Below are 53,931 nucleotides of genomic sequence, written 5' to 3' on the forward strand. Positions count from 1 at the left end.
CGGATCGCCACCGTCGCCGACCTGGCCGGGCGCACCGTGTCGCTGGGCGCACCCGCGTCCGGCGGTGCCGTCCTCGGCGACCGGCTGCTGCGCGCCGCGGGCCTGACCCCGGGCGCCGACGTCCGCGTCCGCCATCTGTTGCTGCCCCGAGCGGTACGCGCCATGCGGGACGGCGAGATCGACGCGCTGCTGGTGTCGGGCGGCCTACCGCTGCCGGCACTCTCCGGCCTGGACACCCGCCCCGGCATCCGCCTTCTGCCGCTGGCCGACCTGCTGCCCCGCCTGCGCGCCGACGCGGGACTCTTCACCTCGGGTGTGGAGCCGGTGACGGTGCCGGCCGGGGCGTACCGCGGAACGCCCGAGGTGACCACCATCGGCGTGGCCAATCTGCTCCTGTGCCGGCCCGACCTGCCGCAGCCCATCGCCGCCGCCCTCACCCACGTCCTGGTGCGCCGCGCCACCCGGCTCGTCCCCACCACGGCCCTGGGTACTCAGTTCCTCGACGCCCGCAGCCTGATCTCCACCGGGGTGGTGCCCCTGCACTCCGGGGCGGTTGTCGCCTACCGCGAACTGCACGGTTAGCGGCGCGAGGCCCGGGGCGACCGTCATTCGGGGCGCCCCCCGGATTCCAGGGCGGGGGCGGGTTCCGTGGGAGCGCTGTCGATGATCCAGACCTGGCGGCCCCGGTCGGCCGTGGCGGCCGCGAGTGCCAGGAGCAGCGCACCGGACGCTCCGGCGACGGCCACCAGGAGCGCCCCGCCCGTGCCGTGGGATTGCGCGAGAGCACCGGACACGGCCTGCCCGGCCGCCACGCCGAGGGGGCCGCCGCCGCACAGGACGGTCATGGCGATCGCGGCGCGTTCGGGTGGGGCGAGCCGTTCGGTCAGGGCGTAGAGGCTGATCATGTACGGCGCGACGGTGAAGCCGGCCACGGCTACCGCGGCGGGTACGGAGACCAGTCGCGCCCCGGCGTACAGCACCAGCGTGCCGACGAAGAGCGTCGCGGCGAACGTGACGTAGCGGGCGCGCAGCGAGAACCGCCGGGGCAGCCAGACACAGACGGCCCCCGCCAGGGCGCTGCCGATGCCGAACTCGGCGTACACGAGCCCCGATATGCCGGGCTCCCCGACGGCGTCGGCGTACACCGTGACAGCCGTCTGGACCGCGCCGAAGATCACGCCCATCGCCGCCATGGCCAGGAACATGACGGCCAGCGGGCGCCGCGGCAGACGGGGCAGACGCGACCCGCCGGGGTCGTGCGAGGGCTTGCGGGGGATGTCCCGATGGGCATGGAGCAGGGCGAAGGGCAGGGTGGCGGCCGCGATCAGGACCATGGTCAGCACGGCGGGTGCGGCAGGACCGATCGACGCCAGCAGTCCGACGACGGCCGGTCCGGCGACGAAGCTCATCTCGTCGGCGGACGCCTCGTAGGACAGGGCCGACGACAGCAGATGCCGCTCGCCGCGCGCACGGACGAGCCGTGACCAGTGCACCCTGACGAGCGGGGAGACCTGGGGCTGGGTGAGCCCGACCAACAGGGCTGCGCCCAGCATGCCCGGCCGGGTCCCTTGACTCGCGGCCAACAGGCCCGCCCAGGCGACGAGGTTGGCGACGGCGGCGAGGGCTCCGACGGTGCGGTGGCCGTGGCGGTCGGCGAGGGCACCGACCACGGGGCCGCCCACGGCGATGGCGATGCTCTGCGCCGCGGCGGCGAGGCCGGCGAAGGCATAACTGTGCGTTGACGCCTGGAGCAGGATCAGCGTGGAGAGGGCGGAGGAGGCGTAGGGCAGGCGGGCCACGAATCCCAGCGGGAAGAAGCCGACGCCTGCGACACGCAGCAGGGAACGGTAGGACACTCAGGTCTCCATCGGGCTCGTCGAGGAGACGCGCTACCCAGCCACCAGCGCGCCGACGGACCCGATTCTGGCCGCACCGTAATGCACGCGCCGGGACGCTGTACAGGGGCCCTCGCCCCACGGACTGTGCCCGGGACGGCGCGTGCGCGAGGGCCGCGTTCCACGAACGGATCCGCGAGACCTGCACGGTGACGCGGTGGCTTATGGGCGGGTGCGCTGATTAAGATCCGACCACGTCGCAGGACCACGGGGGACGCATGGCGCACAAGTCGCAGGGCGCGACGCACGAACAGCACCTTGAGATCGCGCCCAGGCCCCTGGGCAAGACCATCTGCTGGGCGACCGTACTGACCCTGTGGCTGGCGTTCTGCGCCGAGTTGCTGTGGGAGGTCTGGGATCTGGAGGCGTGGCGCCGAGTGCCGTTCTGCACGCTCGCGGCGAGTGGAGCCTACGGCGTGTGGCGAGCGGGGCTGTGCGGCCACATCAGGACGGACGGGGTCTCGCTGACTCTGCGGAATCGGTTCTCCCGGTGGCACATACCCTTCAGCGATATCGCCGAGATGTCGTGGACGCCCGGCCAGGGTCCCCTCCTGCGGCTGCACAGCGGCCCCACCGTCCGCATCGACGCCTACGCCGGTTGGCCGGCCGGGCAGTCCGGTCGGCGGCTGCTGGCAGAGGTCACCGCACGGTGCGGGAGTGGACCGGGCAGTACCCCGCAGACGAGCCGCAGGAGCCGGGCCGGCGGTGTCGCCGAGTTGCTTGTCCTGGCTGTCTGGGCATGGTGCTTCATCGTTCTCCGGTGAGGTCGGGCCGGTCCCTCGCGCCGGCAGCGATGTTGGGAGACTCCGGTCACGGGATCCTGGGGAACTCCGGGGCCGGCGCTGCTGTCGTCGGCCGGTGTCGCTCTCGGCGCGGCCGGATCGCTGTTCGGTCAGCAGCTCGTCCCGCGGGCAAGCAGCCGGCAGGCCGAAGTGCGGGAAGCGGCCGCGCACCGAGCGGAGTTGAAGAGCGCGGTCCTGAGGTTCCTCGGCATCGCGGCGCAGGCGGCGATCGACCGGGCGGCCAGAAGCGAGACTTCGACACGGCGTACGACGGCATATGGCCCGGCCGGGAACGGGCTTCCACGACGACAAGGCCCTGAGCGTCACATACCGGCATGCGGGCACGAACACGGCCCTTCCCGCGCCCCGTCAGCGGCGCGCCCGAGCGAGCAGGGCCGCGTGCGGCAACACCAGCAGTCCCCGCTCGTCCGCGAACTCCGCGCTGAGGAGATCGAAGTGGCGCTTGATCTCCGCGCGCACCTCAGGCGTCTGGCCCTGCACGATCCGACCACCGGACGCCACGCCGGCCGCAGGACCGCCCCACCACTGTGCGGCGTCGGCGTGGTGGTCCCAGCGCAAGGTCTCGCAGTCGGCCTCCCGCAGCCCGGCCGCGGCCATCAGGCCGGTCATGCCGCTCTCGTCGCGGGAGAAGTCGTCTTCGGGGGCCAACCCCGCGGGCAGGTCCGGGGGACGCACCGCGCCCGCGGCCTGGATCGCACGGCCGAGCAGAGCCTGGCCCGGTGCCGGCGGCGCCGCCCAGATCGTCAGCGCGATCCGGCCGTTCGGCCTGAGGACACGGCGCAGTTCGGCGAGAGCGACCTTGGGCCGACCGACGTGGTTCAGCACGAAGTTGGCCACGACGGCGTCGAACTCCCCGTCCCGGAACGGGAGCTCGGGCAGGACGGCCACCCGCACGTCGGCCGCGGGTGCGGCCAGCACGGCCAGCTCGACCATGGTCGGCTCGGCATCCACGGCCGTGACCATCGCGCCACGGGCGCACGCGGCGGCGGCGACCGTCCCCGGCCCCGTCCCCACGTCCAGCACCCGCATGCCCGGCCGCACCTGAACGGCATCGAGCAACCGCGGCACCGGATGAGCACACAACCTGGCATAGCTGTCGGCATACGCGGCCCCTCGGCCCGCCCAGATCAGCCGTTCGCTCGCATCGAAGCCGCTCACTTCGCTCCCGTCCCCCAGCTCAGGCGCGAGGCTCGTGCGTCGCGGCGAAGGCGTCGGCGGCAGCGAGGTCGAAGTCCCCGTGATCGCTGCCGAGGCCCTGTGCCACGAGCGCGGCCGCGGCGGAGCCGAGGACCGCGCACTCGTACGGCGTGCGGCCCAGGCCCATGCCGCGTACGAAGCCGGCCGAGAACGCGTCGCCGCAGCCGGTGGTGTCCACGACGTCGATCGCGAAGGCGGGGACCTTCTCCGTGCCGTCCCCGGTCACCAGCAGGGCGCCGTCGCCCCCGCGGGTGACCGCGACCAGGCCGGCTCCGGCGGCGAGGAGCTTCTTCGCGCCGTGGACGAGGTCCTCCTCACCGGTGAATCCGAGTACCTGGTCCTCGTTGGGCAGCATGTGGTCGACGTACGGCAGTGCTGCCTCGATCTGCTCGAAACCGCCGAGCACGCCCGGTGCGAGAAGGTCCACCGAGGTCACGACACCGTGCTCCTTGGCGTACGCCAGGATGCGCGCGGCGGTGTCGACGCCGATCAGCTCGGGGCCGCCGAGGTGGAGATGGGTCGCTTCGGCGATCGCGTCCCAGGGCACGTCGTCGGGGCCGTAGGTGATGTTGGCGCCGAGCAGGTGGAGTGAGGGCCGCTCCCCGCCCGGGCGGATGGGGAGGACGCTCGCGGAGGTGGGGGTGTCCGTGCGGCGGACGAGGTGGCGGGTGTCGATGCCTGCCGCGCCCAGGAGTTGGACCAGCATGTCCCCGGTGGGGTCGGTTCCGATCGCCCCGGCGCTGCTGACGGCGGCGCCGAGCTTGGCGAGGGTGAGCGCTGTTCCGCCGGCCGTACCGGCGGCGGTCATCCTGATGTCCTCGACCAGCGCGGCGCCCTGGCCCTCGGGTATGGCCTCGACCGGCCGCACCAGCACGTCCAGCACATGCACGCCCAGCGTGACGACCTTCATCGGTTTCCCTCCTGCACGGGTGGTACGGGGTGGGTGGTGCCGTAGTTCCGGGCGAGCGCGGCCTCGATCACCGCGAGTTGCTGGTGTTCGTCGAGGACACGGGGCGTTCCGAGGGCGGCCGCGTGCTGGTAGACACCGCAGGCCCACTCCAGCAGGAGTGCGTGCTCGACCGCCTTGGCCAGCGTCGGGGCGTGTGTGAGGGCGCCGTGGCTGGCCATCAGCGCGGCGCTGCGGCCCTCCAGCGCCGTCAGCACGGACTCGGCGAGCGCCGGTGTGCCGAACGTGGCGTACGGGGCCACGCGCACGGAGCCGCCCAGGGTCAGCAACTGGTAGTGGATGCAGGGCAGTTCGTCGAGCACACAGGACAGCGCGGTCGCCATCGGCGCGTGGGTGTGGACGACCGCGCCCGCGCCGTAGCGGCGGTAGACGCCGAGGTGCAGGTCCAGTTCCGAGGTGGGTTCGAGGGTCCCGGCCACGACGTTTCCGTCGAGGTCCACCACGGTCACCTGGTCGGCCGTCAGTTCGGCGAGCACCGCGCCGGTCGCCGTGATCGCGACACGGTCGGCCACCCGCATGCTGACGTTGCCCGCCGTGCCGATGAGCAGCCCCTCGGCCCCCAGCCGGCGGCTCGCCGCGGCCACGGCGGCGCGCTCCTGACCCAGCGCTGAGCTTGAGTCGGTCATGTACGCGACGGTAACGTAAACCTGAAACAAAGTCACGTTCAGGTTCGGAGGCCGCACATGGGCGATCCAGCCGCGCAGCCCGCCGGCGGTCGGGGTGTTCCCCTGCGCCGCACTCCCCAGCAGGCGCGCAGCAAGGCCCGTCTGGCCCGTGTCCTGGAGGCCGCGGAGCGTGTGCTGGTCAGCGAGGGCGTCCAGGCACTGACCACGACGCGGATCGCGGCGGAGGCGCAGGTCTCGGTCGGTTCGCTGTACCAGTACCTGCCCGACCGCGACGCGATCATCGACGCCCTCGCGGCCGGCTACTTCGCCCGGCTGGAGGCGGCGATGGACGACTTGGTCCGCGCGGCGGCGGCCGAGCCGTGGGCGGACCCCGTCGGGGTGCTCATCGACGCGTATGCCGCGATCTACCGCATCGAGCACGGTTTCCGGGCCCTGTGGTTCGGCAGCACCCTGACCGAGCGGACCCGCGCGGCCGACCGTGAGCACAAACGCCGGATGGCGGACGGAGTCCGGCGCATCCTGCTGGCTCTCGGCGTCGCCCGGGACGACGAGGCACTCGCCCGCGCCTGCCACGCCGCGGTCCTCGCCGCCGACGCGCTCGCCCAGGAGGCGTTCCGGCGGGACCCCGAAGGCGACCCGGGACTCCTCGACGAAGCCAAGCTCATGCTGCGCGGGTATCTGACCGGCGTCGCCGCGCGCTATGAGCAGCGGGGATCCGCGATGTGACCGACACCGCCCGGCAAAGCCTGCGGTGCCGGATCGAGGCTCTGCCATTCTGACCTCGTGCCGAACCCCGCTCCCGTCACCCCGGACGCTCCCACCTCGATACGCACCCCTCTCCTCACCCAGCAGTGGCTCGATCTCGCCTTCGTCCACTGGGCCGTCGAACCGGACGTCGTGGCGGGGCTGTTGCCGCGGGGCACCGTTCCGGACACGCACGACGGGGTCACGTACGTCGGCCTCGTCGCCTTCCGGATGCATCGGGTCGGCTGGCTGCGGCTGCCCGGGGTGCCGTATCTCGGGACCTTTCCCGAGACCAACGTCCGCCTCTACTCCGTGGACGCGCACGGGCGGCGCGGTGTGGTGTTCCGCTCGATGGACGCCTCACGGCTGATCCCGGTCGTGATGGGGCGCGTCGGCTTCCGGCTGCCGTACCTGTGGTCCCGGATGACCGTCCGCTCGGCCGGCGACACCGTCACGTACACCAGCGCCCGTCGCTGGCCCGGCCCGCGCGGCGCCGCCAGCCGCCTCACGGTGCGCACCGGTGAACGCATCGAGGAACCCACCGAGCTGGAGCACTTCCTCACCGCCCGCTGGGGTATGCACAACGCCTTCTTCGGCGGGCCCGAGCCGCTGGCGTACCTGCCCAACCACCACCCTCGCTGGCCGCTCCACCGCGCCGAGCTGATCACCTGCGAGGAGAACCTCGTGACGGCGGCCGGGCTGCCCGCCCCGAGCGACGCCCCGGTCAGCGTCCTGTACTCCCCCGGCGTCCCGGTCCGCCTCGGCCGCCCGGCACGCCCGGCGGGCATCCCCACCCCGTGATTCCGTGATCCCGTGCCCGTGAACCCGTGAGCCGGGCGTGTCGAAATCCGCTCGACGTCTCCTTCAACGCCATCGGATACGGGGACGTCCAGAAGCCACTGCTGGAGATCTCGGTCGCGGGCGTGATCCTGGGGGCGGCGAGGCCGGTCCCGGCCGCCCTGGATGTGGCGATCCGGCCGCCCGCAAGCGAATGGGCCCGGACTGGTGGATCCAGTCCGGGCCCCGGTGGAACGTCCGGATGTCAGGCGCCGTTACGGTGCCTTCCCTCCGTCAGCCGGCGCGGCGCCTGGTGCGCATGAGCAGCAGGAAGCCGGCCATGAGGAGCACGGCGCCGGCCGCGGCCGGCCACAGCGTGGTGCCCGTCTCGGCGAGGTCTCCGCCGACCGCCTGCGGCTCCGTGCCCGAACCACCGCCGGACTCCTCTCCGACCGCCGCGGGCTGCGTCTGCGCGGGGCTGCCGCCGGCTGCGGCGCCGTCGTCCTTCGAGCCGTCCTGCGCCTGCGCGTCGGCGTCCGCGGTGGCCGACGGGGTCCCGTCGGCCTTGGGTGCCACCGTGCTCGACAGGGTGGGCTTGTCGTCCTTGGCCGGCTCGGTCGCGGGCGCGTCGGGCTCGGGTGCCTCGGTCCTGGGCTCGTCGGTCGCGGGCGCCTCGGTGGCGGGCTCGTCGGTCGCGGGCTCCTCGGTCGCCGGTGCCTCGGTCGGCTTGTCGCCTCCGTCGCCGGGCTCCGGCTCGTCGTCGCCGGGCGGCGCGGTGGTGGGAGCCTCGGTCGGCTGCTGGGTCGGCTCCTCCTGGCCCGGGTCGTCGCCCTCGTCGGCCCCGGCGCCGCACTCGCGGCCCTCGTTGATGCAGTCGACCATCTGCCCCATCAGGTCCTCGTCGAAGACGTTGATGAAGTCGCCGTGGTCGGTGACCGGCTTGTGCAGCTGCTCGGGAAACGAGTCCACGGCGAACAGTGGGGTCGTCTTCCCGCCGTCCTGGAGGCTGGGCGCGTCGACGTCGTACACGATCCGCTGCACCAGCTGCGGAATGGCCTTGAAGTCGTTCGCGCAGCTGCCGTCGGCCGTCGCGAACGCCACGTGGGCGCGGTGGTTGGCGCTGTCGATGTTCTGTCCGTCCCAGCAGCTCTGGAACTTGAACGTGCGCACCACGTCGCTGCCCTGCGGGCACAGCGGGTACTTGTCCTTCAGCTGCCGGTCCTCGAACCCGGTGCAGCTCCACGAGGCGTTGGCGTTGGCGTTGCCGTTGACGAACGCCTTGGCGTCACCGGTGATGATGCGCAGCAGGCGCGGCATCTCGGTGACCTTGCCGCGCGGGTTGCCCACGAAGTCCAGGGTCACTTCCTTGGGGGTGACGATCTCACCGGCGTTGCCCTCGATGCCGCCGCCGGGCGAGTTGGCGTCCTGCTCCTGGCTGCCGTTCTGGAGACGGATCACAGGCCAGTAGTACGTGGACTTGTCGCCCTGGTCGACGCAGCTCGTCTCGGCGTTCGCCAGGTCCTCGTCGCTCGCGAAGGCGTCGTTGGACTGGTTGCCGATGTAGTCGTGGAAGTGGTGGGCGCCGTTGGAGACGCCGGGGGCCACGATGACGTTGTCGGAGTTGAACAGGCCGTTCTCGTTCACGCCGCAGCTGGTGGCGAAGGTGCCCCGGGAGGCGCCCTTCTTGAGGGCCGGGCCGGACACGTTCGGCTGTACGGCGGTGATGTCGACGTAGTCCGCGGCGACCGGGCCGTTGCCCGCCTGCCCGCCGTTGCCGGGCTGTTGGCCGCCCTGGTCCGCGCCCTCCTGGTTGTCGCCGCCCCCGTCCTGGGCGTCGCCGTTGCCGCTGTCACCTGCGGCGTTGTCGGCGGCGCGCAGGGTGCACGGGGCGAGGGACTCCAGGCCTTGCGGCCGGTCTCCCGTGCGGTCGACGGCGATGGCGATCCGCTCGATCGTCGCGGCGCGCTTCTCCTTCAGCGGATTCATGATCGCGCTGTCGGCGAAGCCGGCGTCCTGCTGGATGGCCTGTGCCGACTCCTGCAACCGCTGGTAGGCGTCGGCGATCTGCTGGTCCAGGAGCGCCAGTTCCTTGGCGACGTCCTCCTTCGCCGCGTCCGGTACCGCCGCCAGTCCGGCGCCGACGTCCGGGCAGTCGATCGTGCCGGCCGGCGAGGACAGCGTGCGGGCAGGGTCCGTTCCGCCGTCCTCGGTCGCCGAGGCATAGACGTTGGCCGCGACCAGGCCGCCACCGCCCAACATCAGCGCGACCGCTGCAAAGGTCGCGCGCCGTGCGCCCGTGGGGCGTCTTCGCGTGCTGCGTCCCAAGGAACTACTCCTACGCCTCGTGGTCGGTCAGGGCATGAAAATCCCCCGGCCTTATACGGAGACGGGCCGCGTCGTGTTCAAACGCCTCACGGATTCACAGAAATTTCTCACAGGGAGGGTAAACACCCTGGTCGATGCGGGGTGTTGTGATCCGGTCAGTCCATCAGGCCGGCGGCGAGCGTCGCCCCCAGCTCCCAGCAGGCCTCGGTGTCGGTCTTGGCGGGCTCGCCCGTGACGGTCACCGCGCTCGCCGCGCGCCGCCAGCCGAGGCCCGTGGTGATCGACTCGATCGCCCGTACCGCCCCGGTGACATCGCTGCCGCCGTGCACGTAGTAGCCGAAGGGCCGACCCTGTGTCGCGTCCAGGCACGGGTAGTAGACCTGGTCGAAGAAGTGCTTGAGGGCGCCGGAGACGTAGCCGAGGTTCGCCGGGGTGCCGAGGAGGTAGCCGTCGGCGGCCAGCACGTCGGAGGCCGTGGCCGACAGCGCCGGCCGCCGCACGACCTCGACGTTCTCGATCTCCGGCGCCGTCGCGCCGGAGACGACGGCTTCGAGCATGGCCTGGCAGTTGGGCGACGGCGTGTGATGCACGATCAGCAAGGTGGGCACATCCGAACCCTGCCGGTGTGCCGCCGCGCGACGCAACCCTGCCGTCCGGGGTGTCGCCCTCGGTCCCGCTGTCGGGCTCAGTACTCGGGGGCGGCGGCGCTGATCCGGGCGACCGCGGCCGACAGGTGTCCCTGCAACTCGTCGGAGAGCGCGTCGCCCTTGACCGCGGTGACCAGGTCCCCGGCCAGGGAGTGCAGTTTGGTGTTGGTGTTCTGGGAGGCCGTGACCAGAACCGTCCACGCCTCATCGGAGCTCAGGCTGAAGGAGGCCATGAGAATGCCGCGGGCCAGATCGATGGTCGGCCGGGTCCGCATGGCCCGTCGCAGTTGGGCGACCTCGATCCGCAGATCGTGATGGGCGCCCTCGGAGGCCACCGGGAGCGGGGCAGCGTCGTGGGCGTGCTCAGGCTCTGCGGCTTCCCCTTCCGGGTCATCCGGGTCCGGGCGGCCGAACAGCGCGTGTGTGCCGGTCAGGGCCAGCAGGCGATCGACCACCGCGCTGGTGGCGTGGACGGCGACCGTCTTGGACTCCTCCAGGGCTCGTTGGCGCAGGTGGAGCAGGATGTTGAGGGCGGAACAGTCGCAGAAGGACACGCCCTCCAGATCCAGGTCGATCCCACGGACCGAGCGGCTCAGGGCTTCACCCAGAACACTTCGCAAACGCCCGCCCGCGTCGAGGTCGAGTTCACCGGAGACCTCCACCACGACCCTGTCGCCGTCCGGGCGGACGGTGGTGACCAGCGTCCACAGCGGGCTCGCCACTGGTGCGCCTTCGGCGTTCGCACGATCGGCAGGGCCCCCGTGGGGGGACTGAGCAGAGGACGCGAACTCCGGCATGACCGCCTCTCCCTAAGATGCGCTCCCCGTCTTCCGTACCAGAGTGAACCCGAACTGCCGAACACGTCAACAGATACATGAAATGCCGTGCGTGTTTTTGTATACGTGAACGCTCAGTCGTAGGCTTGGTCCATGGACGGAGTGCCTGAGCCACACACCGGATGGACGTTCGTGACCAACCATGCCCGCGTCCTCGCGGCCATCGCCGACAACCCGAACGTGCGCATCAGGAGCATCGCCGCGCACTGCCGGCTCACGGAGCGCGCCGTCCAGAAGATCATTTCCGACCTGGAGCGGGACGGCTATCTGTCGCACACCCGCGAGGGGCGCACCAACACCTACCGGATCGACCCGGCCAAGGTGCTGCGGCACCCCGCGGAGGCCGGACTGACGGTGGCGGAGCTGCTCTCGCTGCTCGTGCAGGCCGAGGCCGCTCGCACCACCGCCCCGGAGCAGCTCAGGGCGGCGCGGCCCCGGATGCCCGTGGACGGCGGATGAGCGGTCACCGGACCCGGTGCGTGAATGCGTGAACCGTCACCGGACCCGGTGGCCGGGGAAGCGCCCGCGGCTGGGGCTCAGCACAGGACGCGCAGTGCTCCCGGCAGGACTCTGGCCGTGACCGGGAGGGTCGCCTCGACCTCGCCGTCCGCGCCGTAGGGCACTTCGCGGTCGGCCGCGATGCGGATCTCCCTGCCGCGCAGGATCCGCACCTGGGGGCGGTGGACGTGGGCGCCCGTCCTGAGGTCGTTCATCAGGGCGAAGAACAGCCGGCGCGGCGCCTCACGGATCATCACGACGTCCAGCAGTCCGTCGTCCACGCGGGCGTCGGGTGCGATGTTGCGACCGGAGCCGTAGTAGCCGGAGTTGGCGGCCACGACCGTGTAGCCGGTGTGCAGGTGTTCCTGGCCGTCGACGGTGACCCGGTAGCGCGCGGCACGCCAGGTGGTGACGGCACGCAGTCCGCCCGCGTAGTAGGAGGCCGCCCCGCGCAGCAGTGTGGCGTTGTTGGCGTGGCGGTTGGCCAGTGCGTCGACACCGGCGTACACGCTGCCGAGGACCACCGTCCGGTCGTGGACGGCCGATTCGACCTCGATGGTGTCGACCCGCCGGGGCTCGTGGTCGAGCAGGACCCGGGCCAGTGCGGCCGGGTCGGTGGGCAGGTTCAGTGCCCGGGCGAAGTCGTTGCCCCGGCCGGCCGGCACGAGGCCGAGCAGGGCGTCGGTGCCGCTGAGCGCGCCGCCGACGCCGCCGGCGATTCCGTCACCGCCGACGGCGAGCACCACGCGGCCCCGCTCTCCGGCGTCCCTGGCGAGTTCCCGGGCGTGTTCCAGACTGCGGCTGTACTCGGTCTCCACGTCGGCCCCCGCCTCGCGCAGCGGCCGGGCCACGTTCAGCAGTGCGGCAGCTGAGGCGGATCCCCCCGCCGTGGGGTTGACGATGGCGGTGAACTGTCGCATCGATGTGCCTTTCGGGCCGACGGGAGGGTGCGCTGCCGGAGGCGGGCGGTGGGGGTGAACTGGTGGTCGGGGGGCCGGCGGTGGGACCGGCGGACGCGTGGGCTCAGTCGAGGGGCACGAGGACGCCGGGGTTGAGCACGCCCGCCGGGTCCAGTCGCCGCTTGACGGCGTGCAGCGCCTCGATTCCCAGGGGGCCCGCCTCGCGGACGTACCAGTCCCGGTGGTCGGTGCCCACCCCGTGGTGGTGGGTGATCGTGCCGCCCGCGCCGAGGATCGCCTCGTTGGCGGCGTGCTTGGCCTTCTCCCAGTGCGCCACCGGGTCGTCGCCCTGGGCGGAGACGACGGTGAAGTACAGCGAGGCTCCGTTCTCGTAGACGTGGGAGATGTGGCACATGATCAGGGGCGGGGTGCCGGCCTCGCTGAGTGTGGTGGTGAGGGCGTCGCGGACGGATGCGTACAGTTCGGGGACGCGGGACCAGAACGTCGCTGTCTCCAGTGTCTCGGCGAACGCCCCCGCGTCCAGCAGGGCGTCCCGGAGGTAGGGGGCCGAGTAGCGGCCGTGCGCCCAGCGCTGTCCGGGTTCCTCGCCCAGCGGGGTACCGCCGCACTCGCGCAGGACGGCCGCGGCCCGCTCCCTGCGGTACGACGTGTCCTCGTCCGTGCCTTCGTAGCCGGTGATCGCCGTGCATCCGGCCGCGGACTGCTGCCCGGCGTCGGCGCCGCCGATCGCGTCGGGCTGGGCGAGGCCGATCAGGGTCTCGGTCTCGTCGGACAGCCGCAGCACCGTGGGGCGCGGGCCGTCCTGGGCGAGGCGGCGCAGCGCTGCGGCACCCTCGTCGAAGGAGGCGAAGCGCCAGCCCTCGTACACACGGGCCTGGGGGACGGGCCGGATCCGGACGGTGACGGATGTGATGACGCCGAACGCCCCTTCGGAGCCGAGCAGGAGCTGGCGCAGGTCGGGTCCGGCTGCCGAGCGCGGTGCGCGGCCCGTGTCGATGGTTCCCTCGGGCGTGGCGAGGGTCAGGCCGAGCACCATCTCGTCGAAGCGGCCGTAGCCGGCGGATGCCTGGCCGCTGGAGCGGGTGGCGGCGAATCCGCCGATGGTGGCCCACTCGTAGGACTGGGGGAAGTGGCCGAGGGTGAAGCCGTGTTCGGCGAGCAGCGCCTCGGCCTCGGGGGCGCGCAGCCCGGGTGCCAGGGTGGCGGTGCGGGAGACCGGGTCGAGGGCGAGCAACCGGTTCATGCGCCGCAGGTCCAGCGCGACGAAGCGGCTCCGCCGGCCGGGGGCGAGACCGCCGACGACGGAGGTGCCACCGCCGAACGGGACCACCGCCAGGCCGTGTTCGACGCAGGCACGCAGCACGGCGAGTACCTCGTCGTGGTCGGCGGGGAGCACGACGGCCGCGGGGACGTCGTCGACCTCGCCGTCGCGGATGCGCAGCAGGTCGGGGGTGGACTTGCCGCGGGTGTGCCGGATGCGGGTCTCCGCGTCGGTGCGGACGTGCTCCGCACCGCCGACCGCGGCGAACAGGGCCTCGCGCACGGCGGGTTCGAGCCGCGCCTCGGGTACGGCGATGTCCTCCAGAGCGACCGGCCCGGCGGTGCGCGGCTTGACGCCGAGCAGATCGCGCAGCAGCCCGGTCACGGTCTCGGGCAGCGGCGCCGCCTTGGCAGGGTCGCCCCAGCCGCTCCACAGCATGTCCATGGCTGTTGTCCTCACCGGTCGATTCGAGCGATGCCGTGTCCCGGACGGCCTCGCAGGCGTTACACTGTGACACATGACGCCTATTCGTCACAACCACTCGGACGGCGACGCGGTTCTCGACGCGGTGCGCGACTGCGTCCTGGCCGTCGGGGTGCGCCGTACGACGCTCACCGACGTGGCCCGCCGCGCCGGTGTCTCCCGGATGACGCTCTACCGTCGGTGGCCGGACGTGCGTTCCCTCGTGGGCGACCTGATGACCCGGGAGTGGGTCGCGGTCGCCACCGGGGCCATGCCCGAGCGGCGGCCCGGGGCGCACGCGCGCGGCCTGATCGTCGACGGTCTGGTGGCCGGGGTGGAGAGCTTCCGGGCCCACCCGCTCTTCCGGAAGATCGTCGACGTCGACCCGGAGCTGCTGCTCCCCTACGTCCTCGACCGCCGCGGCGCGAGCCAGGAGGCACTGATCGCGCTGCTGGCCGACGCCGTGCGCGAAGGCCACACCGACGGATCGGTGCGCGCCGGCCACGTCGACCGGCAGGCGCGGGCACTGCTGCTCATCGTCCAGTCCTTCACCCTGTCCCTGCGGACCATGACCGACGAGGACGACGCCGACCTGAGCAGTGAGGCCTTCCTGGCGGAACTGCGCAGCATCCTGGAAAGGACCCTCACGCCATGAGCCCCGCCACTCCCCCTCGTCCCGCCCCCGTTCCCGAATCCGCCGCCGGACCGGTTCGCGGGCAGGTGGCCGGCTCCTCGCTGTCCGCCGCCCGGCGCTCACGCGAACTCGCCGAGACGGTCGGCGGTCCCGCCGTGGACGTCCTGGTCGTGGGGCTGGGCGCGACGGGCGCCGGGGCCGCCCTGGACGCCGCGGCCCGCGGCCTGACGGTGGCCGCCGTCGACGCCCACGACCTGGCCTTCGGCACCTCACGCTTCAGCAGCAAGCTCATCCACGGCGGGCTGCGCTATCTCGCCTCGGCCCAGCTCGACGTGGCCCACGAGAGCGCGGTCGAGCGCGGTGTGCTGATGGAACGCACGGCACCGCACCTGGTGCGGGCCCAGCCCTTCGTCCTGCCTCTGACGCCCCTGGTCTCCCGCGGCCAGTCCGCCCTGGCCTGGGCCGGCTTCCGGGCCGGTGACGGCCTGCGCCTGGCGGCCCGCACGGCCCGCGCCACGCTGCCCGCCCCGCGCCGCCTCTCCGCGGTGGAGACCCGTCACCTCGCCCCCGCCCTGCGCACCCAGGGACTGCGCGGCGGCCTGCTGTCCTGGGACGGCCGGCTCACGGACGACGCCCGCCTGGTGACCGCGATCGCCCGCACCGCCGCCGCACACGGCGCGCGGATCCTGACCCGGGTCAGGGCACTGGACCTCACCGCGTCCGGCGCCCGGATCCGCGACGAACTCACCGGCGAGGAGGGCGAGATCAGGGCCCGCGTCGTGATCAACGCGTCCGGCGTGTGGGCGGGCGACCTGGTGGAGGGCATCCGGATCCGCCCCTCGCGCGGCACCCACCTCGTCCTGCGCTCCGACCGCCTCGGCCCCCTGCCCGCCGGGCTGCACGTGCCGGTCCCCGGCGAGACCAACCGCTTCGTCCTCGTGCTGCCCCAGGGCGACGGCCGGGTCTACGTCGGGCTCACCGACGAGCCCGTCGAGGGTGACATCCCCGACGTTCCCGAAGTACCCGAGACGGACATCGGCTTCCTCCTCGACGTCCTCGGCTCGGTGCTGGACGCGCCGGTCCAGCGTGCCGACGTCGTAGGCGCGTTCGCCGGACTGCGCCCGTTGCTGGACACCAGGCCGGAGGGCTCGGACGAGGCCGCTCGGACCTCCGACATCTCCCGGCGGCACGCGGTCCTCACCTCGTCCGAGGGCGTGATCACGGTGGTCGGCGGCAAGCTCACCACCTACCGGCGGATGGCCGAGGACGCCGTCGACGCGGCCGTCGCCACGCGCCGGGTCACCGCCGGCCCCTCCTCCACCGCGGCCCTCCCCCTCGTCGGCGCCGCGTCACCCAAGACCCTCGGCTCCCTGCGGGCTCCTCGCCGCCTCGTCCAGCGCTACGGCACCGAGGCACCGGCCGTCCAGGCGCTCGCCGCGCGCGAGCCCCGGTTGAGCGAACCCGTGCTGTCGGGGCATCCCGTCACCGGCGCCGAACTGCTGTGGGCCGTACGCCACGAAGGTGCCCTGGACGAGGCCGATCTCCTGGACCGGCGGACCCGTATCGGGCTGGTGCCCGCCGATCGCGCGGCAGCGCTGGACGCCGTACACGACGTACTGGGCGAGGTGCCGGCGCAGGTGAGTGAGAGGTAGGGGCAGGGGTGCGTCAGGCGTCGCCGCCGCGCCGGACGCGCCACACGTTGTCGTCCCGGAAGCCCTCCACGCCCTCGGGTGACACGCTCACGCTGCGCACGGTCCCCAGCGTCTCCACGGTCCAGTCGGTCCTGGGCAGCGCGAGTTCGTCCAGGACGCTGTCCAGCGTCGGGAACTCCGCCTCGAACGGCGGCTCGCTCTGCCAGGACGGCCAGCCGGCGTGCATCACGACCAGCAGGGTGCCGCCCGCGGCGACGGCCTCGGCGGCCTGGCCCAGAATCCGCCGCTGGTCCAGTGCCACCGGCGACTGAAGGAACTGGGCGTTGACGAGATCGAACGACCCCTCGGGGAACGTCTCTCCCAGCACGTGCCGTTCCCAGGCCGTACGGTCGCTCAGGCCCGCCTCGGCGGCATGTCCGGCGGCACGCTCCAGGGCCGTGTGGGAGATGTCGACGCCGGTGACCCGCCAGCCGCGTGCGGCGAGCCAGACCACGTCGCCTCCTTCACCGCATCCGAGGTCGAGTGCGGTGCCCGGCACGAGGTCGGAGGCCTCGCGGACGAGGAGCGCGTTGGGGCGGCCGCTCCACAGACGGTCACCGTCCCGGTAGCGGCCCTCCCAGAACTCGGCGGCCTTCACAGCTGAGGTCTCGGTCATGGCATCTCCCGGTGCGCAGGTGTGGTCGCGTTCACGCGAAGAAGCCTGCGGGACGCTCCGAGGAGTGACAAACAGCCTTGCCGGTTCGGCAAAAGCCGGGCGACCAGGGCCACAGGACTACGACCTTGGTGCCGGCCCTCCTGGACCGGCAACGTCGCACGAGCACTCGCCCGGGGCTGGCGAGCCGCGGGGCACGACATCCTGCTCGGGTCCCGTGCACCGGAGGAACGGACGGAACTCGCCCTCCCCGTGGCGGACTTGAGCGGGGCCACGACACACGCGGAGGTGCTCGTGAACGCGACCCCGGGGACCGTGTCCGTGGAACTGCTGCACTCCATCGGAGCACCGGCCCTGGCCGGCAAGGTGCTCATCGACATCGGCGTCGGTCTCACCGATGACCACGCCGAGCTCTCGCACCTCGACCGCGATGACCGCCCCGGACAGTCTGGAAGGTCCGAGCACGGTCTTCCTCTCCGGCGACGACGCCGAAGCCAAGCGCACCACCGGCCGGCTGCTCACCGACCTGGGCCGGCACCCGTCGTCACAGCTGGACATCGGGGGCATCACCACCGCACGCGGGCAGGAGCACTTCGCTCTGCTCTTCACGGGGATCGCAGGCGGCCTGGGCAGCCACACCTTCAACATCCAGGTGGTCCCCCGCGCCGCCTAGATCACTCCTGCGGCGCCTCCAGCCAGAACCCGGAGCGGGTCCTCCAGAGGTCGAGCAGCGCTGTGTCGCCCTTGGTCTCGATGCCCGGCGCGGGCCGCTGGTAGAAGTACAGGAGGAGGTCGGTCACCGGGCCGCCTGCCGTCCCGGTGGCCCCGCCGGACCCCGGGCGCCAGACGGGCTGTTCGCCGGTGAGGTCGACGAGCCACTCCCCGGCGTCGGTCGCGTCGAAGTGGAGCGTGCGGTCGGGGCCGAGCAGGTCGGGCAGGTCGGGGCGGGGCTCGAAGGCCTCGGGGAAGGTGGAGTACTCCAGCCACTCCTCCACCGCGTCGACGGCGAGGTCCTCGTCGAGAGCGAACTCGGCGCCGGCGGCCCGCGCCGCGTCGGCCCGGTGCACGACCGTCTCGTAGGTCATGCGCCGCGCCCAGAACGCGACCGGGGCCGAAGCGTCCGCGGAGGGGTTCCACGCCAGGGCGTCGGGTCCCGCGGCGCGAAGGGAGGCACCGAGTCGTACCGCGCCCTCGGCGAGCCACGGGATCAGAACGGTGGCCTCCTCGTGGGTGTAGGCCGAGAGGTCGTTGACCACGTCGTCGGGGAGCGGCCCCGCGGCACGGGTCCGCACGATCTCCTCCGCCCACCGGTGGTCCCCGCCCACGTGCCGCAGCAGCTGACCGAGGTTCCAGCCGGGGCAGGAGAGCACCGGGGCGGTCATGTCCGCGCCGCGCACATGGGAGGCCAGCCGCTCGGTCTGGGAGACGATCTCGTCGCAGTGGCGGTCGAAGCTCAGCGAGGTCATCGCCTCATGATGCCGCAGGCCAGGTACCGGCTCGGGCCGCGGTCCGGGCTCCGCACCGTCGGCGGTCTCGGATACCGTATGCCGCCTGAACGAGATCCGCGGACCGGATCGGGTGGGGAGAGAGCACGATGGTGGTGGGGGCAAGACAGGTACGTCGTCGGCTGGCCCAGGTGGCCTTGCTGGCCGGGGTGCTGACGGGCTGCTCGGGGGCGGCCGAGGACGACACGAAGACGTCGGCGAGCGCCACGGCGTCGGCCGAGGCGGCGAGTGACGGCGATACGGCGGTGAAGAGCGGGGGCACCATCGGTGCCGCCGGATCGGCCTGTGAACTCCCCGTCACCTTCGACATCGCCCGGTACTGGGAGGCGGAGGCGGTCGACGCCGGGACGGAGAAGGACAAGTCGGCCGACAGCGGGGACCGTTCCGCCGAGGACGACGAGCTGGCCCAGGAGATCGCCGACGCGCTCCTGCACCAGGGCCCGGTGACGGCGGCCTGCGAGGTCGACGCCAAGCCGGCGGGGAACATCGGCTTCCTGCGCATCTGGACGGGCGAACCGGGTGCCGACGACGCACGCACCGTACTGGAGGCCTTCCTGGCGGAGGAGAGCGGCGTGAGCAAGGCGAAGTACAGCGCGTTCAAGGCGGGCGACGTCGCCGGGGCCGAGGTCAGGTACCTCGTCACGAGCGAACTCCTGGAGGAGACGAAGGAGGAGAGCGCCCTGGCCGTCACCACCGAGGAGGGCCCGGTCGTCATCCACCTCGGCGGGATGGACACCGACGAGCACCGGGCGATGCTGCCGGCCTACGAACTGGCCAGAAAGACCCTGCGGGTCGGCTGAGCGGCCGGTGGGTCCGGCGCGGGCGCGACGAGCGCCGCGCCGGACAACGGCCAGGGGCCGGTCAGGATGCCGTGCAGGAGCCGATCGCCGGGGCCGTGCTGGTGCCGTTCTTCATGAACGTGAAGCCGAAGCTCGTCGATGCTCCGGCGGCCAGGCTGCCGTTGCCGTTCGGCCTCATCGTCATGACGTTGCCGCTGCTGTCCCAGCTGGGTGTGCCGTTCCAGGTCGCGGAGACCTTCTGCGGGGCCGTCACCGTGACGGTCGCGGTCCAGTTGGCGATCGCCGAACTCCCCGCCGTGATGGTGACCTTGCCGTTGAAGCGGTCACTCCACTCCTCGGCCTTGCCGTAGGTCGCCGTACAGGCGGCGCCGGGTGTGCCACCGGAGGAGGAGCCGCCGAGCGCGGTCAGGACCGCGCTGTAGGCCGGCTTCTTGTTGTAGTCGCCGTCGAACAGCAGGGGTGTTCCGCTCGCCCGCCAGGAGTACTTGTCGGTGACGCCCCAGACGGTGATGCCGGTGCACCGCGTAACGGCCAGGCAGGCCCGTACGACGTTGCTGTAGCTGTTGGCCTGTGCCGTGCCCGAGCCCTCGATGTCCAGTTCGGTGATCTGCACGTCGACGCCGAGGGCGGCGAAGCGCTGGAGGTTCGCCTGGTAGTCCGACGGCACCGGCGAGGCGCTGTTGAAGTGGGACTGGAAGCCGACGCAGTCGATCGGCACGCCACGGGACTTGAAGTCCCTGACCAGGTTGTAGACGGCGTTGCTCTTCGCGTTGACGCCGTCGGTGTTGTAGTCGTTGTAGCAGAGCTTGGCGGCCGGGTCCGCGGCGCGGGCGGTGCGGAACGCCTCCTCGATGAAGCCGTTGCCGAGCTTGTCCTGGAAGGGCGAGCTGCGCCGCGCACCGCTGCTGCCGTCCTGGAATGCCTCGTTGACGACGTCCCAGGAGTGGATCTTTCCCTTGTAGTGCTGCATGACCTGGGTGATGTGGTTGTTCATCGCCGATCTGAGGTCGGCGGTGCCGAGTCCGGCGACCCAGCCGGGCAGCTGTGAGTGCCAGACCAGGGTGTGCCCGCGGACCTTCATGCCCCTGCTCTGGGCGTGGTTCACGATCTGGTCGGCGGACCCGAAGGTGAAGGTGCCGCGGGTGCGCTCGGTGGCGTCCCACTTCATCTCGTTCTCCGGCGTGACCGAGTTGAACTCGGTGTTGAGCGTCGAGACGTACGGGGCTTCGCCCAGGTGGTTCGCGGCGACGGCGGCGCCGAAGTAGCGGCCCTTCTCGGCGGCCGCCGCGCCGAGGGTGCTCGCGGCCCGGGCGGTGCCCGCGAGGGCGGTGACGCCGGCCGTGGCGAGCAGGCCCGCCATGCCGAGGGCCAGTGGGGTGCGGGTGCGCGAGCGCCGGGGCCGACGCCCGGGAGGCGGGTCGATGGAAGTGGGGGTCACCATCTCGTCCCTCTCTGCCGAAAGTTTCGGACTGATTTCCGAATTTCGCGGCAGACCCTAGGGACAGCACTCCCCGGCGTCAACAGGTGGCACAGCCCACTGACGGGCAGGAGCCGGCCCTCACCCGCGCTCGGCGTGGCCGGCGAGGAACCGGTCGAGTGCCGCCGTCAGTTCGGCCGGCTTCTCCACCGGCAGTTCGTGGCCGGCGTCCAGGACGCGGATCACCGCGTCCGGGTAGGCCTTGGCCATCCTCAGCATCTGGGCGAGGGGCAGCTGGATGTCGTGGTAGCCGTGCACCATCAGGGTGGGCGCCTGTATCTCGCCGACCCTGTCCAGCACGTCGAAGGCACGCATGGCGCCGTAGAGCGTCATGACGACCTCGCGGGGCGTGTCGGCGGAGGCGCGGACGTACTCGCGGATCTCCTCGCGCGGGTAGCCGGGGGCGAAGGCGCGCTGGATGTTGGCGGCGACGAACAGCTTGAACGGGGCGAGCGTCGAGGCGGCCATCAGCAGGGCGCGACCCCGGTTGTAGGCCATCCTGCCGATGGAGTTCACGAGCACCATGCGCTCCACACGCTCCGGGTGCGCGAGGGCGATGGTCTGGGCGATCATCCCGCCCATGGAGTGGCCGATGATCACGAACCGCTCGATCTCCAGGTGATCGAGGAGGGCGAGGACGTCCTCGGCCAGATCCTCGACCCTGCGCGCTCCCGCCCCGCTGCTCTCCCCGTGTCCGCGCAGGTCCAGCCGGACGACGCGCCGCTTCTCGGCGAAGTGGGCCATCTGGTGGTCCCAGCGGTGCCGGTTCGCCGTCCAGCCGTGGACGAACACCAGGGGCACACCCTCGCCGTCGCGGGGGCCCTCGTCGTCGTACGTCAGCTTCGCGCCGTCGACATCGAGCTGCGGCATGGGTGGCCTCCTGGAGTGCGATCTCTGGTTACTGACCGGTACGGTAACCGGCCGCACGGGGTGCCGTCACCGGCGTTCTCCCAGGAAGTCGAGGATGTGCCCGAACACGTCGAGGGCCGCTCCCCTGCCCAGGAACGTGTCCAGGTGGCCGTAGCCCGGGATCTCGGTGTACCTGACGTCCAGTTGGGGCTGCCGGTGGGCGAGGACGTCGCGGCAGAGCCGTTGGGAGTCGAGCCACAGGCCGTTCTCGCTGCCCGCCAGGAGCAGAACGGGGGCGTCGATGCGGGCCGCCGCGTCCAGGGCGTTCTGCGGGAGGGCCCGGTAGCGCCGGTCGGTGTCGTGCCAGCGGACGACGGTGCGGGCCAGCTCGATGCGGCGCAGGTGCGGCAGGATCCACAGCGGGGCGGGGCCGAGGAGTTCGGCGAGCCGGTTGTGGGTCGTCTCGGTCAGATGCTCGTGGACGAAGAGCGAGGCGCCGGTTCCCCAGGCCGAGTTGTGCAGGATCTGGCAGGTGGGGTCCGGGCAGGTCGCCCCCCGGGAGGCCAGGGCGAACAGCGGGGTGTACTTCGACCAGAGGCCGACCTTGCGGAAGTCGACGGGGATGTGGTCGATGCGGGACTTCAGCAGTTCCCCGGCCAGGGACATCCGCAGGGAGGTGCGGCCCGCGAGCTTCGGGGTGAGGAACACGCCCTGGGAGACCACGCCCGCGAGGCCGGGCACCAGGCCCGCCGTCATGCTCAGGGAGAGGGTGAGGGAGCCGATGCAGTGGGCGACGGCGAAGAGCGGTCGGTCGCCGATGCGGGTGCGGATGTGGGCGACGGCCTCGGGGATGTCGTAGAGGGCGACGTCGTCGTAGGTGTAGCGGCGGCCCGTCTCGTTGTACGGCAGCCGGCAGCTGCCCCGCCAGTCGAGCAACCAGGGCTCGTAGCCCTCGGCCAGGAGGGCGTCGACCAGGTTGCGGGTCTCGGGCAGCAGGAACATGTCGGCCGAGGCGGTGTGTCCGTGCAGGAGCAGGACGGCCGGGCGGTCGTGGGCGGGGGCGCGCTCGCCCGTGCCGACGCGGGTCAGGCCGAGTCGTACGCCGTCTGTCGTGCGGAACGGGATCTCCTCGACCGTCGCCGGGTCGAGGCGGTGGCGCAGGGGGCGCGGGGTCGCGGTGGTTCTGACCTTGCGCAGCGCCGGCCGGGCGGTCCTGGGGTTCGTCGTCCGGAAGATCATCGGTGGTGCTCCGTGGGGGTCTGGGTGCGACGCAGGTCGAGCAGGTCCGCGGCGGCGCGGGCGAAGGGTCCGAGCAGGCCGCGGCCCATCTCCAGACCGAACCAGGCGAGCCAGGTCAGCTTGGCGGCACGCTTCTCCTGGCTGGTCAGGCGTGGGTCGACCATGATGCCGTCGATCTGGTCGCGAACGTAGGAATCCGCGGGCACGACGACCTCGCCCGCCAGGCTCGCCGGTTCGCCCTCGCGGCCGAGTTCCACGGTCAGGGCGCGGGTCTGCCGCCAGACGTCGCGGCGGGCACGGGCGTACTTGTGGCCCTCCAGCCACCAGCGGCCGCCGTCCTTGTCGGTCAACTCCAGCCGGTAGCGCAGGAGTTGGTGGCGCAGGCCGTGCCGGTGCGGGATGCCCTCCTCGGGGCGGATCCAGACGTCGCCGCGTGCCACGGTCAACGGCTCGGGGTGCAGGGCCGGGCAGGTGACCTCGCCGCGGACGTCGACGCGGCGGTCCGTCACGAGCTGGTGCATGCTCGCGATGGACAGGGTGAGGGACATCGCGCAGGGTGTGCCGGGGGTGGCTCCGACGGGGCCGACGCTGCCCTCGGTGGTCTCGGAGAACCACAGGTAGGGCTGGTCGTCCTTCTGCGGGAGGCGGGCGAGGCCGTCGTGGGCGAGGCGTTCGAACGTCTTCAGCTGGGCCCGGGCGTCGTAGCGGGCGGCGGGCGGCAGGCCGAGGGCGTCGACGAGTGCGGTGGTGCGGTCGGCCGAGGCGGCCGGGCCCTTCAGGGTCGCCTCGCACAGCTTCAGGGCACTGGGGCTCTGCAACACGCGGGCGAGGAAGGCCAGTTCGGGTATCGGCTCGGCCTGGAGGCGGGCCAGGGCGTCGGTGCGCCACTCGTCCCAGTCGTGGACGCGGACGTGCATGCCGCCCAGGGCCATGTCCCCCACGACGTCGTCGAGCGTGTTGGGAACACCGGTGAGGTTGTGGTCGAAGCCCCAGGCGTCGGGTTCGCAGACAGCGGCGACCGCGACCCGGCTGACCCAGTCGACCGGGGCGGCGTTGAGGTACCGGAAGGCGGGAACGGTGCGGAAGCGGCCGAAGGCCGAGATGAGGCCGCTGCTCAGGTCCTGGGGGTTGTAGGCGCCGGTCCTGGTGTGACCGCCGATGCCGCCCGGCCGCAGGGCGGTCACCACCAGGCCGTGGTCGCGGGCGCGGCGCAGGGCGACCTCCGCGGCCCATTTGGTCTGGTCGTAGCCGGCGATCAGCCGGTCGATGTGGGCGAGGGGGTCGTCCTCGCCCATGGAGGGGATGCCGACCTCGTTGAAGACGGCGATGGACGAGATGTGGTGCAGCGGCTTGGGGCGGCCGGTCGCGGCCAGTTCGGCCAGAGTGAGGGCACCGAGGACGTTGCTGGTGCGCAGGGACTGGTAGCCGCGCAGGAAGTCCACGGCGGCCGCGACGCCGACGACGCTGTCCAGTTCGTGGGCGAGGCTGTTCCAGAGGTCGTCGGACAGGCCCAGGTGAGGGTGGCGGATGTCGCCGGGGAGCACGGTGACGCGGCGGCGGACCTCCGCCGACCAGGGCAGCGCGTAGCTCTTGAGCGCCTCGCCGAGCCGGGTCGTGGCCGCCTCCTCGTCGGCGGCGCGGACCAGGCAGTAGACGTGGGCGTCGCTGTGCCGCAGCAGGTCCAGCAGCATATGGCTGCCGAGGAAGCCGGTGGCGCCGGTCAGCAGGACGCGGCGGGGCGGCAGGGGCTCGGGCGAGGCGACGAAGGGGAGACGGTCGGCGAGGGCCAGGTCGGCGAGGATCTGGGTGAGGTCCTCGGGGCGGGCCGCCGCGTGCGCGGGGGCGTCGGGGCCGGGGGTGACCGGAGTGCGGAGGACCGGGGTGTCGAGGACGGGGACGGGGACGGTGGGCGCGCCAGAGGTGACCGTCGCCGGTACGACCGCTGCCGCTCCCGTGCTCTTCAGCGCACGCCTGGCCAGACTGACCGGCCTGGCGTCGGCGAACACCTCGTCCAGGTCGATCTCCATGCCCAGCTCGTCCTCCAGCACCGCCACGAGTTCCACCGCGCCCACGGAGCTGCCGCCCGCGTCGAAGAAGTCGGCGTCCGGTGCGAGGTGTCCCGAGGGAAGGTGACGGCCCGCCCGGTCGGCGATCGCGGCGGCCAGTGCGTCGACGTCATGGGGTGGCGCGGCCTCGGTGGCCGGCGCTGTGCCGGTCGGGGCCGGGGTGGCCGGGAGCCCGGCGGACGGGTGCGCCGTCGGCCCAGGAGCACACGCGGCCATGTCGGCGTCAGTAGCGTCGTCGGTCTCCGCGTCCGCCGCTCCTGCCGCCGCCACCTTGGCCAGCAACTCGCTCACGCCGAGCCCGACTCCGCCCCGCTCGATCGCCTCCGCGGTCGCCCGCACGGCGGCGTGCGCCGACGTGTCCTCGTTCACCTCACGCATGAGAGCCCCCCATGATGTCGCTCGTCCTTTCGTCGCTGCGGGCGGTCACTGCTGCCGCCAGGAGCGGAACTTCCGCAGCTGCTCCGGCGTGACCACGGTCTCCAGCCGGTCGTCGTCCTGATCCCCGCCGCCCAGTGCCGACAGCAGACGGCGGGCCGGGGTGTTGCGCGCGGTGCGTTCCGCGGTCAGGCGGACCTTCGCGCAGCCCAGTTCCTCGGCTCGCTCGGCCAGCCATCGCAGCAGGCGTTCCTCGACGCCCCGGCCGAGGGCTCGGCAGCTCATCAGCCAGTTCAGGACGTCGAGCCGGTCGCCCTCGCGACGCAGGGCGAGGAGGCCGATCTGGCCGTAGTCGCCGAAGCGGTCGCGAGCCGTCGCGGTCCAGATCTCGCCGTGCTCCCGCCACCGGGCGACGTCGCCGCCGTCGGCCGATCGTGCGCGGAGGGTGAACTGGTTGGTGCGGCGCACGAGTTGCTCCGCACGCGGCACATCGTCATCGGACAGTGCCCGCACGTCGACCAGCAGTTCCAGCTGCTCCAGGAACTCCTCGAAACCGGCCTGTTCCCGGGCGGTGTCGCGTGCGCGCTCCTGCTCGTAGAACCGCGCCCGGAGCCCGTCCTCAGCGGTCGCCGCCGCCGGCACCAGCGGCCACAAGCGGCCCAGGAACTGCGGTAGTTCGGCCACCGGCGGGCAGGTCACCGACAGCACCTGCGGCAGCGCGGCGCGCGTCTTGGCGATCTCGGCCGGGTTGTCGTCGAGGAACAGGAAGCTGTCCAGGCCCAGGCCGAGCGTGCGGGCCGCGTCCGCCAGGCGGGCCGGCTTCGGGCCCCAGGCCGCGGAGAGCACGCTGAAGTGCTCGGCCTTCAGCGGGCTGTCCGGGCGGTCCAGTACGGCGCGGACGGTGTCCTCGTCGTTGTTGCTGACCAGCACCAGCAGCGCGCCCGCCGCCCGCCATCGCAGCAACCTGCGGGCGAGCAGGGCCCGCGGACCGCTCAGGTCCACGGCGTCGGGACCGATCTCTCCGGCCACGCCGCCCCACAGGGTCTCGTCGCCGTCGACGGCGATCACCTTCGGCGCCGGGCGCCGTACGGCCCGGACGACCTCGGCGAGGCGCAGGGCCACGGCCGCCTGGAAGGGCGCGGTGAAGGGGAGGTGGGCCAGGCGTTCGGTGCGCTCGTCGAAGCGTTCCCCGACCGGGTGGTGACGGGTCCAGTCGTCGGGGCCGAGCACGGCGATGCCGGGCGCCTCGGCCAGTTCGGCGGCCGTCTCCCGCTCCCACCGGACCAGGCGGTCCTCGCCGCGCGCCGAGGGCAGGAAGCCGACGATCAGCGGCTTGCGGGTGCGCTCGGCCACCGCGCGCAGTGCTGCCGGGTAGGCGTTGCGCAGTTCGGCCAGCAGCGCGTCGTCGACCGGACCGAAACGTTGCAGGTCCGCGGCGCGCAGCAGGACGACGCCCGCTGTCGTGGCCGGGTCGGCGAACACCCCGGACGGGTCGCGCAGGCTCGCCAGGACGTGGTGGTAGGGCGCCTCCGCCACGGTCGTCACGCTGCCGTCCCCCACCGCCTCGGTGATCACCGTCGCGCACATCAGGGGCAGGTTGCCGAGGGCGAAGGTGGCGGCGAGGGCGAGCGTGCCGGAGGGAGCCGGCAGGGGCGGGCCCGCGGCCGTCTCCGCGAGCAGCCGCAGCAGTTCCTCCCCGAGCGCGGCGACCGTCTCCGCGTCCAGGATGTCGAGGTTGTGATCGAGGCGGATCCGGCCCGCGTCCGGGGTCAGGGTGATCATCAGGTCGAGGTCGGAGTAGCCCGTCCCCGCCGGCAGCACCTCAAGCGCGCTCAACCCGCCCGCGGCCCGCACGTAGTTGAAGTACACCTCCACCAGGGGCGCGTCGGCCCGGTGGAGCCCCTGCCCGGCCAGCACCGGCAGCACGTCGGAGAACATGGCCCCCTTGGTCAGGACCCGCTGCAGCCGCCCGTCGGTGCGGCGCAGCACCTCCTCGATCCGCTCCCCCGCCCTCGCCTCGGCGGGGAAGGGCACCGGCACGCCGAAGAAGCCCACCGCGTCGTAGGCGTCGGCGTGGATGCGTGTGTCCACGGGCACGGCGATGACGAAACGTTCACGCTCGCGCTTCCTTGCCAGCAGGACGGTCAGGGTGCCGAGGCAGAAGGCGGCCGGTGTCACGGCCAGCCGGCTCGCGGCCGTCGCGATCCGGTCCATGAGCCCGTCGGGGATCGGCACCGTGACGCTGCCGGCCCGGTACGAGCGGGTTTCCGGGCGCGGTCGGCTCAGGGTCAGATCGAGCCGTGCGCTGCCCTCGAACGCCTTGTGCCAGTCGCCCGTGTCGGTGCTCCCGGCGGTGTGCTCGTCCGTGCTCTGGGCCTCGATCAGGAGACGGATGTCGCGGTTGGTGACGGTGTCGCCGAGCGCGCCGCCGGTCAGCTCCGCGTCGATCTCGGCGGCCACGAGCAGCAGCGACTGGAGGTCACTGACGGCGTGGTGGGCGCCGTACACCAGGATCTGGCCACGCTCCCCGCGGTCCAGCAGCTCGAAACGCCACAGCGGCGCGGCCGCCAGGTCGAACGGCGCTTCCAGCAGCTCGCGCAGCCGGTCGGCGGCCGCGAAGGCGGTGTCGTCCGGCACGACCGTCCACCGCAGCGGCGGTTCCGGCAGTTCGCGCTCCACCCGCAGTCGCCGCCCGCCCTCGGTGGCGGTGACGACGGCGGTGCGCAGGGCCGCGTGCCGTGCGGTGAGGCGGGTGAGGATGCCGGTGAGGGTCTCGCGGGTGGTCGGTGTGGTCAGGCGTACGGCCAGGCCGACGGCGTGGGCCGCGTCGGGCATGCCGGGCCGGGCGCTGCGCAGCAGGCGTACGACATCGCGGGTCACGGGGTGCAGTTCGGTCGCCGGTACCTCGGCCACGTGCTGCGGTTCGTCGGGTGCCGTGGTGTCCCGTGCGGGAAGAGCGGTGCTCAGGGCCTGGGCGAGGCCACGGATGTCGGCGGCCGAGAAGACCGTGGCGGCGGGGAGCTCGACGCCGAGTTCGCGGGCGAAGGCGTTGCGCAGCCGCACGAGCATGAGGGAGTCGAGGCCGAGTTCCTTCAGGGCGGTGGTCGCGGAGACCTGGACCGCCCCGCCGGAGACCTCGCCGACCCGGGCGCGGACGTACGCCTCCAGCCGCATGACCCGCTCGGTGCCGGTCGTCGCCGCGAACACCTTCTCGACGAGGTCGTCGGTGCCCGGCGCACCGGTGGTGACAGTGACCATGTCGGCCAGGATCGGGCGGCCGCGGGCCGCGTCGGCGTCGAGGGCCAGCAGCTCCCAGTCGAGGGCCATGGGGGCGAGCTGGCGGCGGGCGGTGCCCAGTACGCGTTCGAGGAGCTCGCCGCCGTCCTGCGCGGAGAAGGCGACCAGTCCGGAGCGGCCCGTCTGCGCCTCGCGGACGCCTGACTCCGCCACCATGCCCACGCCCGACCAGGCGCCCCAGTCCAGGCTCAGGGCGCGACGGTCCGCGTGGGAGAGGTGATGGGCCCAGGCGTCGAGGAAGGCGTTCGCCGCCGAGTACGGGCTCTGCCCGGCCGAGCCGAGCAGTCCGGCCGCCGAGGCGAACAGCACGAAGTCCTGTGCGTCCGGGGTGAGTTCGGTGAGCAGGGCGGTCCCCAGGACCTTCGGGGCGAGGACACGCAGCACCCGCTCGTCGGTCAGGTTGCCGATCGTGGCGTCGTCCAGGACACCGGCCGCGTGGACGACCCCGGTGATCGGGCCGAGGGCGTGGCGTACGGCGTCCAGGGCGGCGGTCAGGCCGGTCCGGTCGGCGACGTCGGCGTGCGCCAGGTGCACGCTCACCCCGCGCTCTTCGAGCCCGTGGATCCAGCCCAGGGCGTCCGCGGTGGGTGCGCTCCGGCTCATCAGGGCCAGCCGGCGGGCGCCCCGGCGGACCAGCCGCTCGGCGACGACGCGCCCCAGGCCACCCAGGCCGCCCGTGATCAGGTACACCCCGTCCGGGGTGGTGGCGCCGTGCCCGGCGTCGTCCGAGCGGGTGCGGGCCAGGCGGGGTACCAGTCGTCCGGCCCCGCGGAGCGCGACGAGCCGTTCGTCGTCGGCGTGCCGCAGCTGGGTCCACAGAGCATCGGCGCCGTCCGTGGGCGGGAGGTCTACGAGGGTGGTCCTCAGCTCGGGGTGCTCCTGCGCCACGGCGAGGCCGAAGCCCCAGGCGAGCGCCTGCTGAGGATGTGTCACCTGCGCGCTGTCACCGGCGGCCTGGCTGCCGCGTACGACGACGAAGAGACGGGGCGCCGGTGCCTGGGCCCGTTCGGCGATGGCGCGCACCAGGTGCAGGGTGCTCAGGCAGCACAGCCGGGCCGCTTCCTCGGCCGTACGGGCGTTCTCGACGGCGGGAGCGTCGAGTGCGGACAGCTGGACGACGCGCTCCGGGGGTTCGTTCGCGAATGCCTCGTCGAGGAGGCGGGCCAGGTGCCGGGGATCGGACGGGTCGAGGACGTAGTGGCCGGGGTCCTCGGCGGTGAACTCCGCTCCTCTGCGGGCGATCACATGGGGCACCGAGGTGCCCAGCCGCTCGACGAGTTCGCGGGCCGTGCCCGACTCGTCGGCCAGGATCAGCCACCTTCCCGGTGCGGGCGGCTCGTCGGCGAGCGGCCGGGACTGCCAGCGGGTCTCGAACAGGGCGCCGTCCAGCGGGGAGAGTGCGGCCAGCTCGAACTCGTCGGCCTCCAGGATCAGTCGGTCCCTCTCGTCGTACAGCCGAAGGTCCACGGTCGCGGTGTCGCCGGACACGGACCGCAGCTCGCACGTCACCCACACGGGGGTGGTGCGCACTCCGGTGTGACGCAGTCGTCCGACCCCGGCGGGCACGAAGGCCCGCCCCTGCGGCGCGTCGCCGGGCAGGGCGGCCGTGTGGAAGGCGGCGTCCAGGACGGCCGGGTGGAGCAGATGACCGGCGGCGGGCCTGTCGGCGAGTCGGGCCAGGGCGGTGGAGTGGGTACGGTGGCCCGACTCCAGGCCCCGGAAGGCGGGCCCGTATTCGATGCCGAGGGCGGCGAGAGCGGCATAGACGGCCGGCAGGTCGGCCGGCTCGGTGCAGCGCTCGCGCAGCGCGGCGAGCGGCTCGCCCGGGTCGGCGGCGGGTTCGGCGGGCGCGACGGCGATGCGTCCGTCGACGTGGCGTTCCCAGCTCGCGCGCTGTCCGCCGCCGCCGGGCGCCGAGGCGATGGTGAAGTGCCGGAAGCCGTCGGCGGCGGGGCGCAGGACCAGTTGGAGCCGGGTCGGCCGGGACGCGTCGAGGCGCAGTGGCTGGAGGAACCTGACGTCGCAGAGCCGTACGTCCCCGCTTTCCCGTACGGCGGCCGCGGCCTCCAGCGCCATGTCGAGGAAGGCGGCACCGGGCAGCCACACCTCGCCGGTGACGCGGTGGTCGGTCAGATAGGCGAAGCGGCTGTCGCGCAGGTCCACCTCGCCCTGGAAGAGGTGCCGGCCGGCCTCGTCGCTGGCCTCGACGTGCGTGTCCAGGAGCGGTGAGGCGCCGGTCGCGGTGGCCGGGGCGGGTGCGAGCCAGTGGCGTTCGCGGGCGAAGGCGTAGGTCGGGAGGTCGACGCGCCGGCCGGCCGGGAACAGGGTCGGCCAGTCGGGCGTGTGGCCGGCCGTGTACAACTCCCCCAGCCTGCGCAGCAGGACGTCCCGCCCGCCGCGCTGCCGGCCCAGCGAGCCGACGCTCACCGCGTCGATTCCGGCCTGGGCCGCCACCGCCTCGACGGACGAGCCGAGCGAGGGGTGTGGGCTGAGCTCGACGAAGTAGCGGTATCCGTCGGCCAGCATGCGGGTGATCGTGTCCGCGAAGCGGACGGGCTCGCTGAGGTTGGCGTACCAGTAGGCGGGGTCCAGGCGCTCGCCCGGTACGGGTTCCGCCAGCACCGTCGAGTACAGCGGGGTCGTGGGGTGCCCGGCGGGCCGGATGCCGGAGAGGCTGTCGAGCAGGGCGTCGCGCAGCGGGGCCATCAGCGGGGTGTGCGAGGCGAACGGCGTCGACAGCGACCGGGCCCGGATGCCCTGCTCGTCGAGGCTGCGGCGCAGCTCGGCCAGCGCGTCGCCGTCGCCGGAGACGGCCGTGGAGTGCGGGCTGTTCACGGCGGCGAGGAACAGGCGTCCGGCATAGGGGGCGAGCAGTTCCTCGACCCGCGGGCGCGGCAGGTCCAGGGACAGCATGCCGCCCTTGCCCGCGACCGGTACGACCGCCTGGGCGCGCCCGGTCACCACGGCCACGGCGTCGTCCAGCGTGAGCGCGCCCGCGCTGTACGCGGCGGCGATCTCCCCCAGGCTGTGCCCGGTCACGCCGTCCGGGGTGACGCCGAGCGAGCGCCAGGCGGCGGTCAGTGCCGCGTTCACCGCGAACAGCGTCGGCTGGAGGTACTCGGTCCGCTCCAGCGGGGAGAACTCCTCGGGCGCTCGCAGCGCGTTGAGCACGGACCACCCGGCGTGCCGCCGCACGGCCTCGTCGATCCGCGTCAGCTCCTCGCGGAACGCCTCCGACTCTGCCAGCAGGTCGAGCCCCATGCCGGGCCACTGACCGCCGTGGCCGGCGTAGACGAAGGCGACCTTGCCCGTCTGTTCCTCCCGCGGCGGGGGAAGCGGGATCCGTCCGGCCGCGAACTCGCCCAGCACAGAACGCAGTTCGTCCGGGTCCCCGGCCACGACCGCCGTGCGCCACTCGAAGTGGCTGCGGTGGTGTGCCAGGGCGTGGGCGACGTCCGGCAGCGCGGCGGAGTCGTCGGCGAGGTGACGTGCCAGAGCACCGGCCTGTCCGCGCAGGCCCGCCTCGCTGCGGCCGGACAGGAGGAACAGGGGCGTCCCGGTGGGAAGCCCGGCTGACTCGGACTCGGCCCGCGATCCGGCCTCCTCCACGATCACATGCGCGTTCGTGCCGCTGATCCCGAAGGCGCTCACGCCCGCCCGCCGGATCCGCTCCCGCGACGCGGGCCAGGCGGTCGCCTCCCGCAGCAGGTGCAGCCCGCTGTCCGCCCAGTCGACGTGACGGCTGGGCGTGTCGGCGTGCAGGGTGCGCGGCAGGCTCTCGTTGTGCAGCGACTGCACCACCTTGATCAGGCCGAGCACCCCCGAAGCCGCCTGCGCGTGCCCGACGTTGGACTTCAGCGAGCCCAGGTACAGCGGGCGGCCCTCGGGGCGTGAGTCGCCGAAGACCTCCGCGAGGGCGTTCGCCTCGATCGGGTCGCCCAGCGTCGTGCCCGTGCCGTGCGCCTCGATGTGGTCGATGTCGGCGGGCCGGAGTCCGGACTGTTCCAGCGCCCGCCGGATCACCCGTTCCTGCGCGGGGCCGTTCGGCGCGGACAGGCCCTGGCTGCGACCGTCCTGGTTGACGGCGGTACCGCGCAGCACGGCCAGGACCCGGTCACCGCCGCGCCGGGCGTCGCTCAGGCGTTTCAGTACGACCATGCCGGCACCCTCGGCCCAGATCGCACCGTCGGCGCCGTCGGAGAAGGAGCGGCAGCGGCCCGTCGGGGAGAGGCCGCGCAGCCTGCTGAACTCGACGAAGGTCTGCGGCGTGACCATCAGGGTGACTCCGCCGGCGAGCGCCAGATCGCATTCGCCCGCGCGCAGCGCCTGCGCCGCCAGATGCACCGCCACCAGCGACGACGAGCACGCGGTGTCCACGGTCAGCGCGGGGCCGTTCAGCCCGAGCGTGTACGCGAGGCGTCCGGAGGCCACGCTCAGCGCGGAACCCGTGCCGACGTAGCCGTCCAGTTGATCGAGCCGGGTGCCGGACAGGTAGTCGCTGCCGAACATCCCGACGTACACGCCGGTGGTGCTGCCCGCCAGGTCGGCGGGCACGATTCCGGCACGCTCCAGCGACTCCCAGGCCGTCTCCAGCAGCAGCCGCTGCTGCGGGTCCATGGCCGCCGCCTCCTTCGGGGTGATGCCGAAGAATCCGGCGTCGAAGGACTCGATGTCGTCGAGGAACCCGCCTTCGCGGGCGTACGACTTGCCGAGCGCGTCCGGGTCGGGATCGTAGAGCGACTCCACGTCCCACCGTCCCGCCGGGAACGGTCCGACCGCGTCCCGCCCCTCCGCCACCAGGTGCCACAGTCCCTCCGGGTCGACCACGCCGCCGGGCAGCCGGCAGGCCATGGCGACGAGGGCCACCGGTTCGTCCGACGAAGGCGTGGACGCCGACACGGACGCGGACACGGACGCGACTTCACGGCTCGTAGCGCGTGTCGTCGCCAGGGCGCCGGTCAGCAGGTACTCGGTGAGGCGGGTGGGTGTGGGGTGGTCGAAGAGAAGGGTGGCGGGGAGTTTGGCGCCGATGCGGGCGCTGATGCGGTTGCGCAGATCGACCGCCGTCACCGAGTCCATGCCCAGGTCACGGAGCGGCTGGTCGGGGCGGACGGAATCCGCCGAGCGCAGGCCGAGGGCGTGGGCGGCCTCCTCGCGGACGAGCGCGAGGACGCGTGCGGCGCGTTCGGGCTCCGGCAGCCGGGCCAGGCGGTCGGCCGGCGTGGGGCTGTCCGACCCGGCGCGGTGGGGTGCGGGGAGCAGGGAGCGCCACAGTGCCCCGGTCGGCGCGGCGGCCTTGAGCCGGGGCAGGTCCAGCGCCCAGGCGACCAGGTGCGGGGCCTCGCGGCGCAGGGCCAGCTCGGTCAGCTCGCGGCCCTGGCCGGGGGTGAGGGCGCGGTGGCCGAGGCGAGCCATCCGCTCCAGGTCGGCATGCTCGGCGGCGAGTCCCCCACCCGCCCACGCGCCGAAGGAGACCGAGACCGCCGGCAGGCCCAACGCCCTTCGGTGATAGGCGAGTTGGTCGAGGAGGACGTTGGCGGCCGCATAGTTGGCCTGGCCCGCGTTGCCGACGACTCCCGCCGCCGAGGAGACCAGGAGGAAGAGGTCGAGCGGCGCCTCGGCGGTGAGCCGGTGCAGATGGGCGGCGCCGTCGACCTTCGGGCGCAGCACCTGTGCGAGGCGATCGGAGGTCAGCTCGGCCACCACGCCGTCGGCGAGGACCCCGGCACAGTGGACGACGCCCCGCAGGGGTGACTCGTCCCCGATACGGCCCAGGAGTCCGGCCACGGCGGCGGCGTCCGCGACGTCGCACGCGGCGATCTCCACGTCGGCGCCGAGGGCGGCCAGTTCCGCGACGACGTCCGCCGCACCGGGGTCACCGGCTCCCTGGCGGGACGTCAACAGCAGCCGCGGGACGCCGTTCTCGGCGAGCAGGCGGGCGATGCCGCGGCCTACCGCGCCGAGACCTCCGGTGATCAGCACGGTGCCGTCGGTGGGGATCGGGGCGGGCCGTCCGGGAGGCGCGGGGCGCGCCCGCACGAGGCGCGGCGCGAGCAACTCATCGGTGCGAAGGGCGAGTTCCGGCTCGTCGGCGTGGGCAGCGGCGCAGAGCAGCGGCGCCTCGTCGCCGTCGAGGTCGAGCAGGGTCAGCCCGAGGTCGGGGTGTTCCGCACGAGCGCTGCGGGCCAGACCCCACAGCACCGACCGCGCGACGTCGGGAACCCTGTCCCCGTCGGTTGCCGAGATCGCCCCCCGCGTCACCCAGATGGTGCGCGCGGGTGCCTCGTCCGGCGGGAGAGCGATCAGCGCCTGGAGCTCGGCCAGGGCCTTGGCCGCCACCTCATGCGCTGCTCCGGCGAGTTGGGCGTCGGGCGTGGTGCGGGGCCAGACGCGTACGACGGTGTCGGCGCCCTCGTCGGTGACCTGGACGCCCGCCGTGCGCAGGTCGCGCAGGGCCGTCGCGACGGCCGGGTCCGACCGGTCGCCCCGGACGGCCCACACTGTGCCGGGCGCCTCGGCCTGCCGCTCCGGTACGGCCGTCCACGCCACCTCGTACAGGTGGCGGCCGTTCTCCGAGCCGTCGTTCAGATCGGCCGGGTTCACGGCCCGCAGGCGTACGCCCTCCAGTCGGCCTGCCGGGAAGCCGTCGGCGTCCCACAGGGTGACGTCCAGGGTGAGGTCCGGCGTGTGGTCCGGCGTGGGGTCGGTCCCGGCGCCGCCTGTCCGGCGTACGGACACCGTCAGGTCCGTCGCGCCGCCGGGCGGCAGGACGCAGCGGGCCATCGCCACGGGCAGCATGACCCGCCGGCCGGAGCTCTCGAGGGCGGCGGCCACATGGAGGGCGGCGTCGAGGAGCGCCGGGTGCACCGGGTAGGGGTCGGCCGCGTCGCGGGCCACGGGTGGGAGTGCCAGGCGTGCCAGGAGGGTCCCGTCGCCGGTCGCGGCGGCCTGTCGTACGCCCTGGAAGGCCGGGCCGTAGCCGAGGCCGAGCTCGGTCAGTCGTGCGTAGGTGTCCTCGGCCCAGGCCGGTTCGGCCGTCTCGGGCCACGTCGGTGGTTCGCCGGCCGGCGCGGCAGCCGGTTCGGCCGCGGACGCGGTGGCGTGCAGGATCCAGTCCGTGGGTTCCTGGCCGCGAGGACGGCTGTGGATCGTGATCTCCGGCACGGCCCCGGCGGTGACCACTTCCACGGACACCTCGACCGTGCCGGTGCCCGGCAGGGTGAGGGGTGCGAGGAGGAGCAGGTCGCAGACGTCGGCCGGGGTGTCCGGGCGGGCCACGGCGAGGGCGGCGCGGCAGAGTTCGAGCAGGGTGGTGCCCGAGACCACGGTCCGTCCGAAGACGGTGTGGTCGGGCAGCCAGTCGGCGGTGGCCGGGGACCACTCGTCGCGGAAGGTCCAGCGGGTCCGGTCCGCCGACTGGAGCTGGATGCCGAGCAACGGGTGCGCGGCGCGGTCGAAGAGGCCGGGCGGGCCGGCGCAGGCGGCGGGCTCGATCCAGTGGCGCTGTGCGTCCCAGGCGTACGTCGGCAGGTCCGCCGGGGTGGTGCGCGGGACCGGGCGGTGCCAGTCGATCCGCCGTCCGTGGACGTGGAGTTCCGCGGTGGCACGGTCCAGACAGGCGGGCCCGTCCTCGTCGCGGCGCAGTGATCCGACCGCGACCAGGCGTTCGTCGATGGTGTGCAGGGCGGTGAGGAGCGAGGGGTGCGGGCTGAGTTCGACGAAGTAGCGGTAGCCGTCGGCGGCCATGCGCTCGACGGTGGACGCGAAGCGGACGGGTTCGCGGAGGTTGGTGTACCAGTAGTCGGCTTCGAGTTCGTCGGTGACCGGCTCGGCCGTGACCGTGGAGTACCAGGCGACGGACGTGGGGCAGGTGGTGACTCCGTCGAGTTCTTCGAGGATCGTGGTGCGGACCGGCTCGACCCGGTCGCTGTGGGAGGCGTAGTCGACGTCGAGGCGGCGGACGAAGATCTGCTGCCGTTCGAGGTCGGTGAGCAGGGCCTGCACGGCGTCCGCGGCCCCGGCGATCACCGTGGAGCGGCCGCTGTTGACGGCGGCGACGGCGATCTCGCAGCCGTGGGCGGCGAGTCGGGCCTCGACCTCGGTGTGCGGCAGGGCGACGACGGCCATCGTGCCGGTGCCGGACAGTTCGGTCAGGGCCTGGCTGCGCAGGGCGACCACCGCCGCGGCGTCGTTGAGGCTGAGCGCTCCGGCGACGCAGGCGGCGGCGACCTCGCCCTGGCTGTGTCCGACGACCGCGTCCGGCCGTACGCCGCGGGCACGCCACACGGCGGCCAGCGACACCATCACGGCGAACAGGACCGGCTGGACGACGTCGACCCGGTCCAGCGCCGGGGCGCCCTCGTCGCCGCGCAGAACGGACGGCACCGACCAGCCGGTGAAGGGGCGCAGGGCTGCGTCGCAGCGGTCGAGTTCGTCGGCGAACACGGGGTCGCGGTCGAGCAGGTCGCGGGCCATGCCGCCCCACTGGGCGCCCTGCCCGGGGAACACGAACGCCAGCTTTCCCGCGGTGAGTGCCGATGAGGGGCCCGCGGTCAGCTCGGGGGCCGGGCGGCCGTCGGTGAGGGCCCGCAGGGCGGTGAGCAGTTCCTCGCGGTCGCTCGCCCGGACGACGGCCCGGTGCTCGAAGTGGGTGCGGTGGTGGGCCAGGGTGGCGGCGACGGCGGGGAGCGGCAACTCCGGCTGGTGCTCCAGGGTTTCCAGGAGCCGGCCCGCCTGTGCCCGCAGTGCCGGCCGGGTGCGGGCGGCGAGCGGGAAGAGGCCGGCGCCGGGGAGGTCGGCGGGCGCCTGTCCCGTCTGTTCCGCGGGCGCTTCCTCCAGCACCACATGGGCGTTCGTGCCGCTGATGCCGAACGCGCTCACCCCGGCGCGCCGCACCCGCTCGGGGTTGCGTGGCCAGGTCCGGGGTTCGCCGATCAGACGCAGACCGCTGTGCGGCCAGTCGATGTGCCCGGTCGGGGTCCCGGTGTGCAGGGACGCCGGCATGCGCTCGTGATGGAGGGCCAGCACGGTCTTGATGACCCCGGCGATGCCCGCGGCGGCCTGGGTGTGTCCGATGTTGGACTTGAGGGAGCCGACGCCGAGAGGGTGGTCGGCCGGACGGCCGGGTCCGAAGACCGAGGCCAGCGCGCCTGCCTCGATGGGGTCGCCCAGCGGGGTGCCGGTGCCGTGTGCCTCGATGTGGTCCAGGTCGTGCGGCTGGAGACCGGCCGCGTCGAGCGCGGCCCGCAGCACCCGTTCCTGGGCGGGTCCGTTGGGGGCGCTGAGGCCCTGACTGCGGCCGTCCTGGTTGATCGCCGACCCCTTGACGACGGCGAGGATCCGGTCGCCGTCGCGGCGCGCGTCCGTGAGCCGCTTGAGCAGCACCACGCCACAGCCCTCGGCCCACACCACGCCGTCCGCGTCCGCCGAGAACGGGCTGCACCGCCCGGACGGTGACAGCCCGCGCAGCCGGCTGAACTCGACGTGCCCCCGCGGGGTCACCAGCAGCGTCGCACCGCCGGCCAGCGCGAGGTCGCACTCGCCGCCCGCCAGGGCGCGCGCCGCCAGATGCAGGGCGACCAGGGAGGACGAGCAGGCCGTGTCGACGGTGACCGCGGGCCCCTGGAGGCCGAGCGTGTAGGCGATACGCCCGGACGCCACGCTGGACGCCGAGCCGGTGCCGACATGCCCGTCGAGCTGGTCCAGGGCGGCCGAGGCCAGATAGCCGCTGTCGTACAGACCGACATAGACGCCCGTGGAGCTGCCGTTCAGTGTGTCCGGGACGATTCCGGCGCGTTCGACGGCCTCCCAGCTGGTCTGCAGGAGCAGCCGCTGCTGGGGGTCCATGGCGGCGGCCTCGCGCGGCGAGATCCCGAAGAAGGACGCGTCGAAGCGGTCGATGCCGACAAGGTAGCCGCCGCGCAGGGAGTACGCCTTGCCGGTGGCGTCCGGGTCCGGGTCGTGCAGCCCTCGGGTGTCCCAACGCCCCGCCGGTGCCTCGGTGATGGCGTCCTCACCGGCGGCCAGGAGCCGCCAGAGGGCCTCGGGGTGGTCGGCGCCGCCGGGGAGTCGACAGGCCATGGAGATGATCGCGATGTCGTCGTCGGCGCGCGCGGGCGTGCCGTTCGAGGGCGGAACGGCTGCCGGGGTGGTGCGCGTGGGCGTCTCGTCGAACACCGCCTGCGCCAGGGCCGCGATGGTGGGGTGGTTGAAGATCAGTGAGGGGTCCAGGGGCCGGCCGGTCGACGCGGACAGGTCGGCGGCCAGCGTCACCAACTGCCTTGAGCTCAGTCCGAGTTCGGCGAGTGGCCGGTTCGGGTCGACGGCCGGCGGGTCGAGCCCGGCCGCCTCCGCGACGGCCGACTCCAGCCAGGCCCGCACGCCCTGCGGTGTGGTGAGCGACGGCTCGGAGAACTGCTTCGGGGACTCGTGCGCAGGCATCTAGACAGGTGTCCTCGTGGATTCGGGCAGGGGCGGCGGTGGCCGTCCGGCGGGCGGGGCTCGCTCGGGTGGTACGGCCGACGGGGCCTACGAGTGGTGCGGCGGATCCGTCGGCGTACGACGGCCGACCGGGCGGTGTCAGCTCAGGGCGGGCGCGGCGACCGCGGCGAGGGTGCCGTCCAGGTAGGCCGCCCGGGTGGCGTGGCGCTGGATCTTGCCGCTGGACGTCTTGGGGATGGAGCCCGGCTCGACCAGGACGACGTCACGCACCGACAGGCCGTGGTCCTCGCCGATCCGGCTGCGGACGACGTCGATGATCTTCTCGGCCTCGGGCGCCGCGTCGGGGGCGATCTCGGCGACGACGACGGCCTGTTCGCCGTCGGCTGCCCCGGCTCCGCCGTCGACGGAGAACGCGGCGGTGCAGCCGGGGCGCAGGGCCGGGTGGGCCATCTCGGCGGTCAGTTCCAGGTCCTGCGGGTAGTGGTTGCGTCCGTCGATGACGATGAGGTCCTTGAGGCGCCCGGTGACGAAGAGTTCGCCGTCGCGCAGGAATCCGAGGTCGCCGGTGCGCAGGAAGCGGCCGTCGTGGCCGGTCAGGGTGGCGCGGAAGGTCTCGCGGGTGGCGAGGGCGTTGCGCCAGTAGCCCTTGGCGACGCTCGCGCCGCGCACCCAGATCTCGCCGACCTCGCCCTCGGGCAGTTCCTCGCGCCGCTGGGGATCGGCGATGACGAGGGTGACGTGGGGACCGGGGCGGCCGCAGCTGACGGCCGCGGCATCGCTCTGGCCTGCGTGCGGGCCGGTTTCGGAGGGCTGGAGGAGGGTGGGCGGGGTGTGGACCGTGCTGCCGGTGACCATCAGGGTGGACTCGGCCAGGCCGTAGCAGGGGTGGTGTGCCGCACTGCGGAAGCCGGCCGGGGCGAAGGTCTCGGTGAAGTGCCGGAGGGTCGCGGCCCGGACCGGTTCGGCGCCGTTGACGGCGACCTTCCAGCTGCTGAGGTCGAGGCCGTCGAGAAGCGCGGGGCCGGCGTGCTTGAGGCAGAGTTCGTACGCGAAGTTGGGGCCGCCGCTGGTGTGCGGGCGATAGCGGCTGATCGCGGTCAGCCAGCGCTGGGGCTGCTGAAGGAAGTGCAGCGGGGAGAAGAGGGTGGCGGTCACACCGAGGTAGACCGTGTTGAGGACGGGACCTATGAGGCCCATGTCGTGGTACACGGGCAGCCAGCTGACGAACATCTCATGGCCGTACTCCTCGATGATGTCCGGCGTGTGCCCCATGGAGTCGGTGAGGATCCGCTCGTTGTCCAGCAGGTTTCCGTGGGTGACCATCACGCCGCGCGGTGCGGCGGTGGAGCCGGAGGTGTACTGGAGGAAGGCGACCGAGTCGGCGGTGAGGTCGGGCTCGCGCCAGGCGGCGGCCGCCTCGTCTGCCATGTCCTCGGTGGCGAGGCAGGTGATGTCGGCGAGTTCGGGCAGGTGCTCGGCCATGCCGGACAGGGCCGTGATGACCTCGCGGCTGCCCAGGATCACCTTGGCGTCGGCGTCGGCGATGAGCCGCCTCATCCGGGTCAGGGCGCGGTGGTTCTGCGCGCGGCCCTGCGGCGGGACGCCCGGTACGGCGACGACACCGGCCGCGAGGCAGCCCAGGTAGCCGCAGACGAACTCAAGGCCCGGCGGGTACAGCAGCATGGCCCGGGCACCGGTGAGGCCGCGCTCCTGGAGGTGGGCGGCGATGGCACGGGAACGGTCGGCGAGGCGGCCGTACGAGATCTCCTGGATCTCGCCGTCGCAGTCGCCGGTGGCGAGGTAGCGGTAGGCGGTTCGGTCGGGGTGGTGGGCGGCGTGCTGGGTCAGCAGATCGACCAGGGATCGAACCATGTTGCGAGTCTCACCTGTCTGGATCGGTGGGCGAGGAACTGGAGTTCGAGGGGCGCGCCATGGGTGCGCGCGGACACCTCGGTCGGCCCGGCCCCCTTGCCGGACCTTCCGTCTCTACGACTCGTCGAGGAGCGGCGACGCTGATCCGCCCACCCCTCGCGTCCCCCGTGCGGCATTGCTACCGGCGAGTAGCACCATAGCAACTCCGTTCGGTCCGACGGGCCGAACGGAGGTAAACCCTACGGGCCCCAAGGCGGTTCGCGAAGTGAAGTATGCCGCAGCCGGTCCGAAGCCGCCCCTGAACAGCCGAAAGCCCGGACACCGGGGGCTTCCCCGATGTCCGGGCCGTACGGGTGACCGCTCGGTCAGCCGCCGTTCAGCCGCCTGCGCAGCAGCGTCTTGCCCAGCTCGGCGCCCTTGCGGCTGTCCGCCTGCGCCTTGCGGAACAGATCGGCCACCTCGCTGTCCTTGCCGCGCCACCGGGGACAGACATGCACCCCAACGTCCGTATCTTGTACGGCAATTCAGACTGTCTGCACAGAAGTGAGCAGAGCCCGGACAGTTTCAAAATGAAGTATCGATCGACCGTGCGAGATCAGTCGATGACGGTGTGTACTGTGCTCCGAGCGCCTCGCCCCGCGGCCGTGGAACCGGCCCTGCCCGACTGCCCTCGAACCGACCTCCTGGGAAACCGACTCGATGATCGAACTACCGGACCTGGCGACCGGCGGTCTCGCCGTCGGCATGGTGTCCGCACTCGCCCTGGGTGGCGGACTACTGCGCGCACAGCGCCAACAGGCCAAGCAGCGGGCCGAGTTCGACGCGTTGCGACACCAGCTCAAGACCGTGCTGCAGACGTTCACGGCCGAGGTGGAGCACCTCGCGCAACAGCGCGTTCCCGCCGCCGCCCGGCAGCTGTCGCATCCCCACGTCGCCGTGCCCGGGCCACTCCGTCCGCAGACCTCGGGTTCCGCACTGGAGCACGCGCTGGAGCAGGTGCTGAGCGGACTGCGCACCGAACTGGCCACGCAGCGCACCCGGATCGACGCGGCCGCGCAGGCCGGCATGCGGGGAGCGACACGCGAGATCCAGGCGGCCCTGTACCGCCTTCAGGACGCCCTGCGCCAGCTCCAACAGAAGTACGACGACCCGGAGTTGGCGCAGACACTGTTCCAACTGGACCACGAGAACGAGCAGTCGCTGCGGCGCGCGCAGGTCGCCGCCGTGGTGTGCGGGGCCTGGGTCGGGCTCGCCCGCGAGGAGTCGCACCTGGTGGAGGCGGTGACCGGCGGCCAGGCCCGCCTCGCGGGCTATCACCGCGTCCGGGTCCACAACCACCTGACCGCGGGCACCGGGCTCGTGTCGCACGCCGTGGAGCCGGTCGCGATCATCGTCGCCGAACTCCTCGACAACGCCCTGCGCCACTCCGCGCCGGACACGGACGTCGTGGTCAACCTGGAGCACGTCCACCACGGCGCCTGCGTCACCGTCGACGACGCGGGCCTGGGCATGACCCAGGACGAACGCGCCCGCGCGCAGCGGTTGGTGGCGGGTACCGAGCCGATCCTGCTCACCGACCTCGGCGATCCGCCGCGCATGGGGCTCGCCGCGATCGGGCAGCTGACCCGGCAGTTCGACCTGAGTGTGGATCTGTCGTCGCCGTCGCCCTACGGCGGGGTCCGGGCGGTGCTGCGCGTCGACAGCCATCTGCTCAGCGCCATCGACCCGGCCGAGCGACCGCCCGCGGCGAGCGCGCCGCGCTCCACCCGCACGACCTCCCGGGCCGAGGCCCCCGCCGGCTCCGGAACCGAGGTGTCCGCCACCTCGCACGGGTACGGGGCCGACCAGGACGACGACGCCCCGGACACCGCGTCCGGGCATCACGCTCCACGCGACGCCGGGGGTCTGCCGCAGCGCCGGCGCCGTGCCCGGGTGGCCGCCGCGGCGAAGGACGTACCCGCGGCGCGGCCCGCGGCCCGCCGCCCGGATCGGGCCGCCGCCGCACTGGGCGCGCTGCAGGCCGGTACCGCCGCGGCCCGGACCGCGGCCGCCGAGCCCCCCGACGACGACTCCACCGCCGTACCGGAAGCCGGGCAAGCGGCACAGCCGGCGCCCGAAGCCACGCCGAACGACACCGATCAGACCGATCAGACCGATCAGACCGGCCGGAACGACCACACCGGCCGGAAGGTTCACGAAGGGGGAACGGCTCGATGACCAGCCGCGATACGGGAGACACGGCGTGGGTGCTCGAACCGATCCTGCAAGTGCCGCATGTGGTGGCCGCCGTACTGCTGACGCGGGACGGGCTGGTGACCGGGTACACGGACGCGCTCACCCGGGCCTCGGCCGAGCGGGTGGCCGCGATCACCAGCACCGTGCAGGGGGCGTGCCGGACGGCGGCCGCCGCGTTCGCCGACCGGGACGGGGCCGAGGTGCGGCAGGTCGTCGTCGAGTCGGACCACGGCTATGTGCTGATCGTGCCGACGGACCACGGCACCTGCGTGGCCGCGTACGGGGACGCGGAGGTGCGCCTGGACCTGCTCGCGCACCGGGTGCACTCCCAGGTGGCGAGACTGGGCGAGAAGGCGATGGCCGCCACGCCCCGGGACGCCGACGGCGGCGCACCGGCATGACGGGCCGCCCTGGCGGCCGTCCCCTGGTTCCCGCGTATCTGTCGACCGGCGGCGTGGCCCGGCCCAGCCGCCCCCAGCTGGAGCGGCTGTCGGTGCTCACCGGCACCGGCACGTCCCCGCCCGCCGGTCTGCCCGCCGCCCAGCTCGCCCTGCTGGACGCCCTGGACGACGGTTCCCTGACGGTGGTGGAGGCCGCGGCGCTGCTGCGGCTGCCGGTGTCCGCGGTGCGCGTCCTGGCCGGCGAACTCGTCGACCGGGAGCTGGTGCTGGCCCGCGCGCCGATCCCGCCCGCCGGACGCTTCGACCCCGACCTGCTGGAGAGAGTGGCCGATGGCCTTCGCGCCCTCAAGCACAACTAGCGGCATCCACCTGCCCGACACCGCCCGTGACCTGGTCAAGATCCTGGTCGCCGGACCCTTCGGCGTGGGCAAGACGACGCTGATCGACTCCGTCTCGGAGATCCGCCCGCTGCACACCGAGGAACCGCTCAGCGAGGCGTCCGCGCAGGTCGACGATCTGGCCGGGGTGCGGGACAAGTCGACGACCACCGTCGCCGTCGACTTCGGCCGGATCAGCCTGTCCGGCGGGGTCGTGCTGTATCTGTTCGGCACACCCGGGCAGGAGCGGTTCCGGGCGCTGTGGGACGACATCGCGTACGGCGCGCTGGGCGCCCTGGTCCTGGTCGACAGCCGTCGGATCGACGCGTCCTTCGACGTCCTGGGTCTGGTCGAGGACTCGGGGCTGCCGTACGCGGTCGCCTTCAACGCCTTTCCGGACGCGCCCCGGCATCACACCGAGGAACAGCTGCGCGGCGCCCTCGACCTGGAGGCGGGCACCCCGATGGTGACGTGCGACGCGCGGGACGCCGACTCCTCCGTGGACGCGCTGCTCGCGCTGGTCCAGCATCTGATCGACCGCAACGCTCCGGAGGACGCCCGGTGACCACCCGTTCCCCCGACCGGCAGGCCTTCACCCGCTCGGCACCCGTGCGGCTGTGGGAGGACGGCTTCGCCCTGGATCCGTACCGCTACTACGACGCGCTGCGTGCCCAGGGCCCGGTCGGCTGGGCGGAGTTGGCGCCGGGCGTGCCGGCGTACGTCGTCACCGACCGGCGGGCGGCGCTGGACCTGCTGCACGACACGGACACGTTCTCGCACGACCCGCGGCCGTGGGAGGCCACGGTCGCCGACGACTCGCCGGTCCTGGGCATGATGCGCTGGCGGCCCAACACGCTGTTCGCCGACGGCGCCGCCCATGTCCGGTACCGCACCTCGCTGATCGACGCCTTCGACCTGATCGAGCCGCACGACCTGCGGGCGCGCGTGCACCGGGCGGTGCGGGTGCTGGTGGGCCGGTTCGGGCCGAAGGGCGAGGCCGATCTGGTGGGCGAGTTCGCGCGGCCGCTGATGGCTTTGGTGTTCAACAACCTCTTCGGGCTGCCGGACAGCCAGAGCGACCGGCTCGACGGGGCGCTGGGCAAGATGATGGAGGGCGGCGGCGAAGCGCCCGAGGGCGAGGCGGAGTTCGGCGGTTACGTACTGGAGCTGATCGCGGCCAAGGCCGAGCGGCGGGGCGACGACCTGCCGAGCCGGCTGCTCGACCACCCCGCCGGGCTCACCCCCGAGGAGGTCACCTGGCAGGTGTTCCTCACCCTGGGCGCCGGGCACGAGCCGACGGCCAACCTGGTGTCGAACGCGCTCTCCCGCATCCTCGGCAACCCGCTGTACTACTCCACCCTCACCAGCGGGGCGCGCCCCGTGACGGACGCGGTGGTGGAGGTGCTCCACCACGAGACACCGTTGGCCAACTACGGCATCCACTACGCCCGCGGCCCGGTGTCCTTCCACGGCACCTGGATCAGGGCCGCGGTGCCGGTGGTCGTCTCCTACGGGGCGCTCGCGCACTTCGCCGAGCAGGAGGTCACCAGCGGCCGGCACCCCAAGGACGCCTCGCATCTGTCCTGGTCGGCGGGCCCGCACGCCTGCCCGGTCCGGCAGCACACGCTGCTCATCGCCACCGAGGCGATCGAGCGGCTCACGCAGTGGCTTCCCGACCTGGAGCCGGTCCTGCCCCGCGCCCACCTGACCTGGCGGCCCGGCCCCTTCCACCGTTCGCTGACCTCCCTGCCCGTCCGGTTCAGCCCTCGCTCCCCCGACCAGCCAGGAGTCGCCTCGTGACCGTGACCGACCGCATCGACCGCTTCGCCATCGACCCGTTCGGGGCCGACATCGCCGCCGAGAGCGCCCGGCTGCGCGCCCTCGGCCCGATCGTGCCCGTGGAGCTGCCCGGCGGCATCCCGGCCTGGGCGCCCACGGGCTACGACACCCTCAAGGAACTCATCCTCGACCCGCGGGTCAGCAAGGACCCGCGGCTGCACTGGCGGCTGTGGCCCGAGATCGGCGAACACCCCTCCTGGGGCTGGATCCTGGGCTGGGTCGGCGTGGTCAACATGCTGTCGACGTACGGCGCCGACCACGCGCGGCTGCGCAAACTGGTCGCGCCGAGTTTCACCCAGCGCCGCACGGAGAAGATGCGTGCTCGCGTGCGGGCCATCACCGCGGACCTGCTCGACGCCCTCGAAGCCCACGCCGACGGCGGTTCGGAGGTGGATCTCAAAGCCGGGCTCGCCCACCCGCTGCCGATGCGGATGATCTGCGAACTGTTCGGTGTGCCCGAGGAGTTGCGGGCGGACACCGGCGCGCTCATCGCCGCGATCATGGACACCTCCGACCCGAGTCCGGAGCACACCGCGTTCGTGCAGCGGCAGATCGGTACGGTGCTGGGGGCGCTGATCGCCCACCGCAGCGAGCACCCCGGGGACGATCTGACGACCGAGCTGATCCGGGTGCGCGACGAGGACGGCGACCGGCTCAGCGACGAGGAACTCGTCTACACCCTGCTGCTGGTGATCGGCGCCGGTTTCGAGACGACCGTCAATCTCATCGGCAACGCGGTCGTCGCCCTGCTGACCCACCCCGAGCAGCTGGCCGCCGTACGCGCCGGGGAGATCGGCTGGGACGCGGTGATCGACGAGACGCTGCGGGTGCATCCGTCGATCGCGTCGCTCCCCCTGCGGTTCGCCGTCACCGACATCGAGGTCGGGGACGTGACCGTGCCGGCCGGGGACGCCATCATCACGACGTTCGCCGCCGCGGGGCTGGATCCCGCGCACTACGGGCCGGACGCGGACGGCTTCGACGCGTCACGCGGAGCGGACGACCATCTGGCGTTCGGGATCGGGGTGCACCGGTGCATCGGCGCTCCGCTGGCCCGTGTCGAAGCGCTGACGGCGCTGCCCGCCCTCTTCGACCGCTTCCCCGGCCTGCGGCTGGCCGTCGACGAGAAGGAACTGCGGCAGGTGCCGTCGTTCATCGCGTTCGGCTGGCAGGAGATTCCGGTGCGGTTGCGGGCCTGAACGGCTCTACGCGCGGGGACGCGACCGGTCCCCCGTTCCGGTCGTGCCCCCGCGGGAAGTCGAACTTACGTCTATGGCGGAGGGCTTGGGTATCGCGTCGATGCCCGTTGCCCCGCCGCCGGGACTCACCTGTGCACAAGTGAGTCCGGAAGGCCCGATTTCGTCGTCGGCAGGGCGGGCTGGTCCAGATCACCGACCGCGAGATGGGCCAGGACGACCTCGTACAGGTCGGTGCCGCCGGCGAGGAGCTGGCGTTCGAGGACGGGTTCCGCGCTGCGGACGTGTTCCCGGACGGTCTGGGCGTGGACGCCGAGGGTCTGCGCGGCGCGTTCGGCGTTGCCGCCCTCCGCGATCCAGGTGCGCAGGCTGCGGCGCAGGTCCCGGGTGTCCTTGTCCAGGCCGGCGAGGACGTCGTGCGCCCAGGTGAGCATGGCGGGCCCGGACAGCAGATCGCGCAGCGAGACCTGGCCCGCCTGCGACGTACCGGTGTCGTCCGGGGCGTCCGCGAGGCTCACCTGGGTGTTGAGCGCCAGGTGGACGACGGCACGGGCGGTCAGGTCGGAGAAGTCCGTGCGCAGCAGTGTCTCCACGCGCTCCATCCGGGCGCGGACGGTGTTGCGGCTGACGCCGAGGACCTTGGCCGCGCTCACGGCGGTGAACTCCAGACCCAGCCGGGTGGTGGCCAGCAGTTCGGCGCGGGTGTGGTGCGCCAGCGTGTCGAGCGGCCGCAGCAGACGGGCCGCCCAGCCGCGCAGGGGTGCCGGGTCGATCAGCCGCTCGGGGTGGGTGCGTTCGGCGTAGACCGCGGCCTTGTCCGGTCGGAAGTGCGCGACGGCCAGCGCGCTCACGGCCTGTCCGTACGCGGTGGCGGTGCGGGCCAGGCTCTGTCTGGCGCTGCCACCGATGAACGTGCGGGGGCGCGGGCCGATCAGCGACCGCAGGTCCCGGGCCTCGCCCTCACCGGGCGTCACGACGATCACATGCTCGTCCACGGCCGGGCAGAGCACGACCAGGGCCCGCTCGCCCGTCACGTCCAGGCATTCCACGACGAGCCGGTCGCGCTCGTGGGCGGGGCTCTCCACGACGTGGACGCAGGCCGTGTCCGTGTCGAGGAGGCCGGGCCACAGTCCCGCGGCGACGCGGCGTGCGGAGACGGTGTCCTCCACCATCAGCAACTGCAGGATCGCCAGGCGCAGATCGGACGTCGCCCGCGCGAGCCGGTGGCCGGCGGCGGTCGCCTCTCCCGCCTTCAGCAGGAGCTCGATGACCTGGACGGTGTGCGTGACCATGTCGGAGGCGCGCCGGTCGAAGGGCGCCTCGCGCGACACCGCGAGCACACCCGCCGACGCGGGGTTCGGATACGCCACCCGGACGAGCCGCAGATGACGGCCCTGTCCCTCCCAGGCGGCGGAGGCGATGCGTCCGGCGGCGACGGCCGCGACGAGGTTGTCGTCCAGGTGCGGCCGCTTGCCCGCGAGGAGCGTGCCGGTGTCGTCCTGCAGCGAGGCCGTGCCCTGCACGGCGTCCGCGAGCCAGGCGACGACCCGGCCGACGTCCCGCCCGTTGGGCCGCAGGTGATCAAGCAACTCCTCCGCCCACACCGAGGCGTCGGCGCTCACCACCCCCGCCTGACGGATCCCGTCCTCTCTGCCAGCCACGTCGGCCTTCACCTCGTCCTGCACTTCACTCACGACATACCGCTCGGGACGTTACCTCACCTGTGCACCGCGGCAAGTCGGCGCTCGCGTCGGGTACGGGTTTCCCGGGATCTCGGGGCGCAATCCGCCGGCCTGACGGGGCCTGCGCCGCCGCCGGGGCTCCAGGGCATAGGCTCGGCGGATGGCGAAGTACTTCGACGTGCACCCCGACAATCCTCAGCCGCGCACCATCTCCCAGGTCGCCGACAGCGTCCGGTCCGGTGCGCTCATCGCGTATCCGACGGACTCCTGCTATGCCCTGGGCTGCCGGCTGGGCAGCCGTGACGGCATCGACCGGATCCGGACCATTCGCCGCCTGGACGACCGGCATCACTTCACCCTCGTCTGCCAGGACTTCGCGCAGCTCGGCCAGTTCGTGCTGGTCGACAAGGACGTGTTCCGCGCGATCAAGGCGTCGACGCCCGGCAGCTACACCTTCATCCTGCCCGCGACGAAGGAGGTGCCACGCATGCTCCAGCATCCGAAGAAGAAGACGGTCGGCGTGCGTATCCCCGCCCACGTCGTCACCCAGGCGCTGCTCGCCGAGCTGGGGGAGCCGCTGCTGTCCAGCACGCTGCTGCTGCCCGACGAGGACGAGCCGATGACGCAGGGCTGGGAGATCAAGGACCGGCTCGATCATGTGCTGGACGCGGTGGTCGACTCCGGTGACTGCGGTACCGAGCCGACGACGGTGATCGACTTCTCGGGCGGCGAGGCCGAGATCGTGCGCAAGGGGGCGGGTGACACGTCCCGGTTCGAGTAAAGCGGTCCCCAAGCGGGAGGGGGTGCCGGGGGCCGTTGGATGGTGCGTGAAACCATGTGCGCGGCCCGGCTCCACCGGGTCGGCGACCCGTTCGCCGTGCGCTGCGCAGAGAGGCAACCCCCATGACCTCCGTACAAGGAACCGACGTCGAGATCCTCACCGAGGACGGCACCGCCGACGCCTATCTGGCCCACCCCGCCGACGGCGAGCCCCGTCCGGCGGTCCTGCTCTACATGGATGCCTTCGGTCTGCGGCCGCAGCTGCGGACGATGGCGGACCGGCTCGCCGAGGCCGGTTACACGGTGCTGGTGCCCAACGTGTTCTACCGCCACGGACGCGCCCCGGTGGTCGAGTTGCCCGAGTTCATCGATCCCGGGGCCCGGCCGGAGATCTTCGAGAGCATCATGCCGATCATGCAGTCGCTGACGCCCGAAGCGTCGATACGGGACGCCGGTGCCTATCTGCGCTGGCTGGCCGAGTGCCCCGCGGCGGCCGACGGTCCGGTGGCACTGACCGGTTACTGCCTGGGCGCCCGGCTGTCCCTGCTGACCGCCGGCACGTATCCGGAGCGGGTCGCGGCAGCGGCCGGCTTCCACGGCGGCCGGCTCGCCACCGACGCGCCGGACAGCCCGCACCTGGTGGCCGAACACATCACCGCCGAGCTGTACTTCGGCCACGCCGACCAGGACCCGTCCCTGCCCGTCGAGCAGATCGAACGCCTGGAGAACGCGCTCACCGAGGCCGGGGTTCGCCACCAGTGCGAGGTCTACCCGGGTGCCGGGCACGGGTTCACGCAGGCCGACACCGCGTCCTACCACCGTGAAGGGGACGAGCGGCACTGGGCCGCGCTGCTCGATCTGCTGAAGCGGACGTTCTGAGCGCCGAGCACGGCGCCGGTGGCGTGCTCAAGTGGTGCTCCGCAAACCGGATTTGACGCCATATCGGCGCAGGAGGCGGGCGCAGTCCGCCGGTCGACCCGGGGGCAGGAGCACGATGACCGGATGCCTGGGATAGCGTCGCTCTCACTTCGGACGAGTGAGAGGGACGTTGTGCAGGTTCAGGTGCGTGGGCGTCGTGCCCGCTGGTGGGTGGCCTTCGGGACGATCGCGTTCGGCGCGGTGTTCCTGGTCGTCGGGTTGATCCTGGCGGGGGTGTCGGTCTCGTTCCTGGCGAACGCGGAGCGTGCCCAGGGCACGGTGGTGACGCTGGAGTGGCGCAGCGACAGCGGCGGCTCCTCCCGCAAGTCGAGGGGGAGCAACGAGCCCACCGCGTACCCGGTGGTCGAGTTCACGTCGAAGGACGGCACGCCGAGGACGTTCCGAGGCTCGACGGGATCCAACCCGCCGTCGTACGACAAGGGCGAGCGGGTCGAGGTGTTGTACCGCGCCGACTCCCCCGAGGACGCCCGGATCAACGGGTTCGCCTCGCTGTGGCTGTTGCCGCTGATCTTCGGTGGGATCGGGCTGGTGATCGGGGGGATCGGGACGGCCGTCGCCCTGGTGGGCCGGCGGCGTTCCTAGGGCTGCGGCTCACTCACGAAGCGGTACTTCAGGTGGGTGGCGAGCGGCGTGCCGACCACCCTGACCTGCTCGAGAGTGCGCTGCCCGGCGCCCGGGCCCTCGAAGAGCCGCAGTCCGGCGCCGAGCAGCGCGGGCACCACGTGCAGTTGCAGCTCGTCGATGAGCCCCTCCCTGAGGTACTGCCGCACGGTGCTCGCTCCGCCCGCGATGTCGACGTTCCTGTCACCGGCGGCTGCCTTCGCCTGGTCGAGGGCGCCGTGGATACCGTCGGTGACGAAGGTGAAGGTGGTGCCGCCCTCCTTCACCAGGGTCGGCCGGGGGCGGTGCGTGAGGACGAAGACCGGGGCCCGGAACGGGGGGTTCGCGCCCCAGAACTCCTCGCCGGTGTCGTACATCATCCGGCCCATGACCACCGCTCCGGTGGCGTCGAACCATTCACGCATCAACTCGGAGTCACGGTTTTCCTCCCCGCCGGTCATGCCCTGGCGCTCCCGCCAGCTCGCCAGGTTGTGGATCCACTCGAAGAGCGGCTCGGCGCCGTCGCCTCCCGGGTTGTCGACGGTTACGCCGGTGCCGGCGATGTAACCGTCGAGGGAGATGGCCAGGTCCGTGGTCACGGTCACGATGGGGGCTCCTGAGTCGTGGGGAGTACTGCCTTCACTCTCACGTCGATCGGGAGCCGCCCCGTTCGACAGCCTTCCGCGGACCTGTCGAAGGAGGCCGGGACCGCGCTCGTTCAGGCCAGGGACTCGAAGTAGGCCTTCTGCGCGGGGTAGTACTCGTCGAAGTCCGGCCGGGGGCCGTCCGTACGCGCGGCCGTGAGCAGGTCCAGGTAGTACTCCCAGCCCGCCCCGATCTCGCCGAGCTGTTCCGTCGAGGTGAGGTGGTGGATCAGGTGGAGCTCCGTGGTGCCGTCGGTCTCCGCCAGCCGGAGTTCCAGCGACCAGGCGCCGGCGGTGTCGTCCGTCGAGACGGCGAGTCGGTGCGGCGGCTCGCAGGCGTCGATCCGCATCGGGTACCAGGGCGCCGTCTCCTCGAACACCAGCTGTACCTCGACGGTCCGGCCGGGAGCCGCGTCGCCGCGCCACGGGCCGAACCAGCGCGCGGTGCGTTCCGGCTCGGTGACACTCGCCCAGACGTCGCCGACCGGGGCACGGTAGGTGCGGGTGAGGATCAGGTCGTACCCCGTCGGTGTCGGTACGAGCTGTCCGGTGGGTTCAGGTGTCATGCCGTGTCCTCCTGGTGCGTGGTGCGGGGCGTGTCAGCGGGCTGTGCCCGCAGGCGGTCCCGGCGGGTCCGGTGGACCTCGGTCTCCAGCGCCGCGAGGCGCTGCGTCCAGTCGGACCGCCGGCCGTCGAACTGGGCGAGCCAGGCCGCGAGCGGGTCCAGCCGGGTGTGGACGAGCGAGTAGCGGCGGTGACGGCCGGACTGTTCGTCCCGGACCAGTCCGCTTTCGCGCAGCACCCGCAGATGGCGGCTGACCGCGGGCCGGCTGATGGCGAACCGCCCGGCGATCTCGCCCGCCGTGAGCGGAGCGGGCCGCAGCATGACGAGGATCTCCCGGCGCACCGGATCGGCGATGGCTTCGGCTATGTCCGTGAGGTCGTCCACACCGAAAGCGTAACCCAGCGGTTACGCGTTGGCTCCATGGCGTCGTCGACCCGCGCGGGCGGGCGCGGGAACCCGGCACCGGAGCGGCCCGCGACCGCCGGGATTCGCCGCGGCTAGCCGGTGATGCGCTGAGGGACGGTCAGGTCCGGGTGGCCGAACAGACGGGACAAGGCCGACGGATCGTCACCGCGGCAGGCATCGGCGACCTCGTCGATCAACCGGTCGTAGTCCGGGCCGGTGCTGCCCTCGTAGGCGGCTGTCATGCGGCCCCACTCGTCCCAGTTCAGCGTCTCGTGCCTGTGGAGTGCGGCGAGGTCCCGGACGGCGTTGCCGCTGATCTCGTGCGGGCCCCAGGCGTGATCGGTGCCGGCCGTGCCGAACATGAACGGATCGAGCACGCCGTCCCGGTACCGGGCCCATGCTTCCCCGCCGGTGAGGAACTCGCCCGGAGCGAGATCGTCCGGGCGGGCGACGAAGTTCCCGCCGAGGTGTTCGGTGTCGACGCGCACCCATCGGCCCTGGTCGTCGTCCCGGTACTCGGTGATCCAGTGGTCGAAGCCGCGCCCCTGCTGGAAGTAGGTGCCGAAGCCGCACCGGGCGCGGGCGGCGACACCTCGGGCCCGCAGGAACGCGCAGGCGATCGTGGCGAAGTGACGGCAGGTGCCGATCACGCGTGTTGCCGGTGTGCGGGGCCGGTGCAGGGGAGCCGGATCCAGAGCGGTCAGCGTGGCGATCAGTCGGTTGACCGGCCGGATGTTCTTCTCGGCCGTCCGGGCCTCGGGGATCCCCAGTTCGGCGGCGTCCGAGGGCTGGATGACCAGGCCCCGCACAGCGGCGCAGATACCGACGGGGTCGTCCGGCAGTCCCTCGATGAGTGGGAGTTGCCATGCGTCGAGGGTCGTGAAGGGCCCGGGCTGCGCGTAGTCGAACTCGTCATCGGCCATGACCGGGCATGGTAGCGGTGGAGGTGTCCGTGGCGGTGCCGGTGGCGGACCTGGCCAGGTGTGCGGCAACGGCCATGACCAGGACGGAGGCCAGGACGATCCCGGCGCCGACGTACAGGGGTGCCCGGTAGCCGAGGCCCGCGGTGAGGGCCAGTCCGCAGAGCCAGGCGCCGAGCGCGTTGCCCAGGTTGGAGGCGGACACGTTGGCGCTCGCGGCCAGTGCCGCTCCGTGGGCGTGGTCGGTGACGCGGGTGATCATGCCGGGCACGCCGGCGAACCCGGTCACCCCCATCAGGAACACGAGGATCACCGACGCGACGGCGCTGTCGGCCAGGAGACCGAACGCGGCGAGGGTGAGGGTGAGTCCGAGCAGGGAGAGGAGCAGGGTGCGGTCACGGTCGTGGGCGGGCGCTCGCCCGCCGACCCAATTCCCCACGACCCAACCCCCACCCCCAACCCCCCCCCACCCAACCAAATCCGCCGAAGAGAAACCCCCCACCCCCCTTCAGGTGTCGGCTACACCGCTCCA

General features: G+C 72.8%; 40 protein-coding genes and 2 pseudogenes. 18 read left to right on the top strand and 24 right to left on the bottom strand.

Features of this window, described 5'->3' with window-relative positions:
* Positions 1-582: TAXI family TRAP transporter solute-binding subunit (locus ACFU95_RS26260; RefSeq protein WP_383831958.1), on the top strand; the 582-nt coding region annotated here is incomplete at its 5' end.
* 23 nt (positions 583-605) lie between these two features.
* Here the strand turns inward: ACFU95_RS26260 and ACFU95_RS26265 are convergent.
* The gene (locus tag ACFU95_RS26265; protein ID WP_383831960.1) at positions 606-1,856 is read right to left on the bottom strand and encodes an MFS transporter; all 1,251 of its coding nucleotides are present in this window, start codon (positions 1,854-1,856) and stop codon (positions 606-608) included.
* 257 nt (positions 1,857-2,113) lie between these two features.
* Between ACFU95_RS26265 and ACFU95_RS26270 the strand changes: the two genes are divergently transcribed.
* Positions 2,114-2,659: a hypothetical protein gene (locus ACFU95_RS26270; RefSeq protein WP_383831962.1), complete on the top strand. Its 546-nt coding sequence runs from the start codon at positions 2,114-2,116 to the stop codon at positions 2,657-2,659.
* Between the two features lie 387 nt (positions 2,660-3,046).
* Here the strand turns inward: ACFU95_RS26270 and ACFU95_RS26275 are convergent, their stop codons facing one another.
* From ACFU95_RS26275 to ACFU95_RS26285, 3 genes are read right to left on the bottom strand one after another with little or no spacing between them, the layout of a single operon-like run.
* On the bottom strand, positions 3,047-3,856 hold the full coding sequence (locus ACFU95_RS26275; RefSeq protein ID WP_383831964.1) for a class I SAM-dependent methyltransferase: 810 nt from the start codon (positions 3,854-3,856) through the stop codon (positions 3,047-3,049).
* Positions 3,857-3,875: 19 nt separating this feature from the next.
* Positions 3,876-4,805, bottom strand: a complete 930-nt coding sequence (locus tag ACFU95_RS26280; protein ID WP_383831966.1) for a carbohydrate kinase family protein — start codon at positions 4,803-4,805, stop codon at positions 3,876-3,878.
* Positions 4,802-5,488, bottom strand: coding sequence for a class II aldolase/adducin family protein (locus tag ACFU95_RS26285; RefSeq protein ID WP_383831968.1), 687 nt, complete (start codon positions 5,486-5,488; stop codon positions 4,802-4,804). The genes ACFU95_RS26280 and ACFU95_RS26285 overlap by 4 nt, the downstream gene beginning before the upstream one ends.
* Before the next feature lie 57 nt (positions 5,489-5,545).
* Here ACFU95_RS26285 and ACFU95_RS26290 point away from each other — a divergent pair, with 57 nt between their 5' ends.
* Both ACFU95_RS26290 and ACFU95_RS26295 read left to right on the top strand, forming a co-directional pair.
* Positions 5,546-6,214, top strand: coding sequence for a TetR family transcriptional regulator (locus tag ACFU95_RS26290; protein WP_383831970.1), 669 nt, complete (start codon positions 5,546-5,548; stop codon positions 6,212-6,214).
* A gap of 57 nt (positions 6,215-6,271) precedes the next feature.
* Positions 6,272-7,033 carry a YqjF family protein gene (locus ACFU95_RS26295; protein WP_383831972.1) on the top strand — a complete coding sequence of 254 codons (762 nt, stop codon included), beginning with the start codon at positions 6,272-6,274 and terminating at the stop codon, positions 7,031-7,033.
* A 270-nt stretch (positions 7,034-7,303) separates the two neighbouring features.
* Here ACFU95_RS26295 and ACFU95_RS26300 read toward each other — a convergent pair whose 3' ends face one another.
* The 3 genes from ACFU95_RS26300 to ACFU95_RS26310 all read right to left on the bottom strand — a co-directional run bounded on the left by ACFU95_RS26300 (position 7,304) and on the right by ACFU95_RS26310 (position 10,703).
* Positions 7,304-9,268: a DUF1996 domain-containing protein gene (locus tag ACFU95_RS26300; RefSeq protein WP_383832113.1), complete on the bottom strand. Its 1,965-nt coding sequence runs from the start codon at positions 9,266-9,268 to the stop codon at positions 7,304-7,306.
* 221 nt (positions 9,269-9,489) lie between these two features.
* Positions 9,490-9,942 (bottom strand): flavodoxin family protein, encoded by a 453-nt coding sequence (locus ACFU95_RS26305; protein WP_383831974.1) that lies wholly within the window; start codon positions 9,940-9,942, stop codon positions 9,490-9,492.
* 77 nt (positions 9,943-10,019) lie between these two features.
* Positions 10,020-10,703, bottom strand: a complete 684-nt coding sequence (locus ACFU95_RS26310) for an ANTAR domain-containing protein (protein WP_383831976.1) — start codon at positions 10,701-10,703, stop codon at positions 10,020-10,022.
* 207 nt (positions 10,704-10,910) lie between these two features.
* On the opposite strand from ACFU95_RS26310, the gene ACFU95_RS26315 reads away from it, so the two are divergent.
* A complete protein-coding gene (locus ACFU95_RS26315; protein ID WP_383831978.1) occupies positions 10,911-11,276 on the top strand; it encodes a helix-turn-helix transcriptional regulator in 366 nt (121 codons plus the stop codon).
* Between the two features lie 77 nt (positions 11,277-11,353).
* On the opposite strand, the gene ACFU95_RS26320 is transcribed toward ACFU95_RS26315, so the two are convergent.
* Both ACFU95_RS26320 and ACFU95_RS26325 read right to left on the bottom strand, forming a co-directional pair.
* On the bottom strand, positions 11,354-12,235 hold the full coding sequence (locus ACFU95_RS26320) for a YegS/Rv2252/BmrU family lipid kinase (RefSeq protein WP_383831980.1): 882 nt from the start codon (positions 12,233-12,235) through the stop codon (positions 11,354-11,356).
* Positions 12,236-12,338: 103 nt separating this feature from the next.
* Positions 12,339-13,940: an FAD-binding oxidoreductase gene (locus tag ACFU95_RS26325; RefSeq protein ID WP_383831982.1), complete on the bottom strand. Its 1,602-nt coding sequence runs from the start codon at positions 13,938-13,940 to the stop codon at positions 12,339-12,341.
* Between the two features lie 73 nt (positions 13,941-14,013).
* Between ACFU95_RS26325 and ACFU95_RS26330 the strand changes: the two genes are divergently transcribed.
* Both ACFU95_RS26330 and ACFU95_RS26335 read left to right on the top strand, forming a co-directional pair.
* On the top strand, positions 14,014-14,613 hold the full coding sequence (locus ACFU95_RS26330) for a TetR/AcrR family transcriptional regulator (protein WP_383831984.1): 600 nt from the start codon (positions 14,014-14,016) through the stop codon (positions 14,611-14,613).
* Positions 14,610-16,244, top strand: coding sequence for a glycerol-3-phosphate dehydrogenase/oxidase (locus tag ACFU95_RS26335; RefSeq protein WP_383831986.1), 1,635 nt, complete (start codon positions 14,610-14,612; stop codon positions 16,242-16,244). Before ACFU95_RS26330 ends, ACFU95_RS26335 begins: the two co-directional genes overlap by 4 nt.
* 13 nt (positions 16,245-16,257) lie before the next feature.
* Here the strand turns inward: ACFU95_RS26335 and ACFU95_RS26340 are convergent, their stop codons facing one another.
* On the bottom strand, positions 16,258-16,899 hold the full coding sequence (locus ACFU95_RS26340; protein ID WP_383831988.1) for a class I SAM-dependent methyltransferase: 642 nt from the start codon (positions 16,897-16,899) through the stop codon (positions 16,258-16,260).
* A gap of 144 nt (positions 16,900-17,043) precedes the next feature.
* Here ACFU95_RS26340 and ACFU95_RS26345 point away from each other — a divergent pair.
* Positions 17,044-17,569: pseudogene (locus ACFU95_RS26345) on the top strand (NADPH-dependent F420 reductase); the annotation flags it as partial.
* Position 17,570: 1 nt separating this feature from the next.
* Here the strand turns inward: ACFU95_RS26345 and ACFU95_RS26350 are convergent.
* Entirely contained in the window at positions 17,571-18,362 is a 792-nt protein-coding gene (locus ACFU95_RS26350) for a maleylpyruvate isomerase family mycothiol-dependent enzyme (RefSeq protein ID WP_383831990.1), read from the bottom strand.
* A gap of 128 nt (positions 18,363-18,490) precedes the next feature.
* Between ACFU95_RS26350 and ACFU95_RS26355 the strand changes: the two genes are divergently transcribed.
* Positions 18,491-19,201, top strand: coding sequence for a lipoprotein (locus tag ACFU95_RS26355; RefSeq protein ID WP_383831992.1), 711 nt, complete (start codon positions 18,491-18,493; stop codon positions 19,199-19,201).
* Between the two features lie 61 nt (positions 19,202-19,262).
* On the opposite strand, the gene ACFU95_RS26360 is transcribed toward ACFU95_RS26355, so the two are convergent.
* The 7 genes from ACFU95_RS26360 to ACFU95_RS26390 all read right to left on the bottom strand — a co-directional run bounded on the left by ACFU95_RS26360 (position 19,263) and on the right by ACFU95_RS26390 (position 41,313).
* Positions 19,263-20,561: an endo-1,4-beta-xylanase gene (locus ACFU95_RS26360; RefSeq protein WP_383832115.1), complete on the bottom strand. Its 1,299-nt coding sequence runs from the start codon at positions 20,559-20,561 to the stop codon at positions 19,263-19,265.
* 198 nt (positions 20,562-20,759) lie between these two features.
* The gene (locus ACFU95_RS26365; RefSeq protein ID WP_383831994.1) at positions 20,760-21,548 is read right to left on the bottom strand and encodes an alpha/beta fold hydrolase; all 789 of its coding nucleotides are present in this window, start codon (positions 21,546-21,548) and stop codon (positions 20,760-20,762) included.
* A 66-nt stretch (positions 21,549-21,614) separates the two neighbouring features.
* A complete protein-coding gene (locus tag ACFU95_RS26370; protein WP_383831996.1) occupies positions 21,615-22,766 on the bottom strand; it encodes an alpha/beta hydrolase in 1,152 nt (383 codons plus the stop codon).
* Positions 22,763-25,210, bottom strand: coding sequence for a thioester reductase domain-containing protein (locus tag ACFU95_RS26375; RefSeq protein WP_383831998.1), 2,448 nt, complete (start codon positions 25,208-25,210; stop codon positions 22,763-22,765). Before ACFU95_RS26375 ends, ACFU95_RS26370 begins: the two co-directional genes overlap by 4 nt.
* Positions 25,211-25,255: 45 nt before the next feature.
* Positions 25,256-38,944: an SDR family NAD(P)-dependent oxidoreductase gene (locus ACFU95_RS26380; RefSeq protein ID WP_383832000.1), complete on the bottom strand. Its 13,689-nt coding sequence runs from the start codon at positions 38,942-38,944 to the stop codon at positions 25,256-25,258.
* A 138-nt stretch (positions 38,945-39,082) separates the two neighbouring features.
* The gene (locus ACFU95_RS26385) at positions 39,083-40,816 is read right to left on the bottom strand and encodes a fatty acyl-AMP ligase (RefSeq protein ID WP_383832002.1); all 1,734 of its coding nucleotides are present in this window, start codon (positions 40,814-40,816) and stop codon (positions 39,083-39,085) included.
* 365 nt (positions 40,817-41,181) lie between these two features.
* On the bottom strand, positions 41,182-41,313 hold the full coding sequence (locus tag ACFU95_RS26390; RefSeq protein WP_383832129.1) for a hypothetical protein: 132 nt from the start codon (positions 41,311-41,313) through the stop codon (positions 41,182-41,184).
* 202 nt (positions 41,314-41,515) lie between these two features.
* Between ACFU95_RS26390 and ACFU95_RS26395 the strand changes: the two genes are divergently transcribed.
* From ACFU95_RS26395 to ACFU95_RS26420, 6 genes are read left to right on the top strand one after another with little or no spacing between them, the layout of a single operon-like run.
* Complete coding sequence (locus ACFU95_RS26395; protein ID WP_383832004.1) at positions 41,516-43,033, top strand: sensor histidine kinase; 1,518 nt, start codon at positions 41,516-41,518, stop codon at positions 43,031-43,033.
* Positions 43,030-43,452: a roadblock/LC7 domain-containing protein gene (locus ACFU95_RS26400; RefSeq protein ID WP_383832006.1), complete on the top strand. Its 423-nt coding sequence runs from the start codon at positions 43,030-43,032 to the stop codon at positions 43,450-43,452. The genes ACFU95_RS26395 and ACFU95_RS26400 overlap by 4 nt, the downstream gene beginning before the upstream one ends.
* On the top strand, positions 43,449-43,811 hold the full coding sequence (locus ACFU95_RS26405) for a DUF742 domain-containing protein (protein ID WP_383832008.1): 363 nt from the start codon (positions 43,449-43,451) through the stop codon (positions 43,809-43,811). The genes ACFU95_RS26400 and ACFU95_RS26405 overlap by 4 nt, the downstream gene beginning before the upstream one ends.
* Positions 43,783-44,394 (top strand): ATP/GTP-binding protein, encoded by a 612-nt coding sequence (locus ACFU95_RS26410; protein ID WP_383832010.1) that lies wholly within the window; start codon positions 43,783-43,785, stop codon positions 44,392-44,394. Before ACFU95_RS26405 ends, ACFU95_RS26410 begins: the two co-directional genes overlap by 29 nt.
* Positions 44,391-45,629 (top strand): cytochrome P450, encoded by a 1,239-nt coding sequence (locus ACFU95_RS26415; RefSeq protein WP_383832012.1) that lies wholly within the window; start codon positions 44,391-44,393, stop codon positions 45,627-45,629. The genes ACFU95_RS26410 and ACFU95_RS26415 overlap by 4 nt, the downstream gene beginning before the upstream one ends.
* On the top strand, positions 45,626-46,867 hold the full coding sequence (locus ACFU95_RS26420) for a cytochrome P450 (protein WP_383832014.1): 1,242 nt from the start codon (positions 45,626-45,628) through the stop codon (positions 46,865-46,867). Before ACFU95_RS26415 ends, ACFU95_RS26420 begins: the two co-directional genes overlap by 4 nt.
* A gap of 125 nt (positions 46,868-46,992) precedes the next feature.
* Here the strand turns inward: ACFU95_RS26420 and ACFU95_RS26425 are convergent, their stop codons facing one another.
* Positions 46,993-48,525, bottom strand: coding sequence for a helix-turn-helix domain-containing protein (locus ACFU95_RS26425; RefSeq protein WP_383832117.1), 1,533 nt, complete (start codon positions 48,523-48,525; stop codon positions 46,993-46,995).
* Between the two features lie 181 nt (positions 48,526-48,706).
* On the opposite strand from ACFU95_RS26425, the gene ACFU95_RS26430 reads away from it, so the two are divergent.
* From ACFU95_RS26430 to ACFU95_RS26440, 3 genes are all read left to right on the top strand, one after another.
* Complete coding sequence (locus tag ACFU95_RS26430; protein ID WP_030054015.1) at positions 48,707-49,327, top strand: L-threonylcarbamoyladenylate synthase; 621 nt, start codon at positions 48,707-48,709, stop codon at positions 49,325-49,327.
* 122 nt (positions 49,328-49,449) lie between these two features.
* The gene (locus ACFU95_RS26435) at positions 49,450-50,205 is read left to right on the top strand and encodes a dienelactone hydrolase family protein (RefSeq protein WP_383832017.1); all 756 of its coding nucleotides are present in this window, start codon (positions 49,450-49,452) and stop codon (positions 50,203-50,205) included.
* A 183-nt stretch (positions 50,206-50,388) separates the two neighbouring features.
* Positions 50,389-50,847: a DUF3592 domain-containing protein gene (locus ACFU95_RS26440; protein ID WP_383832019.1), complete on the top strand. Its 459-nt coding sequence runs from the start codon at positions 50,389-50,391 to the stop codon at positions 50,845-50,847.
* Here the strand turns inward: ACFU95_RS26440 and ACFU95_RS26445 are convergent.
* The 5 genes and pseudogenes from ACFU95_RS26445 to ACFU95_RS26465 all read right to left on the bottom strand — a co-directional run.
* Entirely contained in the window at positions 50,844-51,470 is a 627-nt protein-coding gene (locus tag ACFU95_RS26445; protein WP_383832021.1) for a dihydrofolate reductase family protein, read from the bottom strand. The two genes, ACFU95_RS26440 and ACFU95_RS26445, sit on opposite strands and share 4 nt — an antisense overlap.
* Positions 51,471-51,583: 113 nt before the next feature.
* Positions 51,584-52,075 carry an SRPBCC family protein gene (locus tag ACFU95_RS26450; protein ID WP_383832023.1) on the bottom strand — a complete coding sequence of 164 codons (492 nt, stop codon included), beginning with the start codon at positions 52,073-52,075 and terminating at the stop codon, positions 51,584-51,586.
* Complete coding sequence (locus tag ACFU95_RS26455; RefSeq protein WP_383832025.1) at positions 52,072-52,458, bottom strand: metalloregulator ArsR/SmtB family transcription factor; 387 nt, start codon at positions 52,456-52,458, stop codon at positions 52,072-52,074. Before ACFU95_RS26455 ends, ACFU95_RS26450 begins: the two co-directional genes overlap by 4 nt.
* Before the next feature lie 113 nt (positions 52,459-52,571).
* Positions 52,572-53,402, bottom strand: coding sequence for a transglutaminase domain-containing protein (locus tag ACFU95_RS26460; RefSeq protein ID WP_383832027.1), 831 nt, complete (start codon positions 53,400-53,402; stop codon positions 52,572-52,574).
* Positions 53,392-53,841, bottom strand: a pseudogene (locus ACFU95_RS26465) (MFS transporter); the annotation flags it as partial. The pseudogene ACFU95_RS26465 and the gene ACFU95_RS26460, both read right to left, overlap by 11 nt.
* Between the last annotated feature and the right edge of the window lie 90 nt (positions 53,842-53,931).

Origin of the sequence: Streptomyces sp. NPDC057623 (genome assembly GCF_042800355.1) — a bacterium.
In the GTDB taxonomy this organism is placed as follows: Bacteria; Actinomycetota; Actinomycetes; order Streptomycetales; family Streptomycetaceae; genus Streptomyces.

What these genes read in the sequence shown, in the direction of transcription:
- ACFU95_RS26385 (WP_383832002.1), bottom strand. Translation starts at nt 40,816, where the DNA reads ATGGTTCGATCCCTGGTCGATCTGCTGACCCAGCACGCCGCCCACCAC.
- ACFU95_RS26280 (WP_383831966.1), bottom strand. Translation starts at nt 4,805, where the DNA reads ATGAAGGTCGTCACGCTGGGCGTGCATGTGCTGGACGTGCTGGTGCGG.
- ACFU95_RS26430 (WP_030054015.1), top strand. Translation starts at nt 48,707, where the DNA reads ATGGCGAAGTACTTCGACGTGCACCCCGACAATCCTCAGCCGCGCACC.
- ACFU95_RS26315 (WP_383831978.1), top strand. Translation starts at nt 10,911, where the DNA reads ATGGACGGAGTGCCTGAGCCACACACCGGATGGACGTTCGTGACCAAC.
- ACFU95_RS26355 (WP_383831992.1), top strand. Translation starts at nt 18,491, where the DNA reads ATGGTGGTGGGGGCAAGACAGGTACGTCGTCGGCTGGCCCAGGTGGCC.
- ACFU95_RS26300 (WP_383832113.1), bottom strand. Translation starts at nt 9,268, where the DNA reads ATGTTGGGCGGTGGCGGCCTGGTCGCGGCCAACGTCTATGCCTCGGCG.
- ACFU95_RS26270 (WP_383831962.1), top strand. Translation starts at nt 2,114, where the DNA reads ATGGCGCACAAGTCGCAGGGCGCGACGCACGAACAGCACCTTGAGATC.
- ACFU95_RS26435 (WP_383832017.1), top strand. Translation starts at nt 49,450, where the DNA reads ATGACCTCCGTACAAGGAACCGACGTCGAGATCCTCACCGAGGACGGC.
- ACFU95_RS26370 (WP_383831996.1), bottom strand. Translation starts at nt 22,766, where the DNA reads ATGATCTTCCGGACGACGAACCCCAGGACCGCCCGGCCGGCGCTGCGC.
- ACFU95_RS26340 (WP_383831988.1), bottom strand. Translation starts at nt 16,899, where the DNA reads ATGACCGAGACCTCAGCTGTGAAGGCCGCCGAGTTCTGGGAGGGCCGC.
- ACFU95_RS26325 (WP_383831982.1), bottom strand. Translation starts at nt 13,940, where the DNA reads ATGGACATGCTGTGGAGCGGCTGGGGCGACCCTGCCAAGGCGGCGCCG.
- ACFU95_RS26290 (WP_383831970.1), top strand. Translation starts at nt 5,546, where the DNA reads ATGGGCGATCCAGCCGCGCAGCCCGCCGGCGGTCGGGGTGTTCCCCTG.
- ACFU95_RS26395 (WP_383832004.1), top strand. Translation starts at nt 41,516, where the DNA reads ATGATCGAACTACCGGACCTGGCGACCGGCGGTCTCGCCGTCGGCATG.
- ACFU95_RS26405 (WP_383832008.1), top strand. Translation starts at nt 43,449, where the DNA reads ATGACGGGCCGCCCTGGCGGCCGTCCCCTGGTTCCCGCGTATCTGTCG.
- ACFU95_RS26375 (WP_383831998.1), bottom strand. Translation starts at nt 25,210, where the DNA reads ATGCGTGAGGTGAACGAGGACACGTCGGCGCACGCCGCCGTGCGGGCG.
- ACFU95_RS26360 (WP_383832115.1), bottom strand. Translation starts at nt 20,561, where the DNA reads ATGGCGGGCCTGCTCGCCACGGCCGGCGTCACCGCCCTCGCGGGCACC.
- ACFU95_RS26380 (WP_383832000.1), bottom strand. Translation starts at nt 38,944, where the DNA reads ATGCCTGCGCACGAGTCCCCGAAGCAGTTCTCCGAGCCGTCGCTCACC.
- ACFU95_RS26285 (WP_383831968.1), bottom strand. Translation starts at nt 5,488, where the DNA reads ATGACCGACTCAAGCTCAGCGCTGGGTCAGGAGCGCGCCGCCGTGGCC.
- ACFU95_RS26460 (WP_383832027.1), bottom strand. Translation starts at nt 53,402, where the DNA reads ATGGCCGATGACGAGTTCGACTACGCGCAGCCCGGGCCCTTCACGACC.
- ACFU95_RS26450 (WP_383832023.1), bottom strand. Translation starts at nt 52,075, where the DNA reads ATGACACCTGAACCCACCGGACAGCTCGTACCGACACCGACGGGGTAC.
- ACFU95_RS26320 (WP_383831980.1), bottom strand. Translation starts at nt 12,235, where the DNA reads ATGCGACAGTTCACCGCCATCGTCAACCCCACGGCGGGGGGATCCGCC.
- ACFU95_RS26410 (WP_383832010.1), top strand. Translation starts at nt 43,783, where the DNA reads ATGGCCTTCGCGCCCTCAAGCACAACTAGCGGCATCCACCTGCCCGAC.
- ACFU95_RS26335 (WP_383831986.1), top strand. Translation starts at nt 14,610, where the DNA reads ATGAGCCCCGCCACTCCCCCTCGTCCCGCCCCCGTTCCCGAATCCGCC.
- ACFU95_RS26330 (WP_383831984.1), top strand. Translation starts at nt 14,014, where the DNA reads ATGACGCCTATTCGTCACAACCACTCGGACGGCGACGCGGTTCTCGAC.
- ACFU95_RS26400 (WP_383832006.1), top strand. Translation starts at nt 43,030, where the DNA reads ATGACCAGCCGCGATACGGGAGACACGGCGTGGGTGCTCGAACCGATC.
- ACFU95_RS26365 (WP_383831994.1), bottom strand. Translation starts at nt 21,548, where the DNA reads ATGCCGCAGCTCGATGTCGACGGCGCGAAGCTGACGTACGACGACGAG.
- ACFU95_RS26350 (WP_383831990.1), bottom strand. Translation starts at nt 18,362, where the DNA reads ATGACCTCGCTGAGCTTCGACCGCCACTGCGACGAGATCGTCTCCCAG.